The sequence below is a fragment of the Mariniradius saccharolyticus AK6 genome, from assembly GCF_000330725.2.
In the GTDB taxonomy this organism is placed as follows: Bacteria; Bacteroidota; Bacteroidia; order Cytophagales; family Cyclobacteriaceae; genus Mariniradius; species Mariniradius saccharolyticus.
Genome location: NZ_AMZY02000003.1, coordinates 57,672 through 115,342, shown reverse-complemented (window position 1 = coordinate 115,342; position 57,671 = coordinate 57,672). Strand labels below are relative to the sequence as shown.

General features: G+C 47.3%; 45 protein-coding genes and 1 riboswitch (2 of these 46 cut by a window edge). Of the genes, 18 read left to right on the top strand and 27 right to left on the bottom strand.

Annotated features, from left to right (window positions below):
• The 5 genes from C943_RS01750 to C943_RS01730 all read left to right on the top strand — a co-directional run.
• Nucleotides 1-24: the 3' end of a hypothetical protein gene (locus C943_RS01750; protein WP_169334596.1), read on the top strand. The gene continues 693 nt to the left of window position 1, outside the view; only the last 24 of its 717 coding nucleotides appear in the window; the start codon falls outside the window, past its left edge; the stop codon is at nucleotides 22-24.
• A gap of 15 nt (nucleotides 25-39) precedes the next feature.
• Nucleotides 40-1,065: an outer membrane beta-barrel protein gene (locus C943_RS01745; RefSeq protein WP_008623640.1), complete on the top strand. Its 1,026-nt coding sequence runs from the start codon at nucleotides 40-42 to the stop codon at nucleotides 1,063-1,065.
• A gap of 20 nt (nucleotides 1,066-1,085) precedes the next feature.
• Complete coding sequence (locus C943_RS01740) at nucleotides 1,086-1,886, top strand: hypothetical protein (RefSeq protein ID WP_008623638.1); 801 nt, start codon at nucleotides 1,086-1,088, stop codon at nucleotides 1,884-1,886.
• Nucleotides 1,887-1,899: 13 nt separating this feature from the next.
• Entirely contained in the window at nucleotides 1,900-2,838 is a 939-nt protein-coding gene (locus C943_RS01735) for a DUF4097 family beta strand repeat-containing protein (RefSeq protein WP_008623637.1), read from the top strand.
• Between the two features lie 229 nt (nucleotides 2,839-3,067).
• Nucleotides 3,068-3,955: a dienelactone hydrolase family protein gene (locus C943_RS01730; RefSeq protein ID WP_008623635.1), complete on the top strand. Its 888-nt coding sequence runs from the start codon at nucleotides 3,068-3,070 to the stop codon at nucleotides 3,953-3,955.
• A 62-nt stretch (nucleotides 3,956-4,017) separates the two neighbouring features.
• Here C943_RS01730 and C943_RS01725 read toward each other — a convergent pair whose 3' ends face one another.
• Nucleotides 4,018-4,890 carry a 3-keto-disaccharide hydrolase gene (locus C943_RS01725; protein WP_008623634.1) on the bottom strand — a complete coding sequence of 291 codons (873 nt, stop codon included), beginning with the start codon at nucleotides 4,888-4,890 and terminating at the stop codon, nucleotides 4,018-4,020.
• Between the two features lie 69 nt (nucleotides 4,891-4,959).
• Between C943_RS01725 and C943_RS01720 the strand changes: the two genes are divergently transcribed.
• On the top strand, nucleotides 4,960-5,460 hold the full coding sequence (locus C943_RS01720; protein WP_008623633.1) for a DUF6265 family protein: 501 nt from the start codon (nucleotides 4,960-4,962) through the stop codon (nucleotides 5,458-5,460).
• A gap of 10 nt (nucleotides 5,461-5,470) precedes the next feature.
• Here C943_RS01720 and C943_RS01715 read toward each other — a convergent pair whose 3' ends face one another.
• From C943_RS01715 to C943_RS01690, 6 genes are all read right to left on the bottom strand, one after another.
• A complete protein-coding gene (locus C943_RS01715; protein ID WP_040478726.1) occupies nucleotides 5,471-6,268 on the bottom strand; it encodes an endonuclease/exonuclease/phosphatase family protein in 798 nt (265 codons plus the stop codon).
• Nucleotides 6,269-6,349: 81 nt separating this feature from the next.
• Nucleotides 6,350-6,808 (bottom strand): CBS domain-containing protein, encoded by a 459-nt coding sequence (locus tag C943_RS01710; protein ID WP_008623631.1) that lies wholly within the window; start codon nucleotides 6,806-6,808, stop codon nucleotides 6,350-6,352.
• A 149-nt stretch (nucleotides 6,809-6,957) separates the two neighbouring features.
• On the bottom strand, nucleotides 6,958-8,502 hold the full coding sequence (locus tag C943_RS01705; RefSeq protein WP_008623629.1) for an FG-GAP repeat domain-containing protein: 1,545 nt from the start codon (nucleotides 8,500-8,502) through the stop codon (nucleotides 6,958-6,960).
• An 81-nt stretch (nucleotides 8,503-8,583) separates the two neighbouring features.
• Entirely contained in the window at nucleotides 8,584-9,162 is a 579-nt protein-coding gene (locus tag C943_RS01700; protein WP_008623628.1) for a sugar O-acetyltransferase, read from the bottom strand.
• The gene (locus tag C943_RS01695; protein WP_040478633.1) at nucleotides 9,159-9,899 is read right to left on the bottom strand and encodes a copper homeostasis protein CutC; all 741 of its coding nucleotides are present in this window, start codon (nucleotides 9,897-9,899) and stop codon (nucleotides 9,159-9,161) included. The genes C943_RS01700 and C943_RS01695 overlap by 4 nt, the downstream gene beginning before the upstream one ends.
• Nucleotides 9,892-10,896 carry an isoaspartyl peptidase/L-asparaginase family protein gene (locus C943_RS01690; RefSeq protein ID WP_008623625.1) on the bottom strand — a complete coding sequence of 335 codons (1,005 nt, stop codon included), beginning with the start codon at nucleotides 10,894-10,896 and terminating at the stop codon, nucleotides 9,892-9,894. The genes C943_RS01695 and C943_RS01690 overlap by 8 nt, the downstream gene beginning before the upstream one ends.
• Nucleotides 10,897-11,121: 225 nt before the next feature.
• On the opposite strand from C943_RS01690, the gene C943_RS01685 reads away from it, so the two are divergent.
• Complete coding sequence (locus C943_RS01685; RefSeq protein WP_008623622.1) at nucleotides 11,122-11,886, top strand: creatininase family protein; 765 nt, start codon at nucleotides 11,122-11,124, stop codon at nucleotides 11,884-11,886.
• 126 nt (nucleotides 11,887-12,012) lie between these two features.
• On the opposite strand, the gene C943_RS01680 is transcribed toward C943_RS01685, so the two are convergent.
• From C943_RS01680 to C943_RS01670, 3 genes are all read right to left on the bottom strand, one after another.
• On the bottom strand, nucleotides 12,013-13,191 hold the full coding sequence (locus C943_RS01680) for an acetyl-CoA C-acyltransferase (protein ID WP_008623621.1): 1,179 nt from the start codon (nucleotides 13,189-13,191) through the stop codon (nucleotides 12,013-12,015).
• A gap of 132 nt (nucleotides 13,192-13,323) precedes the next feature.
• Complete coding sequence (locus tag C943_RS01675; RefSeq protein WP_157198392.1) at nucleotides 13,324-14,175, bottom strand: hypothetical protein; 852 nt, start codon at nucleotides 14,173-14,175, stop codon at nucleotides 13,324-13,326.
• A gap of 13 nt (nucleotides 14,176-14,188) precedes the next feature.
• Nucleotides 14,189-15,154 (bottom strand): vWA domain-containing protein, encoded by a 966-nt coding sequence (locus tag C943_RS01670; protein WP_008623619.1) that lies wholly within the window; start codon nucleotides 15,152-15,154, stop codon nucleotides 14,189-14,191.
• Nucleotides 15,155-15,265: 111 nt separating this feature from the next.
• Between C943_RS01670 and C943_RS01665 the strand changes: the two genes are divergently transcribed.
• Nucleotides 15,266-17,656 (top strand): TonB-dependent receptor, encoded by a 2,391-nt coding sequence (locus C943_RS01665; protein ID WP_008623618.1) that lies wholly within the window; start codon nucleotides 15,266-15,268, stop codon nucleotides 17,654-17,656.
• Nucleotides 17,656-18,501: a DUF4249 family protein gene (locus C943_RS01660; RefSeq protein WP_008623617.1), complete on the top strand. Its 846-nt coding sequence runs from the start codon at nucleotides 17,656-17,658 to the stop codon at nucleotides 18,499-18,501. Before C943_RS01665 ends, C943_RS01660 begins: the two co-directional genes overlap by 1 nt.
• Before the next feature lie 178 nt (nucleotides 18,502-18,679).
• On the opposite strand, the gene C943_RS01655 is transcribed toward C943_RS01660, so the two are convergent.
• From C943_RS01655 to C943_RS01630, 5 genes are all read right to left on the bottom strand, one after another.
• Complete coding sequence (locus C943_RS01655) at nucleotides 18,680-19,528, bottom strand: hydroxymethylglutaryl-CoA lyase (RefSeq protein ID WP_008623616.1); 849 nt, start codon at nucleotides 19,526-19,528, stop codon at nucleotides 18,680-18,682.
• Nucleotides 19,529-19,596: 68 nt separating this feature from the next.
• On the bottom strand, nucleotides 19,597-19,884 hold the full coding sequence (locus C943_RS01650) for a Rossmann-fold NAD(P)-binding domain-containing protein (protein ID WP_040478629.1): 288 nt from the start codon (nucleotides 19,882-19,884) through the stop codon (nucleotides 19,597-19,599).
• A gap of 415 nt (nucleotides 19,885-20,299) precedes the next feature.
• Complete coding sequence (gene metF / locus C943_RS01640; protein WP_008623612.1) at nucleotides 20,300-21,253, bottom strand: methylenetetrahydrofolate reductase [NAD(P)H]; 954 nt, start codon at nucleotides 21,251-21,253, stop codon at nucleotides 20,300-20,302.
• A gap of 3 nt (nucleotides 21,254-21,256) precedes the next feature.
• Nucleotides 21,257-23,962: a methionine synthase gene (gene metH, locus C943_RS01635; RefSeq protein ID WP_040478624.1), complete on the bottom strand. Its 2,706-nt coding sequence runs from the start codon at nucleotides 23,960-23,962 to the stop codon at nucleotides 21,257-21,259.
• A complete protein-coding gene (locus C943_RS01630; RefSeq protein WP_040478621.1) occupies nucleotides 23,955-24,998 on the bottom strand; it encodes a homocysteine S-methyltransferase family protein in 1,044 nt (347 codons plus the stop codon). Before C943_RS01630 ends, metH begins: the two co-directional genes overlap by 8 nt.
• A gap of 56 nt (nucleotides 24,999-25,054) precedes the next feature.
• Nucleotides 25,055-25,154: riboswitch (SAM riboswitch) on the bottom strand.
• Nucleotides 25,155-25,346: 192 nt separating this feature from the next.
• Between C943_RS01630 and C943_RS01625 the strand changes: the two genes are divergently transcribed.
• Nucleotides 25,347-25,910: a RidA family protein gene (locus tag C943_RS01625; RefSeq protein ID WP_008623611.1), complete on the top strand. Its 564-nt coding sequence runs from the start codon at nucleotides 25,347-25,349 to the stop codon at nucleotides 25,908-25,910.
• Here the strand turns inward: C943_RS01625 and C943_RS01620 are convergent.
• Both C943_RS01620 and C943_RS01615 read right to left on the bottom strand, forming a co-directional pair.
• Complete coding sequence (locus C943_RS01620; protein WP_008623610.1) at nucleotides 25,907-27,211, bottom strand: hypothetical protein; 1,305 nt, start codon at nucleotides 27,209-27,211, stop codon at nucleotides 25,907-25,909. The two genes, C943_RS01625 and C943_RS01620, sit on opposite strands and share 4 nt — an antisense overlap.
• 61 nt (nucleotides 27,212-27,272) lie before the next feature.
• Nucleotides 27,273-31,601 carry a PAS domain S-box protein gene (locus C943_RS01615; RefSeq protein ID WP_008623609.1) on the bottom strand — a complete coding sequence of 1,443 codons (4,329 nt, stop codon included), beginning with the start codon at nucleotides 31,599-31,601 and terminating at the stop codon, nucleotides 27,273-27,275.
• A 117-nt stretch (nucleotides 31,602-31,718) separates the two neighbouring features.
• On the opposite strand from C943_RS01615, the gene C943_RS01610 reads away from it, so the two are divergent.
• Entirely contained in the window at nucleotides 31,719-34,658 is a 2,940-nt protein-coding gene (locus tag C943_RS01610) for a S9 family peptidase (RefSeq protein WP_040478616.1), read from the top strand.
• Between the two features lie 334 nt (nucleotides 34,659-34,992).
• On the opposite strand, the gene C943_RS01605 is transcribed toward C943_RS01610, so the two are convergent.
• The 5 genes from C943_RS01605 to C943_RS01585 form a co-directional block, all read right to left on the bottom strand.
• Nucleotides 34,993-35,232, bottom strand: coding sequence for a hypothetical protein (locus C943_RS01605; protein WP_211208853.1), 240 nt, complete (start codon nucleotides 35,230-35,232; stop codon nucleotides 34,993-34,995).
• Between the two features lie 93 nt (nucleotides 35,233-35,325).
• Nucleotides 35,326-36,786: a TolC family protein gene (locus C943_RS01600; RefSeq protein ID WP_040478614.1), complete on the bottom strand. Its 1,461-nt coding sequence runs from the start codon at nucleotides 36,784-36,786 to the stop codon at nucleotides 35,326-35,328.
• Nucleotides 36,783-39,956, bottom strand: a complete 3,174-nt coding sequence (locus C943_RS01595) for an efflux RND transporter permease subunit (protein ID WP_008623605.1) — start codon at nucleotides 39,954-39,956, stop codon at nucleotides 36,783-36,785. Before C943_RS01595 ends, C943_RS01600 begins: the two co-directional genes overlap by 4 nt.
• A gap of 30 nt (nucleotides 39,957-39,986) precedes the next feature.
• Complete coding sequence (locus C943_RS01590; RefSeq protein WP_081610437.1) at nucleotides 39,987-41,171, bottom strand: efflux RND transporter periplasmic adaptor subunit; 1,185 nt, start codon at nucleotides 41,169-41,171, stop codon at nucleotides 39,987-39,989.
• A 100-nt stretch (nucleotides 41,172-41,271) separates the two neighbouring features.
• On the bottom strand, nucleotides 41,272-41,637 hold the full coding sequence (locus C943_RS01585; protein ID WP_008623603.1) for a hypothetical protein: 366 nt from the start codon (nucleotides 41,635-41,637) through the stop codon (nucleotides 41,272-41,274).
• 258 nt (nucleotides 41,638-41,895) lie between these two features.
• Here C943_RS01585 and fmt point away from each other — a divergent pair, with 258 nt between their 5' ends.
• From fmt to C943_RS01560, 5 genes are all read left to right on the top strand, one after another.
• A complete protein-coding gene (fmt, locus tag C943_RS01580) occupies nucleotides 41,896-42,822 on the top strand; it encodes a methionyl-tRNA formyltransferase (protein ID WP_008623601.1) in 927 nt (308 codons plus the stop codon).
• Nucleotides 42,823-42,963: 141 nt separating this feature from the next.
• Nucleotides 42,964-43,902 (top strand): DUF4412 domain-containing protein, encoded by a 939-nt coding sequence (locus C943_RS01575; protein WP_008623600.1) that lies wholly within the window; start codon nucleotides 42,964-42,966, stop codon nucleotides 43,900-43,902.
• Nucleotides 43,903-44,019: 117 nt separating this feature from the next.
• Nucleotides 44,020-44,520, top strand: coding sequence for a dihydrofolate reductase (locus C943_RS01570; RefSeq protein ID WP_040478720.1), 501 nt, complete (start codon nucleotides 44,020-44,022; stop codon nucleotides 44,518-44,520).
• The gene (locus tag C943_RS01565) at nucleotides 44,517-45,782 is read left to right on the top strand and encodes a competence/damage-inducible protein A (RefSeq protein WP_008623598.1); all 1,266 of its coding nucleotides are present in this window, start codon (nucleotides 44,517-44,519) and stop codon (nucleotides 45,780-45,782) included. The genes C943_RS01570 and C943_RS01565 overlap by 4 nt, the downstream gene beginning before the upstream one ends.
• A gap of 82 nt (nucleotides 45,783-45,864) precedes the next feature.
• On the top strand, nucleotides 45,865-47,169 hold the full coding sequence (locus tag C943_RS01560) for a dihydrolipoamide acetyltransferase family protein (protein WP_040478610.1): 1,305 nt from the start codon (nucleotides 45,865-45,867) through the stop codon (nucleotides 47,167-47,169).
• 11 nt (nucleotides 47,170-47,180) lie between these two features.
• On the opposite strand, the gene C943_RS01555 is transcribed toward C943_RS01560, so the two are convergent.
• The 5 genes from C943_RS01555 to C943_RS01535 all read right to left on the bottom strand — a co-directional run bounded on the left by C943_RS01555 (nucleotide 47,181) and on the right by C943_RS01535 (nucleotide 55,373).
• The gene (locus C943_RS01555; protein WP_008623596.1) at nucleotides 47,181-50,081 is read right to left on the bottom strand and encodes an ATP-binding protein; all 2,901 of its coding nucleotides are present in this window, start codon (nucleotides 50,079-50,081) and stop codon (nucleotides 47,181-47,183) included.
• Nucleotides 50,082-51,098, bottom strand: a complete 1,017-nt coding sequence (locus C943_RS01550; RefSeq protein WP_157198391.1) for a PDC sensor domain-containing protein — start codon at nucleotides 51,096-51,098, stop codon at nucleotides 50,082-50,084.
• Nucleotides 51,099-51,107: 9 nt separating this feature from the next.
• A complete protein-coding gene (locus C943_RS01545) occupies nucleotides 51,108-51,347 on the bottom strand; it encodes a hypothetical protein (RefSeq protein ID WP_008623594.1) in 240 nt (79 codons plus the stop codon).
• Nucleotides 51,344-51,760: an OsmC family protein gene (locus tag C943_RS01540; RefSeq protein WP_040478608.1), complete on the bottom strand. Its 417-nt coding sequence runs from the start codon at nucleotides 51,758-51,760 to the stop codon at nucleotides 51,344-51,346. Before C943_RS01540 ends, C943_RS01545 begins: the two co-directional genes overlap by 4 nt.
• Nucleotides 51,761-51,995: 235 nt before the next feature.
• Nucleotides 51,996-55,373 (bottom strand): methylmalonyl-CoA mutase family protein, encoded by a 3,378-nt coding sequence (locus C943_RS01535; protein ID WP_008623592.1) that lies wholly within the window; start codon nucleotides 55,371-55,373, stop codon nucleotides 51,996-51,998.
• A gap of 400 nt (nucleotides 55,374-55,773) precedes the next feature.
• Between C943_RS01535 and C943_RS01530 the strand changes: the two genes are divergently transcribed.
• A complete protein-coding gene (locus C943_RS01530) occupies nucleotides 55,774-56,856 on the top strand; it encodes a site-2 protease family protein (RefSeq protein ID WP_008623591.1) in 1,083 nt (360 codons plus the stop codon).
• On the top strand, nucleotides 56,853-57,671 hold the 5' end (the start) of the coding sequence (locus C943_RS01525) for a cation-translocating P-type ATPase (RefSeq protein ID WP_008623590.1). Its footprint extends 1,827 nt past the window's final position; only the first 819 of its 2,646 coding nucleotides appear in the window; the start codon lies at nucleotides 56,853-56,855; its stop codon lies off the right edge, out of view. Before C943_RS01530 ends, C943_RS01525 begins: the two co-directional genes overlap by 4 nt.

Genomic DNA, 57,671 nt, shown 5'->3' with positions numbered 1-57,671 from the left:
AGGAAAGAAAAAAGTCCAAAATAAAAACTTAAACCAACCATGAAAAAATACCTCATATTATTTTGCTTGCTGGGCCTGGTGCAGGCTGCGTTTGGATTCACCGAAAAGGAATTCACGGCTCCTCAGGACACCATCATTGTCGAATTCGGCAAGTCAGGAAAGATCTTTTTGGTTGTTGACAACAAAGAAGATTTTGAGCGACTCAAGGGCATGAACGTCAATCAAATCATCCAGGAACTCAATCTACAAGTGGATGAAAAAACAGGCGAATCCGTCATTGTCACGGTTGACAGCGCCAAAGGCTCCAAAGAAGTTGTCAAAGTATACGAAGACGGACCGATCACGGAGGTCAATGTGGCTGGCATCAGGATTCTCGTGGACGAAAGCAATCCCGACACCAAGGTGCGCGTAGAAACAGGCACCAGAAAAAAGCAGGATCCACCGTTCCGCACCTACTTCAACCTAGACTTGGGATTGAACAACTACCTCGACCAAAACGGACAATTCCCAAACACATCGCAACCATATGCCGTCAAAGGCTGGGGAAGCTGGAACGTCGGCCTCAACTTTATGGCCAGCCAACGTATCAGCAAAGGCTTCAACTGGGACTTCGGGTTGGGCTTCCAATGGTACAACTTCAAGTTCGAGAACCGTGATTTCCAAGCGGTCAGGGGTGAGGATGGGATAGAATTTGTCCAAAGGACTGACGTAGCTGGATTCAAGAGCAAGATTTCCGCCTCGTACCTAACCGGTATGTCTCTTTTCAGGCTTGATTTTGGAAAAATGAACGATGCCGGACGTAGAGGACTCAGAGTTGCACTCGGACCCTATGCGGGCTACCGATTGGGCGGCACGAGCAAATATGTGTACCGACCATTGGAGGGAGGAAGCCGAAGAAAAGAGCATGCAAATACAGGCATTTTCCTGAACAACTTCAGATACGGTATGCGGGGTGAAGTCGGATTTGGCAGGATCAACTTGTATGCGACCTACGATTTCAACCAACTATTTCAGGACGGAAAAGGGCCTGAGTTGAATCCCATCGCCATCGGTATAGTATTCTAAAATTACTCCACAAACCAACTATGAAATTTGCCACAATTACACTTTTGATGTTTTTGACAGTTTCTCTGGGTTTTGCCCAGGGACTGTCAAAGCCAGACACTACCGTCCAGGAATCGAAGCACTTTCGAATCTTTGGCACTGATGTCACAATCAGTAAAAACGAGGAAGGAAACTCCGTATGGGAATTTACCGAAATAGAAAAGGACTCGAATAAGTCCAAAAACTTCAATAAATACCCAAAAAGTGACGGCGGACTCACCTTTGACATCGGTATCAATCAATGGGTTGAAACTGACCCCGCACCTGCCGTGAAACCTTGGGGCAGCTGGAATCCTGCGATCAACGCGTTTCATTCCTATTATGCCTCGAAGAATTTCTTCCTGAAAACCACTTTGGGCGTTAGTTGGTATAATTTCAAGTTTGAAGACAGAAACCTCCAAGCGCTTCGAAATGCCGATGGGGTCTACTTCGAAGAACATCCAAGCCAGACCGGCATTCGAAGCAAAATTTCTGCTTCATACGCAAACCTAACACTCGTACCGACTATCAGAACCTCGAGTAAAAATTTCCGCTTCGGCATAGGTGGCTATGCAGGTATGAGACTGGGTGGACGCGGCAAATTCGTCTACCGAGACACAAATGGAAACAAAATGAAGGAATTCCAGATGGGAAATATGTTTGCCAATGATTTTCGCTACGGTCTCCGTTCGGAGATCGGAATCGGCCAAGTGGACTTCTACATCAACTATGACTTAAACGAATTCTTCCAACAAAACAAAGGCCCCAGGGTAAACGCCCTGAGCTTCGGTATCATTATTTAACTTTCCAATCACTATGAAAACTGTTACAAAATTCCAACCACTCCTTTTGGCGATTGCATTGCTATTGGGTCCGATCCAAGCATTTGCCCAGTTGCAAACCATCGTCGATGTCAATCGGTCCTTTACCGGAATCAAAAAAATCGAAGTTTCTGGAGGTTCTCTAGAGGTAGAATACATCGGTTCCCCATCAGCCGGCGAGGTGTCGGTCAATGCCTTTCTGGAATCCAATAACCCCAACCAAGACATCATTTTCGTGACGGTTGGTGACGTCCTTAAAATCACCCACAAAGTGACAACCAGCAATTGGAACAACAACCGTACAAAAGGCCACATCAAAATGAAAGGGCCTGAAAATGTGAGCCTTGATCTAAAAGGAGGCTCAGGTTCCGTCAGTGCCGAAAACGTGAAATCCTCGGAAACCAACCTTTCGGTAGGCTCCGGAAGTGTGATGGGAACCAATATCCAAGGCAATGTCAACGTGAATGCTGGCTCCGGATCCATCAAGCTTTCAGGCATTGAGGGCAACGTGAAAGGAAACGTCGGATCCGGTTCAGCGTCTTTCACCAACCTCAAAGGCAACCTTGCCTATAGCTGCGGTAGTGGAGGCGTCAATGCCTCCCAAATTGCCGGGTTGGTCAATATTAGCCTGACATCCGGAAATGCAAAACTCGAAGACATCGGTGAGCTCGGCGAACTCAAAGTAACCTCCGGCAACATCACAGCAAATAACGCCGGCCTGGGTGCCAACACCAGCATAAGTGGAACTTCAGGCAATTTCAAAATCCAAACCCCTTCCAACCTTAGGGATTTCAACTATCGCCTCAATGCAACTTCCGGCAACATCACTGTGGGCGAGTCTAGAGGTGGTAAAAGCCTTACCATTGACAACGGTGCATCAAAAGATATCCGAGGAAGCATCACGTCGGGAAACATTTCGATCGTGAATCAATAGTAGGTTAATGCCACTACAAAGTCGCTTAGATGGTTAAATCCTGCAGTGATTGCGGAAAAAGACCAAGGAATCTGAATGTTTACCTTTGACCTTGATAGCGCGCCCGCGACTATCAAGGTTTTTTTATGTACGGTTTAAACCAATTATCCACGATCGGTTCTAATTCTCGGGGAAATTATGATTAGCTTCCCTAGTTGAAGGAGATCATTTAGACAGAAAAAAACCACATATGGAACCCATCAAAAAAGAAGACCTGAGTCAAGAAGTATTTGACATGTATGATTACTATGTCCATGGCAAAATGAGCCGTCGCGAATTTATGGACGGCCTGTCCGCATTTGCAGTAGGCGGTTTGACCGTTGCGGCGATCATGGCTTTTTTGTTGCCAAACTACGCCGAAGCCAAGCGCTTTTCGCTGGATGATGACCGCTTGGCATCCGAGTACATCGAATACGATTCTCCGAAAGGTGCCGGCAAAATGAAAGCCTTGCTTAGCAAACCGGCTGATAGAAAGGGCAAATTGCCTGGAATCGTGGTCGTACACGAAAACCGCGGACTCAATCCCTACATCGAAGATACAGCCCACCAAGCTGCCTTGGATGGATTTATCGCCTTGGCTCCCGACGCCTTGACACCTTTTGGTGGCTACCCTGGCAACGATGACGAGGGCCGTACCCTGCAGGCAAAACGAGATCGCAACGAGATGCTGGAGGATTTTATTGCTGCCGTGGGAGTGCTTCAAAACCATCCAGATTGCAATGGCAAGGTTGGTGTCGTCGGGTTCTGCTTTGGCGGGTGGATTTCCAACATGATGGCGGTGCGTGTTCCGGATCTAAAGGCTGCGGTACCATTTTATGGAGGACAACCAAGCGCAGAAGAAGCCAAAACCGTACAAGCTCCCATCCAATTGCATTTTGCGGAACTTGATACCCGGGTCAATGAAGGCTGGCCAGCATGGGAAGCCGCACTCAAGGCCAATAATAAATCCTATGAAGTGCACTTCTATCCAGGCGTTAACCATGGTTTCCACAACCATTCAACGCCTCGGTATGACAAAGCTGCGGCAGATTTGGCTTGGGGAAGGACGATTGCATTCTTCAGAAAACACCTAGGGTAATCCAAAATCTATTCCTGTCTGGAAGTGCGCACTTCTTTGGTGGCTTGCTTTTTCAGGCAGGATTATTTTTTGCTGGAAACGAAATTGCCAAAACCTATTTTCGCCAATACTTCGTCCAATTTTTCCCTGCTGTTTGCAACAGGAGCCAAATCAAACAATTCCACTTTTCTGAAATCGATGGGGTGACTTTCGCTTTGAAGGCTGATATAACCTGAATCCAGCTTTTTTCCATCGATTTTGATTTCAGGATCAAAATTGGCCACGTTTCCTCCACCAATTTGGGGAGAATAGTAAGTGATCACAGACTCGCCTTCCAAAATGTGGTGAATGACCGAATCCCCCAAAACGAGAAACTGCGCCTTGACCCATTGGTCTCCATGGTAGGTCTTTGAATTGGAGTTGACACAATGCGGGGTAAAAAGCTCTCCTCCCATTACTACATTCGTCCCCGGAGTACAAAGGTTGCTGGTGGTTCTTGGATTGGTGCCATCGCCGCCCAAAAACTGTCCTTCGACACAAATCGGGAAATCCTGGTCCTTCAAAATTGTCTTTGGATCTTGGCAATGCAACATCGCCCCGGAATTGCGAAGCGCCCAGTCCTCACCTCCCGGCGCCTGTTCGCCTACAAAGCGATACTCGACCGAAAGGATATAATGGGAAAACGGCTCATTGAAATAGATGTGACCATATTGTTGGTCAAAATCCTCGTAGCCATCGTAGCGGACTTGCAGCATTCCGTTTTCCACGCGAAAGGTATTCGCGAAATTTTCCCCCACTTCATGTTTGGCAATCTTGATTGTCCAATCGTCCATGTCCTTGCCGTTGAATAATTGCCGCCATTCCAGGCTTACGATCTCGGCGGTATTGCTTGGTTTGCAGGAATTTATCAAAAGACAGATGCCCATCGCAAGGGAAAGCCAGGTGAATTTCTTCATGTTTTCAATTTGTTTGATCGTCTGAAAATACAGATTTATTGGCTATTTTGGAGGTTGAACCACAGCATTATGAAAACCTATTTCCTTGCCCTTAGCCTTGTTTGCCTATTTTTTCAGCATGTCTCCGCACAGGAGGTTTTAAATCTGGATAAAACCGAGGATGCCAACCTTGGCGCTTTGGAATCGCTTTCTTGGATAGCCGGCTACTGGAAAGGAACGGGTCTTGGCGGTGAATGTGATGAACTTTGGCTGCCTGCGGTGGACAATAACATGATTGGCACCTTCAGGTTTTCGATGGATGGCAAAGTCATTTTTACGGAATTCATGAACATCGTCGAAGAAAACGGTCGGCTTTACCTCAAACTGAAGCACTTCAACCGGGACCTCAGCGGATGGGAGGAAAAGGAAAAATGGACCGAGTTTAAGTTCATCAAGGCTGAAGGCCAAACTGCGTACTTCAACGGATTAACCTTTCACCGCGAAGGGGACAAGATGGTGCTGCGGTTGGCGCTAACCCAAAACGGCCAAAGAACCATTGAAGAATTTGTTTACTATAAGACAAGTCTCTAGGAATTGAATCCTAATCCATCTTTAGCTTCATCAGAATAGGTCGATGATCGGAAAAGTCCACATCCAAAACTTCGATTGAAATCACTGTTCCACGTAAGTCCTGCGATATCCAGAAATAGTCAATTCTTGATGTTGGCGCTTCGGCGGGATAAGTCGCGGCTGGACTTGCATTTAGCAAAAGCGCTGCATCCAAAAAATCCTTGGACAAAATCCCATAGGCCCGCTCATTTGGCTCGAAATTAAAGTCTCCCGCAATCACCACGGGCAATTCATGCCTTAGGAGCTGCCGGATGATTTCTTCCGTTTGGGCATTTCGGTTGGCTTCAAACTCGTGGCAAAGGTGCGTTCCGGCGAAAATAAACTCCTTCCCGTCTGAGAATTCCACTTTGGCGAATGCCATGCTTCTACCCTCCCCTCCCATTGGAGTTGGTAGAGAAATGGTCGAAAACTCAAGCGGCCATTTGCTCAATATCGCTTCTCCGTATCCGCCTTGCGAAAAATCGATGGCTTTGGCAAAGTACCCGTGCATTCCTGTCAACTCGGCCAATTCTGCTGCTAAGTCCACCTTCCTCCCGCCTTGGCTTGACGCGGACCGTACCGTCATACTGTCTACTTCCTGCAGTGCCACAAAGTCAGGTTGGTATTTTTGGATCAGGGCAGCCACTTCGGCGAGGTTCGATTCACCCGCATGATAGGGGTTTTCTCCGTGATAGATATTAAAAGTCAAAAAGGTCAATGTCCTTTGCTGGGCCTCTGCGAGGCAAGAAAAAAAGAATCCAATGATCAAGAAAAAGAGGAATTTACACATATGACAAAGTTGTCCTTTTTCACTAAAAAAAGAAATGACCGTAAGGCCTAGCCAAAAGGTCATTTCGTAAATTTATTTTTCTCACCAAGTGGTGGTTTTCAACTTCGTAAACACACGGATAATGTCGCTGAGACTGATTTGTCCCAATAATTTTCCGTCCTTGACGACTGGAAAGCGACGGATTTTGTGCTCGAGAAAAAGTTGGGCAGCATCAAAAATCGTGATGTCAGGGGAAAGTGTCATGACATCCTTGGTCATTTTTTCCTCAACCAAAGCAGAGAATTTTGGGGTGTTGGTGTATTGGCCCTTGATTACCACAGAAAGGCAATCCACCTCGGAAATAATCCCCACCAACTTGCCCGAATGGTCCAGGACGGGCGCCCCTGAGATTTTCTTGGATGCCAGTGTGACCAAGACCTTATCGATGGTATCGTCGGGCCTGAAAGTAATCAGGTTGGTGGTCATATGGTCCCTCACGCTGATAGGCTGTGTTTGATTGCGGGGTTCAGCCTCGCGGACCCCTTGGAAACTCTTTACCATGGTTTTATGGGTTTTGTACCCAAATAATTTAAAAAGAAATAACCTTTATCCAAAGAAAAAATTAAATGAATTCGAAAACTTAAAATAAAGAAAATCAAAAATGGAATAATTTGGAATTTTTTATCTTAAAATCACTACCTCACCTTCTTTTATTTCATTGATTTATTTTCCAGCCACACAAATGGTGTCCATTGCCAACTTGGAAGCGCAAAGGTCGATTTGAAATCAAAGCTCCCCAGCAACAAATCCACGTCGCCGTCAGCATCTATATCTCCTTTTTCAATAACCAAATAACTCAACCCGCCGACTTGGGGAAAATCAAAAGGCGAAAACTTACCAGACTTGTCTTGGAGAAGCAGAATAAAATTTCTTCTCGATCCGTCGACAATTTTCGGGAAATAGGATATGGCTGCGATATCCAGTCTACCATTACCATCAAAATCCGCCAAGACAAGTCCTGAGGCCCCATTCATGGGGAAAAAGTAGTTTTCCGAGAAATTGTATTTGCCGTCATTCAAAAACACGCGAACGCCGTGGTATGGCTTCTCGACCGGAGATAAATCGGCATTGTCACCATTGACAATGACAAGGTCGAGATGACCATCACCATTCATGTCGACAAACTCAAAATCCGAAGAACCAAAGGCAGGATGGAATTCAAGCCATTTTTTTTCAGAAAACTTCCCGCCACCTCGGTTAAAATAGGCATATACTCCTTCCTTTGCTTGGGTCATCAGCGCGAGTACATCAAGACGCCCGTCGCCATCCAGGTCCGAAACCACAGTCTTGCGTGCACCGGGCTGGGCGTTCAGCTTTTTTTCAAAATAACCATTTTCGGTTCTTTCAAACATTGAAAGCTGACCTACGTGATTCCCAAACCCACTAATCAGCCATTCTTCGCTACCATCTCCATTCAAATCCGCTCCCGAAAAGTGAACAGGACGCGTGAGGTTTTCCAAAATCCTTTCTTCCTTCAAACTTTGGTCATAAAAAGAAAAATTGCCAACCGAAAAGTTGGAGGGATCCATGACGCCCATAGTCAACAGGTAGAATCCGCCATCTGAAAATGAAATGTCCGATGCCGGAGAGGAAATACGGATCGAATCCAGCACATTGAAACCCTTCGCATCGATTCTAATCAAACTTCCCAACCTATCGCCCAGATAGATTTTCCCTTCTTTTTGGTTGAACCTCAGCAATGTAGTAAGCGTCGGGCGTTTGTTGGGAAATTGAGGAATTTGTACTTCAAACAAATCCGTCTGCTTCACCTCAGTTTCCCAAACACTACCTTCCGTTAGTTTCTCAGGCGCGTTTGTCAAATAATAATCCTGAATTTTTCCCCAAATCTCACTGGTAATCAAGGGCGATGCGGCATAAATCCCCGGAGGAGCATCGTTGTCCTCCCCTACCGCGACGCCAAAATCCTCTTCGTTGATAAGCCCCAATCGCCGACGCATATCGGGCAAAACACCTGTTTTCCAGGTTTCTCGGTCCAAAAGCTCTGGTTCGGGAAACATGTGACATGCCGCACAGTAAATTCCCGCCAAAGCCTTCCCGTCCAATTCCAACGACGGCTGATCCATTTGGGACAAAAGTTCAAAACCTTCTTTATCCTTGTCCTTAGCTGATTGACAGCCATATAGGTAGACAATCAAAAAACAAACAGAAAACAAGCTCCTGATGAAGAATAACATTGCGGTAAGTTGGTTTACAGCAATCTTAATCAATCAAGCATCGAAAAATCATCAATAATTGATAAACGGAAAAAAATAGCCCTACAATACCTTGACAACTTTCGCCGGCACTCCCATCGCCAGCACATTGTCCGGAATATCCTTAGTGACCACCGAACCTGCGGCGACAGTCACACCGGCACCTACCGATACGCCAGGCATGACAAGGACATTTCCCCCGATCCATGTGTTGTCTCCGATTTTCACAGGCAAAGCGCGCGTTTGGTAACTTGCCTCCTCTGGCGCGGGATTGGATTTGATCCTCTCGCCCGCCGATAGCGGGTGTGTGGCAGTGTAAATCTGAACGTGGGGTCCAAGCAGTACGTTTTTTCCAATATCGATTCGGTTACAATCCAAAAGAACCGCACCAGTATTAATAAATGTGTTTTCGCCGATGCTGATGTGCTTGCCATAATCACAATAGAATGGGCCTTCGATCCATACACCCTTTCCCAAACTGCCAAAAAGACTTTGGAGCAATGCGAATCGCATTTCACCGTCCCGTGTGGAAAGCGCCGACCATTCGCGCAGGATTTCCTTCGCCCTATGATACATCTCTATGAGCTCTGGGTCTCGGGAATTGTAAAATTCGCCTTTGAGTAGCTTCTCCCGTTCGGTCATTGCAGCTGATCCCTAAATTGCTTAACGGTTTTTTGGTCAACACTCAGGACCTGGTAAAAAGATTCCGATTCTTTGGATAACGAGACTGCTGGATGTCGATACTCAGTCTCCGAAGGTCTGAAGGATTTGCAGGATGCATGGATTTCCTTCAGGTTGACGTTACTGTTGAGTAGCGGCATATGTTCCGGTTTCAATCCTCCGCCGGGCATGATGATGATTTTGTCCTTCACCAAATCCATCCAATGCAGGATGTTGGAAATACCGTTGCCGACGTCATTTTCTCCCCCAGAGGTCAAAATCCGCTTAAAACCGCAATCAATAATATCTTCCAAAGCTTTTTCCTTATCCTTGCATATGTCAAAAGCGCGGTGAAAAGTGCAGGGTAGGTCCTCGGCCGCTTTCAGCAAATACTTGCAGGATTCCTTGTCAACATTTCCATCCGGTTTAAGAATTCCAAAAACGAAACCATCCGCGCCGAGTGACTTGAGGATAGCAATGTCCTTTTTCATGACGTACAATTCTTCGGGAGAGTAGATGAAGTCTCCTCCACGCGGTCGGATCATCACGAAAATCGGGATACCTAGTTTCTCCTTCAAAAAAGCTAGCGCTCCCACGCTTGGCGTCTCTCCTCCTTCAGCAAAATCCGAACACAATTCCAAGCGATCAATACCATACTCTGCGGCAAGCATGGCCGCTTCTATGGTAAACACGGGTGCCTCAATCAATACCTTAGCCATTTTTCGTAAAGCTGCTTTTTGAGTCAATCAAATCCTTCCCGCCTTGCTGGTGCCTCGCAAAATTAAATCCTGGGTGCACCGCAAAGGCACCATATTCGCCATCTTTATTGATGGCAAGAAAGCCGGCTTGGATATCCTTGATGTTGGCCGAGTTCTTTGCAATCAGCCGTCTCACGGCCTCTTCGCAGGCCTCCTGAGGACTTCTTCCTTGCCGCATCAGCTCCACAATTAGAAAACTGCCGCAAATCCGAATAATGGATTCCCCCAATCCAGTCGCCGTAGCCGCGCCGACCTCATCGTCGACATAAAGTCCCGCCCCGATGATGGGACTATCGCCCACCCTTCCGTGCATTTTGTAAGCCAATCCACTGGTGGTACATGACCCGGCCAGTTTTCCATCCGGACCAAGGGCGATCATACCAATCGTGTCGTGGTTCTCGATGTTGATGACCGGCTTGTATTCCGATTTCACTTTCCACTCTTTGTAGAGCTCCGCGGCTTTTGGGCTAAGGACCTCGGGCTCTAGGGGAAAACCTTGGGCAATCGCAAACTGTCGGGCACCTTCTCCCGCCAACATCACGTGGGGAGTCAAATCCATCACTTTCCTCGCCAAAGATATCGGATGCTTGATCTGTCGAACAAAGGCTACGGATCCGCAGCGACCATCTCCTGCCATAATGGAGGCATCCAAGGTGGCAATGCCCTCTCGGTCCGGTAAGCCCTGTAGTCCCACGGAAAGGTTTTCCAAATCCAATTCCGTCACTTTCACACCCTCTTCGACTGCATCCACCAGATTGCCAGTAGCATTCAAAACCTCCCAAGCCCGGTCGTTGGCAGGCATGCCGTGGTTCCAGGTCGATAGGATGAGCGGTTTGAATTTCTCCGAGGGCTTTTCCTCCGCGACGGGTTTGGCGCAGGATTCCAGAACGCCCGCAGATATCAACAGCGAAGAGGACGCAAGGGATTGTTTAAGAAAAGTACGTCTATTGGTACCCATATTGGCAATTTTTGTTTGGTGGATTGACGATTCAATATTGGAAAAAAATCGCTGAAAAGTGGAAGGAGGATACTTGAATCAAGAAAAAATCTTCGTTTGGTTACAGATGACGCGTATGGAGACCATGACGGGCAAAATTGACAAGCAAAAATTCTATCGATTATCTTTGTTTTTGTGGACATAAACCCACCGAAACCCTATCTTCCTCCAAAAATCAAACACAACATGAGACCCTATATTTTAGCCGAAACCAACTGGAAGAGACTCCAACACGAAAGATTTGATTTGGCGGTGCTGCCTTGGGGCGCCACAGAGGCTCACAATTACCACATGCCCTACGGAACGGACGTTTTTGAAGCAGATGCCATCGGCGCCGGTGCAGGGAAGTTTGCTTGGGAAAGGGGATCCAAAGTCGTCATCCTCCCTACGATACCGTTTGGCGTCAATACAGGCCAAAGCGATATCTATCTGGATATCAACATGAACCCGAGTACGCAGTTTGCCATTTTGAAGGACATCCTGACCGTGCTCGACCGTCAGGGTATGAGGAAATTTATGATCCTCAACAGCCACGGCGGCAACGACTTCAAAACCATGCTGAGGGAGTTGGGGCTGATGTTTCCAAGGATGCTCCTCGTCACCTGCAACTGGTACCAAGCCTTGGACAAAAGCCTCTATTTTGAAGAAGGCGGGGACCATGCGGATGAAATGGAAACCAGTCTCATCATGTACCTGCACCCGAAATTGGTCTTGCCGCTAGAAGAAGCTGGGGAAGGAAGGGAGAAAAAATCCGTCATTCCGGGAATCCGAGAGAAATGGGCTTGGACGGAGCGCAAATGGTCGCAGGTCACCGAAGACACGGGTATTGGCAATCCGAAAAAATCAACTGCAGGAAAGGGAAAACGTTATTTCGACGATATCTGCGCCAAGGTTGGGCAACTGATGATTGATCTTTGCGAAGCGGATTTGAAGGAGTTGTATAGAAGCTGAAAGCATCGATCGCCGTTTCCCAGAATCGAAAAACAAAAAATCCATACCCTTAAAGGGTGCTTAGCTATTTATTCCACAAAAAAGGGGGAAAGTTTCCAATCCCCCTTTGTAATTCTGGATCATTGATTAGACCTTCTCAATCACAATCGCAGAAGCACCGCCTCCGCCGTTGCAGATGCCTGCCACACCGATCTTTCCGGACTCCTGATGCAGGACGGAATTGAGCGTAGTGATAATTCTTGCACCGGAAGCCCCAAGTGGGTGACCCAATGACACTGCACCACCATAGACATTCAGCTTTGAAGGATCGATATCGAGTTCCCGTTGGTTTGCAATCGCTACTGCTGAGAATGCCTCGTTGATTTCGTAAAAATCCACGTCTCTTGCAGAAATGCCCGCATGCTTGATGGCTTTTGGAATAGCCAAAGCTGGCGCGGTGGTAAACCAAAGCGGATCCTGGGCCGCATCCGCGAAGCCAAGGATTTTGGCAATGGGCTTAAGTCCCAAGGCATCCGCCTTTTCTTTGCTCATGAGTACCAAGGCGGAAGCACCGTCATTCATCGTGGATGCATTTGCGGCAGTCACCGTACCATCTTTTTCGAAAACAGGCTTTAGGCTTGGTATCTTGTCAAAAAATACGTTTTTGTATTCCTCGTCTTCATCTATTACCACGGTCTCGCCTTTTCTCCCCTGAAGTTCGACGGGGACTACCTCTTCACGGAACGAACCTTTCTTCCATGCTTCGGCGGCGCGGGTGTAGGATTGGATCGCATAGGCATCCTGTTCCTCACGGCTGATTTTCATTTCCTTGGCAGTATGGTCGGCACAGTTACCCATGGGGAATTTGTAGTACACCTCGAAAAGTCCATCCTTCACCAATCCATCCAATAGCTCGGCATTGCCATATTTGTATCCAAATCTCGCTTTGGGAACATAGTAGGGCACATTGGACATGCTTTCCATCCCGCCCGCTACAACAATGTCATTTTGCCCTGTCATGATGGATTGGGCAGCAAACATGACTGCTTTCATCCCTGAGGCACATACTTTATTGATTGTCGTACAGGGAACATGGTAGCCGATACCCGCACCAATAGCTGCCTGCCTTGCCGGGGCTTGGCCCAAATTGGCCGAAATCACATTTCCCATCATGACTTCCTGTACTTCTTTCGGATCGACTCCTGCTTTTTTGATGGCACCTTTGATGGCGATGCTGCCGAGTTCCACGGCTGTCAATCCAGATAACTTTCCTCCAAAGCTTCCAAGCGGCGTACGGACCGCGGAGATGATGTATACTTCTTTCATGGGTTTATATTTTGGTTTTGTGAAGACTTTAGACTCAAGATGTGAGACAGAAGACTTAGGCGCTGCTTCCAAAGATATTCCGCCATGTCTTGAAGTCTTTTCATTAAAAAGAGAAACAATTTGGATACAGCATTACCACTCAGGCAGGTTCTTGGAAGGTCGCTTGGTAGGCTTCTTTTTGTTTTGCTGAATAAAGCGAAGCTCCGCCGCATTCATGGCATCAAGGATTTGGGAGGCCTGTTCTGGAGAAATGTTCATTTCCTTGAGCTTCTCGCGGAGTTGTTCCATTCTTTTTTCCCGATCGCTCAGGTCACTTTCGATGTCACTTGCCTCCTCGGATTCCTTCTCCTCTTGGGTTTTTTCGCCAGATTTATCTTCTTTCTTCTGGGATTCCGAAGCTTCATCTTCTTCGGTTTCCTCTTCGCCCTCTCCGTCTTTCTTTTCCTGGTTTTGCTGCTGCTGATCCTGTTGCTGTTGTTCCTCGTTCTTCTCCTCCTCGCTTTGTTCCTGTTCTTGTTCTTTAGGTTGGTCTTTTTGCTCAGGATTTTGCTGGAGCCACCTGCTCAGCAATTCATAATTGTATCGGGCGGACTCATTTTCTGGCATATGGATCAGCGACCATTTGAACGCGTCGAGGGCTTCCTCGTATTTCTTTTGTCCCGCGAGAATGGTTCCATTTTGGTTGAATGAGAAAGATGCGATTGTTTTGTCAGGGCTGCTGTAAAGTGATTGGTAAGTCCTTTGCGCGATGTCCAGCGAATCCGCATAATGATAACTCAAGGCCAGATTGAAATTGACATCTGACGTTGTCAATTCAAACTCATTGACCAATTTTAAATGGTTCTCGATGGAAGCCTTGTATTCGGCTTCGGCATAACTTCTCGACGCACTGCGGATCGCGGCGTTTTTCTTGCCCACGCTCGACCAGTCCGACAACATTGTCAGAAATGAAACCAAAATGATTCTAATCGTCAAGCTCATCATACCTTACACGTGCCTAGAGTTTGATGGTTTTTAGAGGCAGCATCAGATCGAGCATGGCTAAGGCCAAGGCTACCAATAGGAAATAGAAATATTTGTTGGCGGAGGCTTCTACCATGCGGGTGCCTGTCAAAGTTCCTTCTTGTCTTTCCAAAGCTGCGATCAAATCTGGTATCTCCTGCACTGCATCGCTGAGTTCGAAGTACGCACCTCCTGTTTGTGTGGCCACGTATTTGAGACTTTCTGTTTCAAGCCTTGAAATCGCAGGTTGATTGGTGTTTTTGTCGATTACTTTTCCATTACCCCTGGGAATCGTACTTCCCTGACTTGTACCGACACCAAGGGAAAATACCTTGATCCCTTGATCATTGAGATCGGGAATGATACTTTCATAGTTTTTTTCAAAATCCTCCCCGTCCGAGATCAATACAATTGACTTCGAATTGGGTTGGCTTGATGTTTCCTTGTTGAATTTATCCAAAGCCAATCCCAACGGCGCGGCAAGGTCTGTGCCTTGATTTGGAACCAAGCCGGTATTCAATCCGTCGATATGAAGCTGAAGGACATTTTGGTCAAAGGTCAAAGGACACTGCAAAAAGGCCTCGGAACTGAAAATGATCAAGCCCATCCGATCTCCTGCAAACTGCTTGACCAGATTCTTCAACTCAAACCGAATCCGCTGCAATCTACTCGGACCAATATCGGTGGCGTTCATGGATTGCGAAAGATCCACCGCAAGGTAGATATCCTTTCCTTCCTCTTTGATCTCCTTCATGGAAGTGCCGATCGAAGGTCCTGACAATGCAATCAGAAAAAGTATAAAATAACTCGTCCTCAAGACCAACTTGAAAACGAGTTGGCGCTTTTTGACCTTTAGCTTCTGGTTGATTTTATAAAACCGAAACAGGTAGATAAAGTACAAAACGCCAAAAAAAATGGCCAAATAACTAACTAGACTCACATCCGGATACGCCCAAATCATGGGCTGAAATTAAAAAATATTGACCAATTGCCAACGCATTAGAATTTAATGCGATAATTTTCAACACCCAATGCACTAATTCCGTTATCCGTTGGGAATTGCCGCCAACTTATGAAGTTTTTACTACCCAGTCTTCTGATTATCCTTTGCTTAGCGTTCAACTTTTCGATTGCCCAGGAGGCGAAATCCCTAACCGGGACTGTGATGGATGTGGAAGGAAATCTGCCCATGCCAGGCGCCAATGTTTATTGGGAATCCGACCCGCAAAAGGGCGTGGTGACCGATTTGAGTGGAAATTTCTCAATTGCTTTGGTGGAGTTGCCCGCCAAGCTGATCGTTTCCTTTATAGGGTTTGAACCTTCTATTCGGGTAATTACCACCAATGACTTGCAAAAGGAGTTGCGCTTTTTTCTAAAAGCTGAAGCGCTTTCGCTCGAAGAAATCATCATTCGTGGACGCAATCCCGAAGACAATATCAAAGGCATTGAATTGGGGAAATCCTCGGTGCCGATCGAGACAATCAAAAATATTCCGGCGCTCTTTGGTGAAGTCGATATTTTGCGGAGCCTCCAATTACTACCCGGCGTGCAAACTGCCGGCGAAGGGACGACCGGCTTGTTTGTGCGGGGTGGCTCTGCAGACCAAAACCTCATCCAATTGGACGGAGCGCCTGTATACAATCCATCGCATTTCTTCGGCTTTTTCTCTGTTTTCAGCCCCGATGCCTTATGCGGTGTCGAGTTTTACAAGGGAAATATCCCGGCAAACCTCGGGGGAAGAGTATCCTCCGTTGTAGATGTATCGCTCAGGGAGGGCAACTTCGAACAAATCCGTGGCGAGGGTGGAATCGGTTCCATCAGTTCACGGCTAACCGTAGACGGGCCGCTTTTCTCCGACAAATCCTCCTTCATCGTGTCCGGGAGAAGGACTTATGCGGATGCATTCCTGCGGCTTTCCAGCAATCCCGACATCAACCAAAACGACCTCTATTTCTATGATCTGAGTGGAAAGTTTACATTTAGGGCTGGTGAAAAGGATAAAATCTCATTTTCCTCTTACTATGGCTCAGACTTTTTGGGCATTTCGAGGCAGTTTGGCTTAGGCTGGAACAACTTCGTGACGGCCTTCAATTGGAACCGAAACATCAGCTCCAACAAATTCTTTGACCTGAATGCCTACCACAGCAAGTACCAATACCAAGTGCAATTCCAGGATCCGCAGGACGGTTTCAACTGGACCAGTAGGCTTTCGGAATCGGGCGTGCGTGCCGAGTGGACTTGGTTGGGCCCAAACAATTCTGTGTTAAAAACCGGCTATCAAGGTCAGATTTATCATTTCTCGCCCATCGTGTTGGAAACTGCACCGGAAAGTGATCTTGATGACCTTAATACAAACCCCAGCACGGGAGTTCAAAACAATCTTTTTGTCTCCGTTTCGGGGGATATCGGTCAGAAATTGATGGTCGAAGCAGGGTTGAGATTGGCCCTATACAACGAGATCGGGCAGGGTGTGATTTATACCTACGCAGGAGGTGTTCCCGACCGTGAAGCGGAGATTTTGGACACGCTGCGCTTTGACCGGTTCCAAAACATGAAGGGCTACCAAAGATTCGAACCGCGGATTTCCCTCCGGTATTTGATTTCTCCCAACCTTTCATTTAAATCAGCTTTCAACAGAAATCATCAGTTCGTACAGGTCGCTTCCAACAGTTCTGCGGGATTGCCGATTGATCGGTGGATTCCGGCGGGAACATATATTGAGCCGCTGCGGGGCGACCAAACGTCAGTTGGTTTTTTCCAAAACCTTGCCGAAGGCAAATGGGAAATATCGGTGGAAGGTTATTATAAAGACTTCCGTAACGTGGTTGACTTGCGTCAGGGCGCCAGCGTCTTGTTCAGTGACAATGTGGAAACGGAACTGCTATCAGGACAAGGATATGCGTACGGATTGGAGTTTTTGGTCCGAAAAAATATCGGCAAAACCACCGGTTGGCTTGGATATACTTACTCACGGACTTGGAGAAAAATCCCCGGCATCAGTCTCGACCAGTGGTACAATCCACGCTTCGATAGACCGCATGATGTCAATTTGGTGCTCAACCATGAGTTTTCGAAGCATTGGTCAGCCGCACTCACTTTCGTCTACACGACTGGCCAAGCCGTTACTTTCCCCATTGGGACCTATGAAGTGGACAGCCAGAAAATTCCACTGTACAATGACCTGCGGAATACAGACCGATTTCCAGACTACCACCGCATGGATGCATCCGTGACTTGGAAAGGAAAAGACAAAGGGAGAAAATGGCGTGGAAGCTGGAACTTCAGCGTCTACAACCTTTATGGCCGAAAGAATCCATTTACCTACCAGTTTACCGATATCATCAATGACGATTTCCGCTTTGACCAAGACTCGAGTGTCCCTGTAGAATCGGTACGTCCCGGAGTCGTCATGACTTACCTGTTTACTTTCTTGCCCGCCTTGACCTATAATTTCAAATTCTGATGCGTCGCCTGTTGCTTCCTCTGATTGCCATTGTTTCCTTCTCCTGCCAAGAAGAAGTGTTTTTGCCTCTGGAAAACACGGAGCCGATACCTGTCATTGAGGCCCTTTGGACCGACAATCCTTCTATCAACCAAGTCCGGGTCAGTTATTCGAAGGACTACTATGATACCGCAAGTTTCGAAGTGGAGGAAAATGCCCAAGTCAGCATCCGGAATCTGCGTACTGGCGGCCAGGTTAATTTCAGGTTCAACCAGGAAACCAAAAAATATGTCGCCGAACGAAATATTAGCGGGACTTTGGGCGAGTCCTATGAGCTCAGCGTGAAGATTGGGGAAAAGGAATACAGCAGTACGGGGACGATCCTTTTCCCTCCGTTGCTTGACAGCATTGTGTACAATTTCAGGGAGGAGCGTATCTTCCGGGAAGAGGGCTATTACCTAACGGTTTATGGGAAAATCCCCTTTGCCGATGACAACAACTACCGAATCCGCATGGTGAAAAATGATACGCTTCTCAACAGCCGTTTCGATTACCTGCTGTTTGACGACACTTTCGGTACTAATATACTCGACAACGGCTTTGAACTGAATGGATTTCCGTTCAAGAAAAATGACAAAGTTCGGCTTGAGCTATATCGCCTCAACCAAGACGCATTTGATTACCTTAATCAGCTCGTGGGGCTGCTTTTCAACGATGGAGGATTGTTTTCACCCCCACCTCAAAACCCGACCTCCAACATCAAAGTGAAGTCCGGCGGAGGCCAGGTTTTGGGTTATTTCATGGCAAGTCCATTCTTGTCGGAAACAATCATCATCGACCCAGGAGAAGCGGAAGAAGATGAATAGGGACCGAGAAATGGAACTCGACAAGAAAAGTAGCGGCAAAAAGTCGCATAAGATTGTTGTACTCGAAAAGGCCATAAAGGCAAACTGATATTCCAGAACGAATACTGCCCCTGCCAACTGAACACTAGCAATGATTCGTGTTCTTTGCACCTTAGCAGTCTTTGCGAGAAACCCCGCGTTACCCGAACACCACCTTAGCAAGCTTCAAGGCCTCCCGCAATTCCGACTTATTGACCTGCAACTGCTGGCCTTCTGATTCCAAAAAATCGATCAACTGCTCGGTGGCGACATTACCCACCAACTCGTCCTTGGCCATCGGGCAGCCTCCAAAACCCTTCAGCGCCCCATCAAACCTCTGGCAACCCGCCTCGAGTGCTGCCTTGATTTTCCCATGCATCTGCTCGGGTCGGGTATGCAGGTGCATTCCAAACTCTACATGCGGAAATGCCCCCGCCTGCACCCTATACAAATCCCGAATCAAATCCGACTCGGCAGTCCCGACCGTATCCGCAAAGGAAATGATCCGGATGTCCATCTGGTCCAGCCGCTGCACAAAATCCGCGACCAACTCCGGAGAATAAGCCTCCCCGTAGGGATTCCCAAAACCCATACTCAAGTATACGACCAAGGATTTGCCCTTGATCTGGCAGAGGTTTTGGATCTCATCGACGGTCTCCATCGCCTCAGCAATGGACTTGTTGGTATTGCGTTGCTGAAAAGTTTCGGAAAGGGAAAGCGGAAATCCCAAGTAGTCAATCTGTGGAAAAAGCAGCGCATCCTCGGCGCCGCGGACATTGGCCACGATGGCCAACAGCTTCGAATGGGTACCAAAAAGGTCCAATTGGTCCAAAACCTCGGCGGTATCGCGCATCTGGGGAATCGCCTTTGGGCTAACGAAGCTCCCAAAATCAATCGTGTCAAAACCCACATGCAGGAGTTGGTTGATGTAGGCGGCCTTGATGGCCGTATCAATAAATCCATGCAAACCCTGCATGGCATCCCGGGGACATTCGATGAGTTTGATCATGGCTTGAAATTAGGACTTTTTCTCCAAACCCACCCGAGCCCAAAAACCTGCTTGAAGACCAACAAGGGCTAGTTCACGATTTTGTTGAACCGGTCAATCTTACTGTTGACCAAGGAATCCATTTTTTGGGTAGACTTTTCAAGAAGGGAATCCATCCGGATGATCTTGTCTGTTTCAATATTGATCAATGAGTCGAGCGATTCCATTTTTTCGATTTCCCTGTTGACGAGGGAATCCAACTTATCTGCCTTTTCGGAGATAGATTGGATTTGGCCCTCCACTTTTTTTCCCAAATCATTGCAGGAAGCAAACATCAGCGAGGGAGCGAGGAACAGCAATGTGACGGATTTTTTCATAAAGAATAGCTTATGGATTTGATCTTTGTCACGTAGATCTCCCAAGGAAGTTTTGGGAAAATGCCCCGAAAACACCGATCCAAACCTTTATTCTTTTGATGGTGGGAAGCAGAAAAATTTATGGTTTTGAATTCAGCTGCCTTGCCACCTAATTCAAAGTCAATAGCATCTCGAAACGAAGACAGAAGATCGATGACCAAAAACGTTGCTTGTTGGAATTTTTGCAAGGATTGAGGTTTCAAAGGTCGGCGATACAAGCATTCTATTCCAGCCAACCCGCCAATCTGGTCCAAGACTTTCAAAAGTAAAATGCCAACGCAGCATGGTTACTTCTTCCAAAAATCGTCGATGAAAACCCTCAATCGAAACAAATCGATGCTGTTTTACCAATTTTTCAACTTTCAAATCTTCCAATCTAAAACACCTCCTTCGCAATCCTGTAAGTCGCGTCGGCCTTGCTCATCGTGTAGTAATGCAGGACGGGAACGCCGTGCTTTACGAGCTCTTTGCTCTGTTGGATCGCCCAACGGATACCCACTTCCTTGACCTCCGCGTTGGTTTTGCATTTCTCCAACTCGTCCATGAGCGCGTCGGGAAGGTCGAGGAAAAAGGTCCTCGGCAACATGCTGATCTGGCTGAGTGTCGTGATCGGCTTGATCCCCGGAATAATCGGGATATCGATTCCCATTTCCCGGACTTTCCTGGTGAAATCAAAAAACTTCTGGTTGTCAAAAAACATCTGCGTCACGATGTACTCGGCGCCCGCGTCCACTTTTTCCTTGAGGTATCTGAGATCGGACTTCAGGTTCGGCGCCTCGAAATGTTTCTCCGGATAGCCTGCAACCCCTACGCAAAAATCGGTATGGAAGCCCGTCTCCGTCTCCTCGTGCAGGTACCTGCCTTGGTTCATGCCCACGATCTGCTTCACAAGGTCTTTTGTATAAGCGTGCCCGTCAGGTTCGGGAATGAATTTTCCCTCGCTTTTGGGCGCGTCCCCCCTGAGGGCAAGGATGTTCTGCACGCCGATGAAGTTGAGGTCGATCAGGGCGTTTTCGGTTTCCTCCCTTGTAAATCCTCCACAAAGCAAATGCGGCACGGCCTCCACCTGAAAGCGGTTCATCAGCGCCGCACAGATACCAACTGTTCCCGGACGCTTTTTGGTACTGATCTTTTCCAAAAGTCCGTTCGGGTGCTTTTTATAAATGAACTCCTCCCTGTGATAGGTCACGTCCACAAAGGGCGGCTTGAATTCCATCAGCGGCTCGATGCCTTCGCAGAGCTCCTTGAGGCTTTGGCCTTTTAGTGGGGGGAGGATTTCGAAAGAAAACAGGGTTTTGGATGCCTGTTGGATATATTCGGTGATTTTCATGATCTATTTTTCTACAACTGATAAGGATGGGGAATAGCCCAAATTGGGGGAAAGGAGTCTTTCGGCATGGGCCTTGGTGATGCCCTTGCGACGGGCATAGTCCCTGACCTGATCCTCCCCTATTTTCCCCAGACCAAAATATTTGCTTTCGGGATGGGCAAAATAATAGCCGCTCACCGATGCCGTCGGATACATCGCAAAGCTATCCGTCAGCACGATGCCGGTGTTTTTCTCCACTTCCAACAACTCAAACAAGGTCTTCTTCTCCGAATGCTCCGGACAGGCAGGATACCCCGGTGCCGGACGGATGCCGATGTAGGATTCGCGGATCAAGTCATCGTTGGCGAGGTCCTCGTCGGGGGCATAACCCCACCACTCTTTGCGCACCATGGCATGCAGGTATTCGGCACCTGCCTCTGCGAATCGGTCCGCAAGCGCCTTGAGCATGATGTCGTGGTAGTCGTCGTGCTTTTCCTGGAACTCCTTCAGCTTGGTCTCGATCCCCCAGCCTGCCGTCACTGCAAAGAAGCCCATGAAGTCTATCTCCCCGGGATGGATGTAGTCCACCAAGGAGCGGTTGGGGACGCCCTTGCCCTTCTTCCCCTGTTGGCGGAGAAAATGGAACCTCTGCGCCGGCCGACCGTCGACCAATACCTGCACATCCTCGCCATCCCGCTGCACGGGATAGATGCCGACGATGGCCCGGGCCTGTATCCATTTTTCCCTGATGATGTCATCAAGCATCCGGTTGGCATCGGCGAAGAGCTTTTTGGCCTCATCCCCGACGACGGGATCTTCGAGGATTTTGGGGTATTTGCCCGAAAGCATCCAAGTGCTGAAAAATGGAGTCCAGTCGATATAGTTGCGCAAAACGGCCAAATCAAGGTCGTGCAGGACTTTCGTCCCCTGAAGGTTCGGAACCGTGGGACTGAAATGTTCCCAATCGATAAACACCGGATTGGCGACCGCCTCTTCGAAAGTGGCCATCTGCTTCACCTGTTGCTTGGCCTCGTGCTCTTCCCTGAGCTGCCTGTATGTTTCCTTGATCTCAAGACGGTAAGCTTCCCTTGTCTCCGAAGAAATCGCCTCTCCGGCAATCGGCACGGACTTCGAGGCGTCCGTCACATGGACCACCGTGCCAGAATAGACGGGGTCGATCTTGACGGCCGTATGGATCCTTGACGTCGTGGCTCCTCCTATCAGCAGGGGGATCTTCAGGCCCTGCCGCTCCATTTCAGAGGCGACATAGACCATCTCGTCCAGGGAAGGCGTGATCAATCCGCTGAGACCGATGATGTCCACTTTGTTCTTGATGGCCTCGTCGATGATCTTTTGCGCATCCACCATCACGCCGAGATCGATGATCTGGTAGCTGTTGCAGGCAAGGACGACACCAACGATGTTCTTGCCGATATCGTGTACGTCGCCCTTGACGGTGGCAAGCAGTATCCTCTTCAGGCTGCTTTGTTCCGTCGGCAGGCCGGTGTCAGCAGCCGTGGGCATGAAGGGTTCGAGGTAGGCGACGGCCTTCTTCATCACGCGGGCGGATTTGACGACCTGGGGCAAAAACATCTTCCCTTCCCCAAACAGGTCTCCGACGACGTTCATCCCGTCCATCAAGGGGCCCTCGATGACCTTTAGCGGGCTCTGGTACTTGAGTCTGGCTTCCTCTGTATCTTCAATGACATAATCGATGATTCCTTTTACCAAGGCATGCTCGATGCGCTTCTCCACGGTTTCGGTACGCCAAGCCTCGCTTTGGGCTTCCTTCTTCCCTGCGGATTTGACCGTCTCGGCAAACGACAGCAGTTGCTCCGTCGCATCTTCGGAGCGGTCGAAAAGAACATCCTCCACTTTTTGGAGGAGGTCCTTCGGGATATCGTCGTACACTTCCAGCATGGTTGGGTTGACGATGCCCATATCCATCCCGTGCCGGATCGCGTGGTAAAGGAATGCGGCGTGCATGGCCTCGCGGACCGGATCATTTCCCCGGAAAGAGAAACTCACGTTGCTGACGCCACCGCTCACTTTGGCGCCGGGGAGGTTCTGTTTGATCCATTGGGTTGCATGGAAAAAGTCCAGGGCGTTTTTCCTGTGCTCCTCCATCCCCGTGGCGACGGGGAAAATATTCGGGTCGAAGATGATGTCCTGTGGATTGAACCTGACCTGCTGGACAAGGATGTCGTAGCTCCTCTTGCAGATCTCAATCCTCCGCTGGTACGTATCTGCTTGGCCTTTTTCGTCAAAGGCCATCACGACCACCGCAGCGCCGAATTTCTTGATCGTCCTGGCCTGACGAATAAATTCCTCCTCGCCGTTCTTCAGGCTGATGGAGTTGACGATGCCCTTGCCTTGGACGCATTTCAATCCCTCGACGATGATCTCCCAACGGGAGGAATCGATCATGATGGGTATCCGGCTGATCTCGGGCTCTGAGGCAATCAGGTTGAGAAAGCGTCGCATCGCGGCGACGCCGTCGAGCATGCCTTCGTCCATACAGACGTCCAATATCTGCGCGCCGCCCCGCACTTGGTCCAAAGCCACCTCCAAGGCCTCGTCGTATTGGCCGTTGAGTATCAGGCGGGCAAACTTCTTGCTGCCCGTGACGTTGGTGCGCTCGCCGATGTTGACAAAGTTGATCTCGGGCGTGAAGACCAAAGGCTCCAAACCCGAAAGTTTCAAAGCTTGGGGGTTGTGTATCCTACTCATCTCCTGTCGCTGCCAGTTCTATGTGTCGTGGGGAATATTTTTGGGCGATCTTGGCGATCTCGGCAATGTGCGCCGGCGTGGTGCCGCAGCAGCCACCGAGGATATTGACGTGTCCTTCCTTGAGGAAATCCTCTATCTGTGCGGCCATTTCCAGGGCACCCTGGTCGTATTGCCCGAATTCGTTGGGAAGGCCGGCATTTGGATAAGCCGACACCAGGAAGGGAGCGTTTTCGGACAAAACCTTCAGGTAAGGCCTGAGTTCCTTTGCCCCAAGGGCGCAGTTCAACCCGACGCTGAAAAGCGGCACGTGGGATACCGAGATCAAAAACGCCTCGGTCGTCTGCCCGGACAGCGTCCTGCCTGAAGCATCCGTGATCGTACCCGAAATCATGATGGGAATGCCCCCCTCTTCGGGATTCAGGGGGATATTCCGCTCCTCAAAAACCTCCTGAATTGCGAAAAGTGTGGCTTTTGCGTTCAGCGTGTCGATGATGGTTTCTGCTAACAAAATATCCACGCCTCCGTCCAGCAAGCCCTCCACCTGTTCCTTGAATGCCGATGCCAATTGGTCAAAGGTAACTGCCCGAAAACCGGGGTCATTGAGATCGGGAGAGATCGAGGCAGTCTTATTGGTCGGACCAATCGCACCCGCGACAAACCTGGGTTTATCCGGATTTTTAGCGGTGAATTCATCCGCCACTTCCCTTGCGATTTTGGCAGACTGGAAATTGATCGCGTAGGCGAGATGCTGCGTCCCATAGTCCTCCTGCGCGATCGAGGTCCCGCTGAAGGTATTGGTTTCGATGATATCCGCGCCGACTTCCAGATAGGCCCGGTGGATATCCTTGATGACATCCGGTCTGGAGAGCGAAAGCAGGTCGTTGTTGCCCTTTAGCGGCTTGGGGTGGTTTGCGAGTTCGGGGGTCCTAAAGTCCTTTTCCTCCAAATGGTAACGCTGGATCATGGTACCCATGGCACCATCGAGGATCAGGATTTTTGATTTGGAAAGCCGCAGCAGCAGTTCGGTTCTGTTCATCTTCTTGATTTTAAAAACTTACGCGAGGAAGAACCGGAAGAAAAACAAACTCATTCCGCTCATCTATTTCCGGCATCTCCGGAAGGGGAATTAGCACCTTGGTTTCAGGTTGCTAAGACGTCGCAGGGCCCATCCCTCGGTCTTTCTCGATAAGCAAGCCCAAATGTAAAGCCTATTCACGGATTTTGATAATTTTTTGACAAAATCTTGTCCGCTTTGTTAGTTCGCTATGGATAAGGCCTGTTTGTTGAAAATTTGAAAACCGATAGTGAAATCTGTCAACTGATTGACCTTTTTGTTTTCCGAAAAACAGTCTATCTTCAAAATCACATCTAAATCCAGAATACTATGAAATCATTCTTGCTTGCAGCCTTCCTCCTACTCACTTTCTCCTGTGTAAAACCTGCCGAAAAAAAGGCGGAAGCGACAGAGTCAGCACCTGCCGCGGCTTGGGATGCAGAGCAAAAAGTCCGGGAACTGGGCCTAGCCTTGCCAGAAGCTTCGGCACCCGTAGCCAATTACGTCAATGCAGTGAGGGTCGGAAACCTGCTGTTTTTGGCAGGAAAAGGCCCAAATCTCCCCGAAGGTGGATTTGTGACCGGCAAACTCGGGACGGATCTCAGCGTGGAACAAGGCCGGGAAGCCGCGCGCCTTGTTGGGATACAGCAACTCGCCGTGTTGAAAGCCGAACTGGGTGACCTCAACAAAGTCAAGCGGATCGTCAAAGTGCTTGGCTTGGTCAACAGTGCCGCTGACTTTACCCAACAGCCACAGGTTGTGAATGGCTTTTCAGACCTGATGGTGGAGGTTTTCGGAGAAAAAGGTAAACATGCACGCTCGGCGGTCGGCACCAACTCCCTGCCGATGAATATTGCGGTCGAAGTGGAATTGATTGTGGAGATCGAGGACTAGGGCCGAAACCCGAGACTGAATTGAAGATAGGGATTGGCCATATACTTGCTCATGGACAAATCCCCCAACCGATACCTTGCTAGGGGCAGTTCATAGCCTCCGTGTAAACCAAGAATGACGCGGCTTTTATTGATTGAAATGGGAATTCCGTAGGCAATGTATACCTCAGGCTTTGCCATCAGTCCACCGTTTTTCATCATGCCGTCGTGTTTTGGTTCTTCAAACAACAGTGGGAAATCAGGTTTGAAATTATCGGTCAGCGTGTACCGGATATTTCCATAACCCAATCCCGCCAAGCCCCCCATTTCCAGATTCTTTTGTTCAAAAAACTTCAAGCCTGCATTGGCGTAAATCCGAAGGCTGTTCAGCGTCTGGGTTTTGGACTCATTGGCATCTCCAGAAAGGCCAAGGTTGTAAAAATCCATCCCATACAGGAAGCCTTTGGTTTCCCCCAAAATCTTCAAGCCCCAGTTGTTTGGCCGACCTTCGAATGGCCTAAGTCCGTTTTCTTCCAAAACCGTGTTTAATTCATCTGGCCTTGTGAAATGCTGGCCATATACCAAGTGTGCACCCAAAGAAGCATCGCGGTAGAAGAAGTTTTGGTCTGGCAGTGTGATTCCTGCCCCGATTCTGAGGAAAGGGCCGCTTTGAGCTGCGTTGAACCGGATGCCATTCATTTTCCAGGAATCTTCGAACGGGCTGAATGAATAGCCAAACCTTGCCAACAACTCAAACGCCTCTTCCCTGCCGGGTATGGGAAGGTCATAGCTCATTTGGAACCCAATCTCGGTCAAAAATCCCGTCATGTGCCAAGTCCCTTTATGGAGATTTCCTTCCCGCAGGATAAACCCTTGGGCCGGATTGTCCATCAGTGCCTGGAATGTCTCGGGTTCGGCATTGGGCAGCATCTGGAAATTGAGGAAACCTGAGCCAATCGACATGTAATGGATCAATTGAAATCGTCCCTCCTCCGTAAAGGAGAATCCAACATTCAAATAAAACCGGGTGCTGTTGTAGTCGATCTCATACCCATCGAAATTGGATTTGGGACCGTGGTTTTGAAACAATTCCAACCCGACAACAAAGTCATTGAAACGATACAGGTATCCAAAACTCAGGTTGGAATAGCCGTTGCGCATGGGAGAAAGCCCCTTGGAGGCAAGCATGTTGTTGAATTCGCGCAGGTTGGCACCTGTCCGACCATAGGTCATGTACATAGTCGTCCTATTGGTTTGGCTGGATTGACCAAACAGGAAAATGGGGACAACCATTAACATCGCCAAGAATACAAACTTCCTCATCGTGCTGATATTCGACCCAAAAATAATACGCGTTTTCAAAACACGATTGCCATTGGACACATTAGCCCTGTAGGTATTTGATGATTTTGGTGTAAAGATGGTCAGGGTTGAAGGGTTTGCTGATGTAATCATTCATGCCAACTTCCTCGAGGTGCTCTTTGACTTCGATCAGGGAAGACGCGGTGAGCGCGATTATTGGAACCTGGTTTTTCTTAGGATCTTTCAATTTTCTGATATACTCAGCCACTTGGAATCCATCTTTTTCTGGCATCTGCAAGTCGAGCAAGATGATGTTGAAATCCTGTTTTGAAAAAGCCTCAATCGCCTCGTTTCCGTCATTGGCAATCACGACCTGATGGACTCCCCACTTGGTGAGGAATTTCTTGATCATGATTTGGTTGACGATATTGTCCTCTGCGATCAGGATATTGGCATCTTGAAGGATTCGAAGGCCTTCGGTATTTCCTTGCGGACTGACTTTTTCATCTGTACTGGGTCTTGCAAATGTGATTGTAAACGTGAATCTAGTACCGCCTTCCTGCCTCCTGTACGCTTTGATATCGGAACCAAAAAGCTGCACAAGACGGCGAACGATCGCGAGTCCCAGTCCCGTACCTCCGTATTTGCGGGTAGTGGCTGCACTTGCCTGTGTAAATGCCTCAAACACCAAATCCAATTTTTCTTCGGGAATACCGATTCCCGTGTCCTCAAAATCGAACCTGACCGAAACCCGATCTTTTTTCTCACCGACATTGCTTAGTTTGATGCGGATGTAGCCTTTTTCGGTAAACTTGACCGCATTGGAAACCAAATTGTTCACGACCTGACCAAGACGTACTGGATCTCCAAGCAGGCTTTTTGGGATAGCCGGATCGATCTCAAAGATCACGTCCAAAGCCTTTTCCCTAGCCTGGTATGAATAAGAATGGAGAATCCGCTGGAATACGTTTTCAAGTTCAAAGCTTACTTTTTCCAGTTCGACCTTACCAGAGTCGATTTTGGTATAGTCCAAAATATCGTTGATCAATCCCAACAGATTCTCCGCTGAGAACTGGAGGGTTTTCAAATTCTCCAATTGGTCAGGGCGGGGATTATCCTCGATTAACAAATGCGCCATGCCGATCACCGCATTCATCGGCGTACGGATTTCATGGCTCATGATGGATAGAAACTGGGATTTGATCGTCGATGCTTGCTCAGCCCTTTCCTTTGCGAGAAGCAGTTCCCGCTGTGCCTCTTTCAGTTTGGTGATATCCCGCGCAATGCCGGTGTAATAAAGACCTTTGCCTTCGTCATCGGATACAAGTTTTCCATTAGAACTAAATATCCTGTATTCGCCGTTGAGGTGCCGTAGCCTGAATTCGAGGTATTGGTTGTATTTGAAGAAGTCAGATCCCTGCTTCATTTCCTGTGACATCACGGCCAAATCTTCCGGATGGAGAAATTCGGTAAGTGCTCTGGAAAGCACGTCTTCGGGTTTGTAGCCCAAAAACTGCCTTACGTTTGGTGAAATGTAGGTGAACTTCATGTTCATCCCCAGTGAGAAAATGATCTCTGTAGATTCCTCGACGAGTCTTCGGTATTTCTCCTCGTTTTTCCTTAAGTCTTCCTTTGCCTGGAATTCCTCGTTGATGTCGCGCAAAATGCCCAAAGCATATTCCACCTCGCCGTCATACGTTATTGGTTTGACAGTGATTTCATAAACACGCTTTTTGAAGATGATGTGCTTCTGCTGGATTTCGTTTTTGAGAAGGGCCTTGATGACGACAGGCTGGATTTCGTTTAGGTTTCTCCTGTGTACCTCCGCCAAGGTTTTCCCTTCAAAATCTGCTGCGGTCATTCCCCAATCGGCGAAATTTGTGCCCTGCGCCACAATATACCTCAAGTCACGGTCAATCAGGAAAATACTTGTGCCGGGGATATTGGAGGCCAACACCCGGTAGCGCTCCTCGCTTCGTAGGACTTTCTCCCGGCTGTTTTTTCGCTCCGTGATGTCCTGTATAATCCCTTCGTGGGAAATGATATTGCCGTTTTCGTCGAGCGTTTCCACGCTTTTGTCCTCGACCCAGCGGTAGCTGCCGTCACTTTTGAGGAATCTGTATTCGCCCGAGTATGCTGGCACACCTGCTTTCGATTTTTTTGCAAAATGAAAATCCAGCAAATTCCGCGCATCATCGGGATGGATCAATTCCAAGATCGATTTCTTGGATTGAACCAATTCGGAGGCATTGTAGCCAAACTGGCGTATGTTGTCCGTGATGTAGAGAATCTGGAAGTCATGATTGGGATCCACGGTGAAAAGGATCGCGGGACTGTTTTCCACGATCATTTGCGCCTTCTTGGCCAAGGCTTCCTGCTTGACCTGAAGACTCAGGTTCCTCAACACGAAGGAATACCCAATTTTGACTTTCTCGTCATTGAGGAACGGCTGGACCGAAACTTCATGAGGCTCAAAACCAGTCCCTGAAATGCTGATTTCGACCATTTCACGAATACTCGCCTCAGCAGCCAAATCTTTGACCCTTGATACAAAGCATCCATTTTCCGCAGCCTTGAACTCAAACAAGTCGTCAAATTTCTCCTCAAGTACTTGATCTTCCCGCAGTTTACATTCCCGCAAACCAGAGTTGTTAACATAAATGATTCTCAAATTGGAATCCGTCACAAAGATCGGGTCGTTGACCTGCGCGAGGATTTGGGACTGGAGTTTGAGGTAATTTTCAGCGTCCTTTTTGTGCGTGACATCGGAACAGTAGCCAAATACCTCTACCTTGTCGGTATCCGAAATCGGTCTCACCTGGATCGTATAGCTGATAAACTTGAGCCTACCGCTCTTGGGTTTGATCTCAAACTCGCCTGCCGTCGTGCTTTTCCTCCTTACCGCGTGGCGGAGATTTTGGAGGAAAGACTTTCTGTTCCTTTTATCGATAGCCTGCAAAAACCCCGCTACCGTATCGGAATAGAGGTTTTCGTCAAACTCAAATATCTTTTTTAGACCCGCGGAAAAAAAGATCCGCTTTTGGGAGTTGCTGAAGCGCCATGAGCCTGATTTTGCCAATATTTCGGTTGATGCCAACAGGTTCTCATTCCGTTCCAGTCTTTTTTTGATCGCACGGTTGATGAAACTCCCCGCGTAAATATCCCCCAATTGCCGCAGTACAAACTCGTCTTTCTCGTTCCAGTCGCGCCTGCTCCTTACCGCATCCATTCCAAAAAATCCGATCAGCTTGTTTTCAGAAAATATCGGAATCAAAACGAACGACTGGATGCCCTGCTCCTGATAGATCTTCTTTTCGATTTCAAACTCATCCGGCATCAAGTCCACATCGGGTACGACCAAAATCTGACCGCCTTTCATCGCTTCCAGGGTTAAATTTTGATCAGTGATCGGAATATGCTTCAAATACTCAATTTGGGGTTCGATTCCCTCAGCGGTCCATTCATACACATTCTCAATCTCACCGATGGCTTCATGGACGAGAAAAATATACGCCCTATCCGCATCCTCAAACTCGCCGAGCATCTTCAAAGAAGATCGGAATACCTGGTCGACCTGATCGTATCCGGCATTGACAAATTTGGCAGAAATCCTGTTGATCAGGTTCTCGAGCTCGTAGCGTTTTTGAAGGGATTTCTTCGCATACCAATACTCGGTAATGTCACGGGCACTGAACAATATTCCATCCACCAAAGGGTCATCCAGCAGGTTTCTGCTGTAACTTTCGATAAAAACCCGCTTTCCGCTCGGTGTGTTGATCCAGAAATTGATGTTGACCTCTTCCTTCGAGCTGAAGACTTCACGCACATCTCCTTCTTCCACTTCGATGACGCGCTGCTTTACAAAATCGAGGTAAGATTTGCCGATGATATTCGCCGGATTGACGCCGAGTTTCTCGATTACGGCTGAACTGATGAATTTATAAATGCCATTTCTGTCGAGAATCGCCAGCATATCGTGGCTGTACCTCAGCACATTCGCGATAAACCTGAAATCCTCCTGATTTTGCGCGCCCGACTCCTTTCCCAATATCTGCTGATTCAACTTCTCCACCACCGAATAATTTGCTGTTCCTTTGGCGGCGCAAATCCTCTTTTTACCCGGATTTGGAAAGTCTGTAAATGACCACAGATAAGTAACTTCCCCCTGTGACTTGTGCAGCAGAGTCGATTTAAAATCCCTTTTGGGCAAAATCCCTTCGCTAAAATAACGCTCGATCTGATGACGGATATCTGGACTGGTAAAGAAATCGGTCCATTTTGTCCCCTGTATTTCGATATTTTCTTTGAAATATCGATTGAAAAACAACTCCCCCTCCTCCGAAAATACGATGAGAGGGGCTTGGATATCATTCAAAAATGCCCGGAAATCCAATTTTTCGATAAGACTCATGGAAGAAGGATAGAAACACGTGCAAATGTAGGAGGCAACGTATATCTTGTGAGATGAATAAGTTCCAAAGTAAAATTTACGTGTTCAATTTTAATCAATAATTCCACAAAATCAATTATGACCAATAAATTTAAATTGGCTGCATTCCTGTGGCTTTTGGCCATCGGATTTGCTTTTGGCCAAGATAAACCCGCATTAAAGCCCATTTCCTGGAAAGATATCCCAAGCTGGAAATCCATTTCCACGTTTTCTGTCCAAATGTCTGCTGACGGTACGTGGATGGCTTATGGGATGCTTCCTGTCGAGGGCGATGGGGATTTGATCGTGCAAAAAGCCGCGGAGCCGGAAAGCAAAAAAACCTATCCAATCGGATCGACCAACTTTCCCTCATTCGCATTTTCGGAAAACAGCAAATGGATCGCCTTTAAGGAGTATCCAAAAGACAAAGAAAAAAAGGCCGCTGCCAAGACCGGCGGAAAAGGACTCAGCGAAAAACTCGTCTTGATCGACCTCGGAGCGGACAAAAAGACCGTTTTTGAAAAGGTGACAGGATATTCTTTCAATGGCAAGTCTGCCACCCACCTCGCTATGCAACTCAGCAAAGAGGGAAACAACGGCGACGCCAAGGGTTCCGACCTGCTCTTGGTGAACCTTGCGACCGGAAAAAGACAAAACATCGGAAACGTACAGGAATTTGCCTTCAACAAGGGCGGGGAATACCTCGCCTATACGATCGACGCCGCCAATAAATCGGGCAACGGGATTTACCTCTTCCACGTGCCAAGCGGAACCACCAAACTGGTCGATTCCGATACGGCCACCTATCGTTCCTTGAATTGGACTGAAAAAGGAGAGGCTTTGGCTTTGTTGAAAATGGTAAAGGACAAGACCTACAAACAAGATCACGGGAAAGTACTTGGTATCAAAAATCTGGGAAATCCAGAGTTGAGCATTTTTGATCCAAAAATGGATTCAGTTAATTTCCCCAAAAACCTGACCATCAGCCCCAACCGCAGACCAATGTGGTCGGAGGATTTGACACGCTTGTTTTTTGGTGTCCATATCTTGGAAAAAGAGAAGAAAGAACCCCCAAAACCAGTACAAGCGCCAGTCAACAAAGATTCGATAGACAGAATCAAGCTTGAAAAAATCAAAGCAGACACCACGATAAAATCCATCACCGACCTACAAAAAGCTATCGCCAAACTGGACACCACCAAATCGCCTGCATCGGAGCGCAAAAATGACCTACCGAAACCCGATATGGCGATTTGGCATTGGCAGGATAGCCGGCTGCAATCCAGGCAGCAGGTCATGGAAAACCAAGACAAAAACTATAGCATGTGGTGGATGTACGATGTGCGCACTGCCAAGCCAATCCAATTGCAGGACAGCAGCGTGCGGGAACTGAACATCATGCCAAAGGAAAAATGGGCTCTCGGTCTGGATATGCAGGAGTATGAACTGGATATCAACTTAGATGGACAAAATTATCGCGACATCTATGCCGTAAACCTCCAAACAGGTGAAAGGAAACTGCTTTTCAAGAAGTTTTACCTCCCTTCGTTTGCCTCTTATCCCCGCCCGTCGAACGACGGCACCAGATTCCTATATGGGCTGGATGGGCATTTTTATGTGTATGATATCGCATCAGGCACTTCCAAGAATATCACGGAAGCGATACCAACGACTTTCATCGAAACTGAGGATGATCATAATGTGACCAAACCCATGGTCAATCCGCTCGGCTGGAGCAGTGATGACAAGTATATCCTTCTCCGTGACGAATGGGATATCTGGCAGATACCCATGGGTCCAAAGGAGAAAGCAACTAACCTGACCCAAAACGGAAGAAAAGAAAAAATCCGGTATCAATTCCGCTACAATTTGGATCCTGAGGACAAGGGAATCGACCTTAAAAAAGGACTATATGTACGAATGTACGGTGAGTTTACCAAGAAAAGTGGCTTGGCCAGAATTGAGCCCGGTAAATTAGGCTTGATAGCGGGGCCAAAAGTCCTCCTATGGGAAGATACCAATATCGGCTCGCTGGGCAAGGCAAAAAATGCGGATGTCTTCTATTTCACAAGGGAGAAATTCAACGAACCGACCAATTTCTACATCACCAATTCATCACTAGCGAACCCAAAGAAGGTCACCGAAAATGCTCCTGATTTTGGAAAATATAGCTGGTCATCAGGGACTCGCTTGGTCGATTACATCTCGGAAAAAGGAGACACGCTCCAGGCTGCCCTTTTTCTGCCAGCGGGATATGTTGAAGGTAAAAAATATCCGACAGTGATATACTATTATGAAAAACTCTCACAGACCCTTCACAATTACTCCAATCCAGGATTCAGTGGGACAGGCTGGAACCCAGGCGTCTACACAAGCAATGGCTATGCAGTCCTCATTCCTGACATCGTATACCAACTGGACGACCCCGGAATGTCGGCTGTTTGGTGCGTCCTTCCTGCTGTCAAGGAAGCCCTGAAAACAGGCGTGATAGATGAAAACAAAATGGGGCTTCATGGACATTCTTGGGGTGGATACCAGACTTCGTTCCTGATCACACAAACGACACAATTCAAAGCCGCAGCGGCAGGCGCTCCGCTGACTAACATGATCTCGATGTATGATCTGATCTACTGGAACTCAGGAAGTGGCAACATGTCCATATTCGAAGCTTCCCAAGGACGATTCAGGGGAGGGCCTTGGGAAAACTGGGATTCCTACCAGCGAAATTCACCTGTGTACTTTGTGAAAAATGTCCAAACCCCTCTCCTGATGCTGCACAACGACAAGGACGGGGCAGTAGATTTTACCCAAGGAATCGAATACTATAATGCGCTCCGCCGCCTAAAGAAACCAGTCATCATGGTTCAATACAAGGGTGAAAACCACGGTTTGTCCAAAATCGAAAACCGAAAAGACTACAGTATTAGGATGATGGAGTTTTTCGACTACCATCTCAAGGGTGAAAAGCCCGCAGACTGGATTGTGTCCGGAATCGAGAAACTCAAATTGGAAGAGCATTTGGATGGCCGTGTCTTTTGATCAAAAAGGTTCTTAATTCAATTTCTACCTAAGAATGAAAAAATCTAAAATTGTGTAATTATTAGAAAAAACAATCTTATTCCATTTTTTGGCTCGAAAAAATACCCAATATTGGTTATTTTTTCGAGCCTTTATTTTGCATAAGTTTGATTCAGTCGGTTAGGGAAATTCCGATCTGTGTTTAAGTTCTATAAGGGTAATATCCCCCACAAAGGTCTCCGTAGTAACGGAGACTTTTTTATTTCATTAGTTTCGAACCGAACCATCGAGATCTTTCAGAATCAGGTAAAAAAAAAAAGGCCTGTCTCCAGGCCTTTTCGCGAGTTTCAAATTCTTAGTTTGTCGCTGTAGTGTCAGCAGCCGCGGCAGCAGTATCAACAGCTGCAGGTGCTTCTTCAACGACAGGAGCAACCTCCTCAACAGGAGCTGCTTCAGTTTCTACTTCTTCAGTAGTTTTGTTGCCACAAGACACCATAAAGGCAGAAGCGGCAAACATCATCGCTACGATAGCTTTTTTCATAATGATAATTATTTGTTTGTCAATTACTTTGCAAAAGTACGGATAAATAATCATTCAAACGGCAAATTTTGTGAAATATTTTTAACGGAATTTAACAATCATTGCAAACATGTATCCTGATCCACAAGTCTCAGCCTTAGGGTTCTGCTAGTTGCTGACGGTCCATCCACCACCCAATGCCTTGTACAGATTAACCCTTGCCTGGAGTTGTTGGGTTTTGAGCTCGATTAGCTCGATTTCAGCTTGCAGGGCACGGCTTTGGGCGTTGAGGACATCTAGGTAGTTGGCATATCCGACTGTAAACATGGTGTTCGAATTTTCAACTGACCGCTTTTGCACCAAGACTTCATTTGACTTATTCTCGACCTGTTCATCCAACGTTTGAAATTGATTGACCAAATCAAGGACTTCGATATAGCTGCGCAGTACGGTTTGTTCATAGTCGTACCAAGCTATCCGCTGACTTGCGTTGGCAGCCTCGAATTGCATTCTGATCCTGTTTCTATTGAACAATGGAGCGGCAAGTCCCGCGCCGAATTGGTAGACTGCCGAAGCAGGATTGAAAAACAACTTGCTGAAATCAAAGGCATTGAACCCTGCCATCCCAAACAGATTGAAGGAAGGGAAAAAAGCCGCCCGTGCCGCAAATATGTCGGCATTTGCTGCCATCAATTCCCGCTCGGCCATTCTGACATCGGGACGAAGTTGGAGGAGATCGGTGGGTAAACCGGTCCTCAAAATCTCCGGTTCCACAAAAGCCTCTTCGAGGGAAGAACGTTCATAATCCGTTTGGTAATTACCCAAAAGAGCTGCCATCTGAAGTTCCGCACTCCGAAGCATCCTTTGTTTTTCGTTGACCAAAGCCTTGAAATTCAGCAATAGGGCTTCAAACTGGTCAACCGCAAGTTGGTTACTCTTCCCGGATACCTTCAGATCCTTGGAAAGCCCCACAGCCAATTCTTGAAGCCTGATGTTTTCATCGAGAATCCTGATTTCTTCTTCCAATCCCAAAATGGAATAATATTGAACAGCAACTTGGGAAATCAACCAAGTCTTCACATAATTGGCCATTTCCTGTGAAGCTAAGTATCGCGAAGCAGCGGCTTTGTTTAGGTTTCGGTATTTGCCCCAGACATCTATCTCCCAGTTAAAATTTGCGCCAACAATAAAATCCCGGTATGGATCGGGAATTCGCTTATCCTCTGGGACGTTACCAGACAAATTGGTATCAAAATTACCAACGCCATCCATGGTGTATTCACCAAATTTTCTCCTTGATGCACCTGCGACGGCGTTGAACTCCGGCAACCAGCCTACCTTTGCCACGCGAAGGTTGGCTTGGGCGATGCGGATCTTTTCGAGGGTCTTCAAATTGTCTTGGTTGTTGGCTAAGGCAATGGTGATCAGATCTCTGAGTTTTTCATCCTCGAAAAACTGTTCCCAGTTCAACAAAGCATGGTTGGAAGTAGTATCCAACCTATCATCGTCGAATGTGGTAGGCAGAATATCCGAATCTTGAGGTTGGCTGACTTTGGTGGTTTTACATGCCTGAATCAGGAAGAAGACCAAGAAAAGCCCTATCAACGAGTGAAATTTTCTATTTTTCATGATACTTCGACAGCATTTTCTATTTGGGTTTCAGTCTTTGCCTCCACCTTTTCCTTCTTTTTCATGTTGGTTGCGATCGTCTCAAAAACGACATACAGACCCGGGATCAAAAACACACCGACCAAGGTACCAATCAACATCCCTCCTGCCGCAGCAGTACCGATGGTCCTGTTACCGATCGCACCCGCGCCGGACGCAATGGTCAATGGGATCAAACCGCTGATAAAGGCAAACGAGGTCATCAAAATCGGGCGAAGCCTTTCCACCCCGCCGTTGATGGCGCTTTGGAGAATAGATAGTCCTTTTTGACGGTTTTGGATCGCGATCTCAATGATCAGGATGGCGTTTTTACCCAAAAGACCAATCAACATGACCAAGGAAACCTGGGCATAGATGTTGTTCTCCAAACCTGTGAGTTTGAGGAAGAGAAAAGATCCAAAAATACCCGCCGGAAGCGATAGAATTACCGGCAGGGGCAGGAAGTAGCTTTCGTATTGAGCTGAAAGCAGCAAATACACAAACACCAAGCAAAGAAGAAAGATATAGATCGCCTGATTTCCGGACTCTATCTGTTCCCTGGTGATACCTGACCAATTGATTTCAAACCCTCTTGGTAGATTCGCTGCGGCAACTTCCTCTACGGCCTTGATTGCATCGCCGGAGGAAAAACCTTCAGCAGCGTCGCCAGTGATCAAAGCCGAAGTAAACATGTTGTACCTAGTCAACTGCTCGGGACCATAGACTCTTTCCAAAGTCAGGAAGTTGGAATAGGGTACCATTTGTCCATCCTTATTTTTGGCATACATACCCAGTAGCGACTCAGGCGAAGTCCTGAATTCCGGCGAGGCCTGTATCATCACCTTATACATCATACCGAAACGGATGAAATTTGAGGAGTAATAACTGCCGATGTAACTCTGTAATGTTTCCATCGATTCATCGACGGAGACACCCAACTTGGCGGCCTTGTCATGGTCAACGCGCAAGATATATTGTGGAAAGTTTGGTTCGAAGTTTGTCGACACGCCATTAAGTTCAGGCCTCGCATTGAGTTCATCTATAAACTTCTGTGTAACCTCAGCCATGTTGGTCAGGGTACCGCCGGTTTTGTCTTGTAGCCTTAGCTCAAAACCAGAAGCGTTACCAAACCCAGGAACTGGCGGCGGCGAGAAGAACTGGATATCGGCTCCCTTGATATGCGAAGTCCTGTCTTGATAATCCAAGATCAATTCGTTCACGTTTTTGTCACGATCACCCCAATCTACCAAGTTGATCATACCCATACCATATGACGCACCGGCGGTCTCGGTCAAGAGTGAATATCCTGCCAAAGTCGAAATAGTTTCCACTTCCTCCAATGGCAACAAACTTCCCTGTACTTGGTCCATCACATCACTCGTCCTCTCTACAGTGGCGCCAGGAGGTGTGGTTACAGACACATATACCATTCCTTGGTCTTCATTTGGGATAAAGCCAGTTGGAACAATGGACATCGTGCCGTAAGTCAACACAAAGAACAATATCAAGGCGCCGTAGGTAACGACTTTCCTTGGAGCGATTTTTCCAAGAATTGAGGAATATTTTGCTGAAAATGCATCGTAACGTTTGTTGAATCCATAAAAAAACTTCTGCAACAAACCCTTGGAAGGATCATGCTCCACATCGGCTGGCTTGAGCATCAGCGCACACAAAGCTGGCGAAAGCGTTAACGCATTGATACCCGAAATGACAATCGCAATAGCGAGGGTAAGCGAAAACTGCCGGTAGAATATCCCAACGGGTCCTGATAGGAAGCTCACAGGAACAAATACCGCGGACATTACCAAGGTGATGGCGACGATCGCTCCACCGATTTCTTTCATCGCTTCGATGGTCGCGTCCATGGCGCTCATGTGCAGCGTATGCATTTTCACATGCACCGCCTCCACGACCACAATCGCATTGTCCACGACAATACCTATCGCGAGTACGAGCGCAAAGAGTGTCAGCAAATTGATCGAAAAACCAAAAAGCTGCATGAAGAAAAACGTTCCGATAAGGGAGACCGGCACGGCAATGGCCGGAATCAAAGTAGATCTGAAGTCCTGAAGGAAGATAAACACAACGATGAACACCAAAAGGAATGCCTCGATCAAGGTCTTCACGACCTCGAAGATAGATGCATCCAAAAATCGGGATACGTCATATGAAACATTGAAAGTCATACCTGGAGGGAAAGAGCTCTCCTCCAATTCCGACATTTTGTCCTTTATGTTTTGGATTACTTCGCGGGCATTGGATCCCGGCCTTTGCTTGATCATGATCGAGGCAGAAGGCCTACCATCCGTCATGGACACCATGCTGTATTCCTGCGCATCGAATTGGACTTCGGCCACGTCCTTCACTTTCAACAAGGACCCATCAGGCAATGCCTTCAGTGTGATATTCTCATAATCCTCCACTTGATTGAACTTGCCCGTGTATTTCAATACATATTGGAGCGCCTGCGGGTCACGGTCGGACGCGATACCAGATTTTCCGGGAGCAGCCTCCACATTTTGCGCACGTATCGCATTAGACACATCTTGGGGCGAAAGGTTGTAGGCTACAAGTCTGTCAGGCTTCAACCAGATACGCATTGCATAATCCTTGAAGCCCATAATCTGCGCAAAACCAACTCCATCAATCCTTTTCAATTCAGGAAGGATGTTGATGTCGGCAAAATTGTACACAAACTTCTCGTCCTGCAGTGTATCCGTAGTGATCAGGTTAAGGTAAAGGAGCATACTGTTTACCTCCTTTTCAGTCTGCACACCTGCCCTGATAACCTCTTCAGGCAATTCGTCGAGTACCGTAGCTACCCTGTTTTGGACGTTTACCGCAGCCAAATCCGGGTCTGTCCCTACTTTGAACACGATGTTGATGAGCGTAATACCATCATTTGTATTGACCGAGGTCATGTAGGTCATGCCCGGCACACCATTGATTGCCCGCTCGAGCGGCGTGGCGACAGCCTTGGACAATACCTCCGCGTTAGCACCGGTGTATTTGGCGGTCACAGTTACGGAGGGGGGTACGATTTCAGGGAATTGGGTAATAGGCAAGGTGAAAAGTGCCAAAAGCCCAAGCAAAGTGATAAAAACCGATATCACTGTCGAAAGTATCGGCCTTCGGATAAATATCTCAAACATGTTGGTTCAGAGTTATATTGGAAATATTTATCACAAGTTCGTAGAAAGTGTATCGTAGGCGTCCTTTTGGGAAACATTTGCTGGGGTAATCACAACACCATCCTTCACCTGCTGGATACCTTCATAGATAATCTTCTCGCCAGTCTCGAATCCCTCGGCAACATAAAAAAGACCAAATCTCCTTACAGGCTTGAAGCTCCTTACCTTGACCGTGTTGTTTTCATCGAGGATGTAGACATAGCTGTAGTCCTGTATTTCAAATGTTGATTTCTGGGGGACCAAAAACACATCGTCAAGCTGGTTTACCATTTGGATTCTACCCGTTGAGCCATGTTTGATCAATTGGTCCGGGTTGGGGAACCTTACACGGAATGCGATCGAACCGGTACCTCTCTCAAAATCCGCTTCCATAGTCTCCAATTTTCCAGGAAAAGCGTATGTCTCTCCGTCCGCAAGGATTAGGGAAACGCTTTGACCCATGTTTTCGGCATCCCCTTCCTTTTTTGCCCTCATGTACCGGAGATATTCATTTTCCGTCACCTTAAAGTATGCAAACACTTCAGAGATGTCGGTAATATTGGTCAACAAATCGCCTTGTGTCACCAAGGATCCCTTTTTGTGTGGAATCCTATCCACGATGCCGTCAAATGGAGCCTTGATCGTCGTGTAGGACAAGCCAGTCTTTGCGTTTTTCAGCATCGCCTCAGCCTCGGCTATGCCGGATTGTGCAACAGATCTTTTGGACCGCGCCAATTCAAGTTCTGACGGTGCAATGATGTCTTTCTCAACCAGTATTCTCAATCGGTCCACCTCGACCTGCGCCGCCTGTGCCTCGGCTTTTGCTTGGGCTAGTTTGGCGTTGGCGGAATTGACCATCTCCAAAAACTCCATGGAGGACAATTGGAAAAGGTTTTGTCCCTTTTTCACAAATTGGCCCTCGTCGACAAATATCTGGTCAACATACCCTTCCACTTTGGCTCGGATTTCGACAAACTGTACAGCCTGGATATCCGCCACGAAAGTGACCGGGACTTCTATGCTCATCGGCTTCAATTCCAATACGGGAATATTGTCCAATACCGTCACCTGCTGTTCTTTGCTGTTGCCACTATTGCAGGAGGACAATAAGGTTAGCCCCAGTAAAAGTAAGCCAGCCGAATACCTCAAATTTCCTACGCTTCCCCTAAAGGAAATGCTAGAATCAATTAATTTCATGATTTTGAATGATAAGATGTGAATAATCTTTGAAAGATTATTTGGGTTCATTTAGAAAAGAAAACTTTGGCAGGCGCCAAAAAACACAATCAAGCCACAATCAGGGCGCATTGGCCAAAATCTCTGATTTTGAAAAGATGGAGATAAAATATGCCACCAAAACCTCACGAGGCCGATCAAAAAAACCGAGCTTCGGATTGGAAATTTGTATAGTAAAAATTCGGTCTATCGTCTTGATGACCTCTAACCGCTCGATTTTCGTCAGCTTGGAAGATGTCGGCCTCGAAAGTGAAGATGGGAAAATGGAGAAATCATATTCCTTTTCAGATACCAATTCCTCGTACCGCTCCAGACTACCCTGGTCCTTGAATTCATCAAAAACAGCCAAAACGGCAAAAAAAATAGCCAAGGCAAAGGTCAGGAACCTGATGCCGCTATTAAAGCCGTAGTGGTTTTGATTTTTCATGCCGCAAAATTATGCAAAAGCAAAATGATATTGTCAAATATTTTGTGTCATCGAAATCTAAGAACATCCAAAAGGAATAAATACCGATTGAATGGCACAGGTTCATAGTCAAACCGGTTTTAAATCCGTTTTGATCAAGTTTGGATTTCAGAAGGAATCAAACATCAAAGAATTTGATTCCCAAACCATGGATAAACATGTAACAACCATCCCTGCGCTAAAAATGTTTGGGTATTTTTGAGCCCAAATCTGAAAGAAATGAATAAGGACCTCAGAATAGTTTTTATGGGCACACCCGAATTTGCGGTTGCTTCGCTGCAGATGCTAGTGGAAAATGCCTGGAACGTTGTGGCTGTCGTGACTGCGCCAGACAAACCGCAGGGGAGAGGCCAAAAATTGATTCCAAGTCCGGTAAAAGAGAAGGCAATGGAATTTGGGATTCCCGTCCTACAGCCCACTAACCTCAAATCCCCTGAATTTCTCGAAGAATTGGCTTCTTTTCACGCTGACCTTCAGATAGTAGTTGCTTTTAGAATGCTCCCCGAGGTAGTTTGGTCCATGCCACCTTTGGGCACTTTCAACCTCCATGCCTCGCTTTTGCCGAATTACCGTGGGGCAGCACCAATCAATTGGGCCATCATCAATGGTGAAACTGAAACCGGAATCACGACTTTTTTCCTCAAGCATGAGATCGATACGGGTTCGATCATTTTTCAGGAAAAAGAACCCATCTATCTTGATGACAACGTAGGCAGTCTCTACGCGAGGCTGATGGAAAAGGGGGCCAATCTCGTATTGAAGACCGTGGACGCCATCGCAGGAGGCCAGGCGCGTCCGATTCCGCAAGATGGGAGCAAAGCAAAACACCATGCACCAAAAATCTTCAAGGAAACCTGTGAAATAGACTGGCATCGACCGGCGGCTGATATCCACAACCTGGTGAGGGGACTATCGCCCTATCCAGCGGCATGGACTATTATCGACGGAAAAGTCCTTAAAATCTTCAAGACCAAAATTGTGGAAAAGGATATGGAGAACTTTTCAAAGGGCCAATTTTTCACCGATGGAAAAACAAAACTTGTTTTCCAAACCGGAAGCGGTTGTTTGGAGATTTTGGAACTTCAATTGGAGGGAAAAAAACGGATGCAAGTTGAGGAGTTTCTTCGCGGCAATAAGCTGAAATGATCTTTTGTAAAAAGAGGATTTTTTTAGCTACCTGTGACATTAGATCACAAATACAGAAATATTCCAAGGGGAAACTGGATTTTTATGTTTCTTCTAAGCGATCGTTTAGCTAACTTTGAGCTAAACATTCCCAAGATTGTTATGAAGAATTTGTATCGTTTTGTATTTATAATTTTGGTTTTCCCGATTTCGATCGCTTCAGTACAGGCCCAATTCGTCAACAGACTCAAGAATGCCGCAGAAAGGGGCATTAGCCGCGCGATAGAAAAGAAAGTGGAAAGCGAAATGGAAAAAGTAGCACGGAGGCAGCTCGACAAGGTCTTCAAGGATGTATACGGAGTTGACCCGGCCGATTCGGCGAACAATGAGCGCATCAACCAAATCATGCAGTCTGTGTATTCTGACGTCGAAGTCGCGGAATCCTACAGTTTCGACGGTTTCTCGATTATCGAGTTTACGGGAATAGACGCAAAGGGAAAGGATATCGAACCTTTCCAACTCACTTCCTATCTCTCATCTGACCCGAAGATAACCGCGATGGAGTTCAAAAGTGAGGAAAGCAAGAAATCTGAAGAGGGAAAATTCACGCTGATTTATGATTTCAACCGTAATGTGGCCATTACCCTCATGGTCAATGAAGGTCAGCAAATGCGCATGGCCTATGGTTATGATGCTGAAATGCTTTCGGCGCCTGTCGAAACACAGAGCGCCACTGGACAGCAGGCAAATGAGTCTGTAAAGTTTGAAAAGACGGGTAACACCAAAACCATCCTTGGGTACCAGTGCGACGAGTATCTTATCGAAACCGACGAAAGTACCACCTTGTACTGGGTCACCCAATCACCGGTCAATTCCACGACACCCTTTTGGGCCCAAAACAATCCATTTCTAACAGCCAGAATGAAAACCTCAAATCCCGCAATGCTCGGTCAGCTACCCTCTGGCAATATGATGGAGGCCCATGTCACCAGCAAAAAAGACAAGAGCAAGTTTGACATGCAGGTCATCGACATCCAACCCGACAAAGGCCAAAAGTTCCTGATGGCGGATTACCCAAGCATCGCCACTATGAAGCAGTAGTTGCAAATACTGAGAAATTTCCCAACCCTTGGCCAAGCCCAAGGGTTTATTTTTGTCGCATGCTTGGGCCTGCGTTTCCAAAGACTTGGTATCTTAGCCGAAAAACTGAGCAACGCTTTGAAAATTTCCATCATCGTAGCGAAAGCCAGCAACAATGTCATTGGCAAAGACAATGAGTTGGTCTGGAAGCTTTCCGCTGACCTGAAAAGGTTCAAAAAACTTACGACAGGACATTGCATCATCATGGGTCGTAAGACCTATGACTCCATAGGAAAACCTCTCCCCAACCGAACCTCAATAGTAATCTCCAGAAACCCAAAATTGGAACTGCCAGCTGGTCATTTTGTGGCAAAATCATTGGAAGATGCCGTCCAAAAAGCAATTGGAACGGGACAGGATCAAGTTTTCGTAATTGGTGGCGCGGAGATTTACCAACAATCCATGGACATAGCCGATGAGCTGATCGTAACAGAAGTGCATGCCTTTCCTGATGGTGACTCATTTTTCCCAGAAATAGACCCTACCCGCTGGGAAAAAATGTCCGAGGAAAGTTTCCAAAAAGACGAATCAAACCAGTTCGATTTCGATTTTGTAATGTACAAGCGAAAAAAATCATGAACCAATACGAGGAAGTCAAAGCGGAAATACTTGCAATCGGCGACGAGCTGCTGTACGGCCAGGTTTTGGACACCAACAGCCATTGGATCAGCCAAGAGCTGGACTTGATTGGGGTCAGGGTTGTCAGGCGGACAACGGTCGGCGACAGCCGAGAGGCCATCCTAACGGCTTTTGCTGAAGCGGAAAACCGTGCCGACATAATCCTCATGACCGGGGGGCTTGGTCCGACCAACGACGACTTGACCAAACCGCTCTTGGCGGAATATTTCAATTGCGCAATAGAATTGGTTCCGGAAGCATTGGATGCGGTCAGGACGTTTTTTGAAAAAAGGGGAAGGGAACTCACGCCGCTAAATGCACTTCAAGCCCACCTCCCCACCAAATGCACCTATATCCCAAATGTTTTGGGAACTGCTCCAGGAATGTGGTTTTCCGAAAATGGAAAGATATGGATGTCCATGCCGGGTGTACCCCATGAGATGAAAAAACTCATGACTGACCATGTGCTTCCAAGGATCAAGGAAAGATTCCAACTTCCGATCATTTACCATTATGTGGTTAAAACTGTTGGCATCGGCGAGAGTTGGCTGGCAGATTTGATCAAAGATTGGGAAGGAAACTTGCCGCCCCATATCAAACTGGCCTATTTGCCATCCTTGGGACAAGTGAGGCTGAGGCTCACGGCCTTTGGAGACAATCCTTCAGAATTGGAGAAGGACGTGGCTCTCCAAGTGGAAAAAGTTATGCCGATCATCGAAAAATATGTCTATGGATTTGGAATGATGACTTTGGAGGAGGCAGTCGGAAAGATGTTGAGAGAGAAAAACCAAAAAGTGGCATTTGCCGAAAGCTGTTCAGGAGGATATATCTCGCATTTGGTAACAAGTATTGCAGGCAGCAGCGACTATTTCCAAGGTGGCATCATCCCCTACCACAACCATTTCAAAAACAGGCTTTTGGGTGTTGATGCGAGTACGCTGGAAGAACATGGTGCAGTCAGCGAGCCAACCGTCATTCAAATGGCCGAACACGTTCGGGACATGTTTAATGCAGATTATGGCCTTGCAAGTAGTGGGATTGCGGGTCCTGGCGGAGGCTGGGCAGAAAAACCCGTCGGGACGGTTTGGATTGCCTGCGCGACCAAAACCAAAACGGTGACGAAGAAACTCCAATTGACCCAAGACAGGATGCTCAATATCCAATTGACTGGAGTCTCGGTTCTGAATTTGCTGAGAATTTGTATCCTTGGCAAAACAGAATAAAAATGTCATTACTTGATTTTGTATTCGAAGAAATAAAATATAATTTTAAAACTCGGAAATAAACCCAATTAAATAATAAAATATGGCAAGTGTAGAAATGCTGATGCCCAAGATGGGTGAAAGTATCATCGAAGGCACCATCCTCACCTGGCTCAAGAAAGAAGGTGATGTAATCGAGCAGGATGAGTCAGTTTTGGAAGTAGCGACAGACAAAGTAGATACAGAAGTCCCCGCTACCCATGCTGGGATATTGAAAAAAATACTCGCAAAAGAAGGTGAGGTTGTGGCGGTAGGTGCCCCCATTGCCATTATTGAAACCGCTACAAATGGCCAAGTCAGTGAGCCTGCCGGAAAACCAGCATCAGAAACAAGCCAAAAGGATGAACTGCTCGCGGCTGCGCCAGCACAAACAGCTACTTTGATCACAGCTGCTTCCACACCGACAAGCGGGACACAGGACGATAGATTTTATTCCCCACTTGTCCTGAGCATTGCCAAAGAGGAAAAAATCAGCCGAGAGGAACTAGCCACAATCGCCGGTACCGGAAAAGACGGCCGAGTTACCAAACAAGATATGCTCCATTACCTCTCGCAGAGGGGTTCCAGCCAGCCTATCGCTACCTCTTCGGTCGCATCCCAACCTAGCGCATTCCCACGGGTGGAGATGAGCATTTCCGCACAGGACGAAATTATCGAGATGGACAGGATGCGCAAAATGATCGCACAGCGTATGGTTGATTCCAAGCGTATTTCGCCACATGTGACCTCATTTGTCGAAGCTGATATGACCAACATTGTGCTCTGGAGGAATAAGGTGAAGGATGCCTACCAAAAGAAAGAGGGAGAGCCTTTGACCTTCACGCCGTTTTTTATCCAAGCCGTCGCCAAGGCCATCAAAGACTTCCCGATGATCAACATCTCGGTGGATGGGGACAGAATCATCAAGAAAAAAGATATCAACATTGGCGTAGCGGTGGCGCTACCGACAGGTAACCTGATTGTACCGGTCATCCGAAATGCCGACCAGCTCAACCTCACAGGCCTTTCCAAAAAGATCAACGATCTGGCCAATCGGGCAAGAACCAACAAATTGAGCCCTGATGAGCTAACTGGCGGGACCTATACCGTATCCAACGTTGGCTCTTTTGGAAATGTACTAGGGACACCGATTATCATGCAGCCGCAGGTTGCGATCCTAGCTGTCGGGGCAATTCAGAAAAAGCCTGCTGTATTGGAATTGCCATCTGGCGATGTGATCGCAATTAGGCACAAAATGTTCCTGTCGCACTCCTACGACCACCGAGTTGTGGATGGTTCATTGGGCGGGATGTTTGTACGAAGGGTAGCGGATTATCTCGAGGCATTTGACATCAACCTGCCGCTGTAAAGAAAAAGAGGTCACTTGGCCTCTTTTTTTGTTTCTTTCTTTTTGTCTGCAAATCGCCTGATTACTTGCGCGAGTTCCTGGATTTGTATCGGCTTGGTCAAATAGGCATCCATACCGGCATTTTTTGCCTTGTCCACATCCTCCTGAAATGCATGCGCCGACAAACCGATTATGCTAACGTCCTTTCCAAGGTCCCGCCGGATGGTTTCTGCGGCCACCAAACCGTCCATCACCGGCATCTGAATATCCATGAGGATGAGATCGAAGTCCTTTTCAATCACCTGTTCGACCGCCTCTTGACCATTCCGTGCAAGCGCAAACGTGTATCCCAACTGCCCCATGAGCATATTCATGAACTTGAGGTTGGTATTGTTATCCTCGGCCAGGAGTATCTCCATCGGATACTTTTCAGCCATGTTCTTTAGATCAAACATGGATTCCCGCTCGGAATTAGCGGAATTTCCCATAAGAGACTCGGCCTTCTTCCAGATTTTCGCAAAAATACTGAAAGTGAAAGTTGAACCCTCCCCTACCTCGGAATGGATCTGAAGATCGCCGCCCATCAACTCGACCAGTTTTTGTGAAATTGCCAAACCGAGTCCTGTGCCGTGGGTTTCGCGCGTATTGCTGCCATCTACCTGATAAAAAGGCTTGGTGAGGTTTTCGATTTTGTCTGCAGGAATCCCAATGCCGGAATCCTTCACCTCGAAGTGAAGCATAATGTTCCTATCCAAAATCGATTCTCCGGCAATGTTGATTCGGATGGTCCCGCCCGGTGGGGTAAACTTGATGGCGTTGCCAATGAGGTTGTTCAATATCTGATTTAATTTGTCGCGATCCAGCTCGACATACTCCGGAATCATGGATTCGAACTGATAGGTCATTTCGATGTTTTTCTCCAAAACCAAACCCGAGAAAAGCCGGAGGCATTTTTCGATTTCCTGTTTGAAATGAAAGACAGTAGGGCTGAGATTCATTTCGCCTGACTCGATTTTGGAGTAATCCAAAATATCCTTGATGATCCCCAAAAGCGACTCGCCTGAATCCTTGATGATCTGAAGATACTCTTTTTGAATCTCATCCAATTCCGTCATTTCCATCAAGCCAATGATCCCCAAAAGTCCGTTCATCGGCGTCCTGATTTCGTGGCTCATATTTGCCAGAAACTCGGATTTGGCGGTACTTGCCTGTTCTGCAGCCCTTTTTGCTTCCTCCAAACCTTTTTCCCAAAGTTTTTTACCCGTAATGTCCCTCGCAATGGACATGAGTTTTTCGTCGTCCAAAAGGAAAAATCTCGCGTCGAAAATGCGTTTGCCGATTGGAATTTCTACCTCATACTCGATGTTTTGCATTTTTTTGGTTTTCACCGTGGCCTCTATGCTCGCTTGCACTTTTTTTGCCAGTTCGGGAGGCAACAGATCGGTGACCTTTTTGCCGATACAGCCTTCCAATGGCGTCACGAGGAGGCTGGGGTCCTTGACGTAGTAATCTTGGTACCTTCCTTGGTGGTCGTAGATAAATATCAAATCCGGCAGACTTTTGAGTACGGTACGCAGCCTGTTTTCGCTCTTGATTAGTTCCTGTTCGCGCAGGTATTTCTCATTGATGTCCGTGCAAACACCCACATTTCCCTTGAAATTACCTTGCGCATCGTACTCCAATCGCTCAAATATCTTCACCCTCAGCCATTTTCCTTTTTTGGTCCTGAAATCCATCTCAAACTCAGCCGTTTCCCGCTTATCGAGCTTGGCGTCCTCAAGGATTTTTTGGACGAGGGTTGTATGTTTTGGCGAAATGATTGACCTGAAATTCTTCGCAAATTCCGCTTCGGAATAACCCAACACGTTAACGACCTCAGGCCCAACGCTCGTCATCTTGCCATCAGCGTCCTGAAAATAAATAAAACCCCTTGACTCATGGAGTAGGAGGTTTTGCCTTCTAAATAGCTCCTTGATTTCTTCGGCCTTCCGGGAAAGTGTCTGATTGGCTTCCTGGGAATTTCTCACAGCCTCGTTCATGATCCAGATCACCAACACCAGTATGAGCAACAAGCCTGCTATCAAATAGAAATAAGCCGAGAAAATCCCCGCTGTAACCGACTGCTTTTCGATCAAAAATATCGCGCTAAACTCCCGATCCAAGGGGTAAAGTTTGAAAGGATAGTGGTGTATCAAGGCACCTAGCTCCTTTTCCTCAATATCGTCTAAAAACTCGCCTTCCAGCGAACCCCGAAGCCCTTCCCTGACTTGGTTTTTAATTTGCTGGGTCGAATTTTCGTCCAGCCTTAAGTAACTAACAAATCGCCGCTCATCGATTCCCCACAAGATGTTGTCAGCATACACCAATTTGTGTCCATAGGCACCCATATAAAAGTTCGAAAATGAATCGTTGACCAGGCGTTCCAAGTTGAATTTCGCTGTGACGGAGATTCCTTTTTCCGGGTAAGACACAGTTACACTGTTTTGATCCGCCTGGCCGATGGTATCCAAATTTTCATGAATCTCCCTTATGAAGTTGTTGCGGTTATCAAAATGAAAGGAGACGGTGGACTTTGGAAAACGAACAACGAGTGTGTCCATCACCTCTCGGTGGTTGTTGAATATCCTTCTTGCTCTTTTTTCGAACGCCAAAATCTCCTGATCGCCCCGATCGTAGGTCCAAGGCTCCAAATTGGACGCAAGGAAATAAAGGTCATCATAGAATTTACCGAATGTTTCCTCGATCTGTTTCGCGGCCAGTTCTACCTGACGGTCCAGGTTTTCCTTGTTGGAACTGATCTGATTGTTTCTCAGTACTTGAAAAAAAGCTATACCCAAGAATAAAATCAACAGGATAACAATGATCCCCATGATCAGCAAGATCTGATAGAATCCCTTTTCAGATCGGATGATGCTTTTTTCCTTGCCAGACATTTACAAGAATATTTCGAGTACAAACCAATCCAACTTGCTCGTTTTCTTACTCACCACTTTGATTTTTCTTTGCCCAACGGTCATCCAAACCTCACTTTGCTGATGGTTGATGATTCCGTCGGCGATACGCCGAACTTCACCGTTGCGACTCTTAAACAGGTTGAAGTCCTCCTTTCTGAAGCTGTCACTTGTGATTGTCTGCGTGTAGGTATGGTTCTTCAAAGGCGGCAATGAAAAAACCTCGATGGTTTTGGATTTGCCCGCCACAACTGTGCCCTCTTTATCGATGATCAATATCTGATGGCTCGTCTTGTTGATGTAATTCTCAATGATATCGTTAAGCGTCAGGTCCATGCCCAATACAAGTTTCAGCTCTTCCATGTGGTACACCGGCTGGGTGAGTGTTATCATCCACCCCCTGCCCACAGGGTCAATATACATTGCATCGACCCAAACGGGCTTTCTTTCCGGATTATGGGCTTCATCTGCTTCATAGTAGAAATTGAAGGCAGTCAAATCCAAATCAGGCTCAAGCATTTCATATACGTTGTAAGGAGGAAACAAGCGGTTTAGTTGAATTGAGGAATTGAAATAAACCTGGGATACCACGGGGTACTTTTGTAATATTTTTCGGAAAACGCTGTCCAGGGGGTTTGTGACGAGGATCATATCTTCCACTTTCCTTAGATCGGTGGCAAGTTGGGTAATGTACAGGCTGGATTTTTTGGGATCGGCGCCTGGCTCCGAATTGGCGGCGACGCCGTCTATCTTGTAGAGAGTCCTGTCTCCGGTAGAAATCAATTCATCCTGTCTCAAAAAAAGGCTTTCGGTAAATTCACCAAGACTTCTAATTTCATCCTCCAATGCAGCAAGGTCATACTCCAATAGGGATATGAAGGTGTTTACACCGAAAAAATCTTGATCAGACGGCTCTTTGACCTGTCCCGAACACGAAACGAACGCGAAACAAAAAACAAAAAAATATTTGGACAAAACTCTATCGAATACTTCAGGCATGACCTAAAGCTAAAAATTTTCAAGTTTTTTTCGAAAGGATTCTCCCATTTCTTTAAATCTATCTTTCACGGCGTCAAAGAAATCCCCCTCAAAAAACACCTCCAAGTCGGTTTCGTCCAACACATCCATTTCCGGAATCTTGAAAGTCTGCTCCATTGGGCCAAGCTCGTACTTGATGAGGTACTTGTTGTTCCACGAAAATATACTCAATCGAATCCCTTCCTTGGAAAACTCCCTTACGACCCTCATGCTGGCCTTCTTACCTCAGACGTGTAACCGATTTCAGATTTCAGCGAACTGGCCACGGAACAGTACTTGTCCACAGATAAGGCAACCACTTTGGCAAATTCCTCCTCGGTCGCATCCGGCGATACCAAGACGAACTTCATCTCAATATGGGTATAATAGGCCGGTGTCCCTTCCGCACGTGTGCCTTCTACCTCGATGAAAAAATCGTCGATTGTCCTACGTTTTTTCTTCATCATAAGTACCGCATCGACTGCCGAACAACCGCCAAGGGCTGAAAGTAACAGATCCATGGGAGATTGGGCCTTTTTTTCCTCAGCATTGTACATATCGATTTCTACCCGATTGCCTTGGGGATTGACTGCGAAGTACTCTTTTTCCGTCTTCATGTGGACGGTAATGTTTCTTTTGCTCATCTTGATAAAATATAAGGTTACAAAGTTATTGAGTTATCAGTTTATTGGTTCTAGACCCGGGATATTTGAGATTCTATTGATTTTTTGAAGTCGGAATCCCAGGCCGCTGATTTCTCGCCAAACATATGGCCGTAGGGCGAATTGAATTGTGACAAATTACACTTTCCAGCCTTACTGGCAGACTAATACAACTTCCTATCTCCAAGCCATAAAAGCTTTAGACCTCCGAATCGCCCTACATATTCCTTCGATATTGGCCACCGACCTCATAAAGCGCGTGGGTAATCTGTCCCAATGAACAATACTTCGCCGCCTCCATCAGTCTTTCGAAAATATTCCCATTCCTGACCGCCACTTTCTGCAATTCCGACAATTCCTCTTTGGCACGACCCTCGTTTCTTTGCTGCAATTGGGAAAGTGTCCTGATCTGCGCTTCCTTCTCGTCTTTGGTCGCCCTGATGACTTCCCCTGGAATGATTGTCGGGGAGCCCTCGGATGACAGGAATGTATTGACACCGATGATGGGATATTCTCCGGTATGTTTCAGCATTTCATAATGGAGGCTTTCTTCCTGGATTTTGCCGCGCTGGTACATAGTTTCCATAGCGCCAAGTACTCCTCCCCTTTCCGTAATCCGGTCAAATTCGAGATAGACCGCCTCTTCCACCAAATCCGTCAATTCTTCAATGATAAATGAACCTTGCAAAGGATTCTCGTTTTTGGCCAATCCAAGCTCCTTGTTGATGATCAGCTGAATGGCCATCGCCCGGCGTACGGATGCCTCGGTTGGTGTGGTAATGGCTTCATCGTAGGCGTTGGTATGCAGAGAGTTGCAATTGTCATAAATAGCATAAAGCGCCTGCAAGGTGGTCCGGATATCGTTGAAGTCGATCTCCTGGGCGTGGAGTGAACGCCCGGAAGTCTGGATGTGGTATTTCAGCATTTGTGAACGCTCGTTCGCTCCGTATTTCAATTTCATCGCCTTCGCCCAAATCCTACGCGCCACCCTTCCAATCACCGCATATTCGGGGTCAATCCCGTTTGAAAAGAAGAAAGAAAGGTTGGGTGCGAATTTGTTGATATCCATGCCGCGAGAGACATAATACTCCACGTAGGTGAACCCATTGGAAAGTGTCAAGGCCAACTGCGTGATTGGATTGGCACCCGCCTCCGCGATATGGTAACCCGAAATCGAAACAGAGTAGAAGTTTCGGATTTTGTGGTCGATGAAATACTGCTGCACATCACCCATCAGCCTAAGGGAAAACTCGGTCGAGAAAATACAGGTATTCTGTGCCTGATCTTCTTTCAAAATATCCGCCTGGACTGTTCCACGGACTTTGGAGAGTGTATCTGCCTTGATCTTTTCATATACTTCGATTGGTAGGACTTGGTCACCCGTCACACCTAAAAGCATCAATCCCAAACCGTCGTTTCCATCCGGAATAGGCGCATTGTAGACTGGGCGCTTGGTCCCTTTTTCCCGGTAGATCCCTTCAATCCGCTCGTTAACCTCCTGTTCCAAGCCGTTTTCCTTGATGTACACTTCGCACTGCTGATCAATGGCTGCATTCATGAAGAAAGCTGTCATCGTAGCAGCGGGGCCATTGATCGTCATAGAAACGGAGGTCATCGGATCGGCCAAATTGAATCCGGAATACAGCTTTTTGGCATCATCCAGGCAGCAGACGTTGACGCCTGAATTTCCGATTTTGCCATAAATATCGGGTCTGTAATCAGGGTCTTCCCCATACAAAGTTACAGAGTCGAAAGCAGTCGAAAGCCGCTTGGCAGGCATCCCTTTTGACACGTAATGGAAGCGCTTGTTGGTGCGCTCCGGACCGCCTTCACCTGCAAACATCCGCGTTGGATCCTCTCCTTCGCGCTTGAATGGAAACACGCCTGCCGTGAATGGGAATTTTCCAGGTACATTTTCCTTCAATGCCCATTTCAGCAAATCACCCCAAGCTTCGTATTTGGGCAAGGATACTTTGGGGATTTTGGTTTGGGAAAGGGACTTGGTATAGGTTTGGACTTTGACTTCTTTGTCCCGCACGTGGAAAACATAGAAATCATCGGCATACCGGGTGACTTTTTCGGGCCATTTTTCAATCCACTTCTTGTTTTTCGGATCAAGTCCGAGCTCCACTTGGGCGTATACCTCCTCTAGTTCCTTGACCAGCCGATCCTCGTCCACCACTTTGGCGGAACGGATCGCTTCGATCGACTTTTTGATGCTGTACAACTTTTGGGCTACCTCTTTTTGGTCCTCGACCCATTTGTCATAGTTCCGATTGTTTTCGGAAATCTCAGACAGGTAGCGGGTTCTTGCCGGTGGAATGATGTAGATCTTCTCCGACATCTCTTTGGTCACCGCAAAGGAGGAATGGAGTGCGGCACCGGTTTTTTCCGAAAGTTTTTTGACAATCCCCCGGTACAGGTTATTCATTCCTGGGTCATTGAATTGGGAAGCGATTGTCCCAAAAACCGGTATATCCTCGTCGGCGATATCCCAAAGGTTATGGTTGCGCTTGTATTGTTTCTTGACGTCCCGAAGTGCATCCTGAGCGCCTCTTTTATCAAACTTGTTGAGCGCAATGATATCTGCGAAATCAAGCATGTCGATTTTTTCTAGCTGGGTGGCGGCGCCGTATTCGGGCGTCATTACATACAATGACATGTCTGAATGCTCGATGATTTCGGTGTCTGATTGACCGATACCGGAGGTCTCCAAAATGATCAAATCAAAATTCGCAGCCTTGACGACGTCGACGGCATCTTGCACATATTTGGAAAGTGCCAAATTGGATTGACGTGTCGCAAGCGAACGCATGTAGACGCGTGGATGGTGGATGGCATTCATTCGAATCCGGTCTCCAAGCAGCGCTCCTCCCGTTTTTCTTTTGGACGGATCTACGGAAATAATCGCAATGTTTTTGTCCGAAAAATCCATCAAAAAACGCCGCACCAACTCATCCACCAAAGAGGATTTCCCCGCACCACCGGTGCCGGTAATTCCCAACACGGGTGTTTTGCTCTTTAACGCTTTCACACGAATGTCATCCAGCAAAGCCTTGGACTGTTCCGGAAAGTTCTCTGCGGCGGAAATTGTCCGTGCAATGCCAACCTTATCGGCGGAATCGAGGTCTTGGCTTTTCGCGTCCTGTCCAATCGGGAAATCGCATTTTTTCACCAAATCATTGATCATTCCCTGCAAACCCATCGCCCTTCCGTCGTCGGGGGAATAAATCCGCGTAACGCCATAGGCATGCAATTCCTCGATCTCCTCGGGAAGGATCGTTCCTCCCCCACCCCCAAAAATTCGGATATGTCCCATTCCTTTCTCCTGAAGGAGGTCATGCATGTACTTGAAAAACTCAATATGGCCACCCTGATAGGATGTGATGGCGATTGCCTGGACATCCTCTTGGATCGCACAGTCAACAATCTCATGGACGGAGCGATTATGGCCAAGATGGATTACCTCGCAGCCTGTGGCCTGTATGATTCTCCGCATGATGTTTATCGCCGCATCATGACCGTCAAACAGAGATGCAGCAGTTACGATTCTAATGTGGTTTTGGGGTTTGTAAATCTCTGAGGAGAAGGACATCTTAACTTGGGTTTATTTTTCTGAAGCTATTCACGTTCAATGGTCTATCGGATAAAACCGGGATCGACCATGCCTGCGAATATAGGAAAAAAATCCATCGAGCTAGTATTGTAAAACTACCCAATCAAAAGATTGTTTTGAAAAAAACGGAAACGTATTCATTATTTGTATTTTATTTCAAATTCACTGATAAAATCAAAATAATATTACAAAGGCAGCGATCAGCTCCCAATTTGATTTCTAAAACCCCTGGAGAGAGTTGGACAGCAAGATGATGCCACGAAAATATCTCAAACAGGGTTGACAATCGTCATGATTTAATTCCTTGGCATTTCCTTACTTTGGTTAGAGAATGGGATATATTCCTAACTTAAAGGTTCAAATCCAAAAACGAATCAAGATGAAATTTGCGCTCTACTTGGGAAGCTTCAAAAACGTCAAAGTCTTCATCCACTGGACATTCTCTCTCCTGCTGCTATGGATCATCATTTCCAACTCACGACAGGGTATGCCCGCTATGGATATCCTTTGGATAGTTGTGTTTGTTCTTGCCCTGTTTGCCTGTGTGGTGATGCATGAGTTTGGGCATGCCTTGGCAGCACAGCGCTACGGCATACAAACCAAGGACATCGTGCTCTATCCCATCGGAGGGGTGGCAAGGCTGGAAAAACTTCCCGAAGACCCAAAACAAGAACTTTGGGTCGCCATCGCAGGGCCTTTGGTCAATATCATTTTGTTTGCGATCCTTTCGGGGGTTTTGGGATTCACAGGATTTGACCTCCAAAATCTCGAGGAGATCAAAATCAGTCCGCAAACCATCATTCCCTATTTGGCATCCGCCAATTTGATTTTGGCGATTTTCAACCTGATTCCTGCATTTCCAATGGACGGAGGCAGGATCTTGCGGGCATTTTTGGCAATCAAACTCCCTCGTGCCAAAGCCACCCAAATCGCCGGTGGCATCGGTCAGTTCCTGGCGATGTTTTTCATTCTCTTTGGCTTGTTCAACAACCCAATCCTAATGCTGATCGGCATCTTCATTTTCTTGGGTGCCGCCGCGGAGGTATCCCACACCCAACAGGAAAGCTTCCTCAAGGGATTTAAAGTCCAGGATGCCCTCATGCAAAAATTCCAAATCATCGGAATAGATGCACCCCTTTCCAAGGCAGTAGAGAAGTTGCTGAATTCCCAAGCCACACATTTTGTCGTCGTGAAAGACGATGTTGCCGTCGGCACGCTAAGTCGAGACGAAATCATCCTGGGATTGAAAGAAGGTGGTGAATCCGCCTTGGTCGAAAACTTCGCAAACCTGACACCGATGAAGGTTGAAACCTTCGAAGACCTCAACGAAGTGTGGAGAAAAATGGCCGCGGAGAAGCGAAAAGTAGCCTTGGTAGTCGAGAATGGGCATTTTTTGGGAATTTTGGATCAGGAAAACATTGCAGAATTCGTCATGGTAAAATCCGCGATGAACCGACCATGAAACTGCCCGAGTTCCCGCATCACGAGTCTATCGCTTCCCTCTTGGAAGGTCTGCAGACCAGCGAAAGGGGACTTTCGGTGGCCGAGGTAAATGGAAGGTTAGGGGTTTTTGGTAAAAACGAATTGCCAGCTGCAGGCAAACGACCCGCTTGGCTGCTTTTTTTACGCCAGTTCAACAACCTGATGGTGTACATCCTCCTGTTGGCAGCCGGGATCTCCTATTTCACCAAGCATTACGTCGATGTGTATGTGATCCTTGTGATCGTATTGATCAATGCGATTATCGGTTTTGTTCAGGAATACAAGGCAGAAGGCGCTTTGGCGGCTTTGCGAAAAATGTTGGTCCCCCAATGCAAAGTCATACGTGAGGGAAAATTGCAGACTGTCGACTCGGTCGGGTTGGTACCGGGTGATATCTTGGCATTGGCAGAAGGAGACAATATCCCCGCTGACGCTCGAATCATTTTCCAAAAAGACGCAAGGACTTCGGAAGCCGCACTGACCGGCGAATCAGTCCCGGTCCAAAAAACCGTTGGATCACTCGCCGAACAACTCCCCATGGGAGATCGAACCAATATGGTCTGGAAGGGCACCCACCTTGCTTCCGGAAGTGTCAGAGCCGTCGTAACCGCAACAGGCGTAAGGACACAGATTGGAGAGATCGCCAAAAGCCTCAAGGAGATCGCTCCAAAGAAGTCTAACTTCCAAAAAAAGACCGACAAACTCGCCAAGCAAATGGCATTTATTGCCATTGGAAGCGCCCTCGCACTTTTCATAGTCAGTTTCCTAGTAAAATGCAATCCGCTGACAGACACC

Bases quoted from the DNA above. Each gene is read 5' to 3' on its own strand.
- C943_RS01745 (WP_008623640.1), top strand. From the start codon at position 40: ATGAAAAAATACCTCATATTATTTTGCTTGCTGGGCCTGGTGCAGGCT.
- C943_RS01740 (WP_008623638.1), top strand. From the start codon at position 1,086: ATGAAATTTGCCACAATTACACTTTTGATGTTTTTGACAGTTTCTCTG.
- C943_RS01735 (WP_008623637.1), top strand. From the start codon at position 1,900: ATGAAAACTGTTACAAAATTCCAACCACTCCTTTTGGCGATTGCATTG.
- C943_RS01730 (WP_008623635.1), top strand. From the start codon at position 3,068: ATGGAACCCATCAAAAAAGAAGACCTGAGTCAAGAAGTATTTGACATG.
- C943_RS01725 (WP_008623634.1), bottom strand. From the start codon at position 4,890: ATGAAGAAATTCACCTGGCTTTCCCTTGCGATGGGCATCTGTCTTTTG.
- C943_RS01720 (WP_008623633.1), top strand. From the start codon at position 4,960: ATGAAAACCTATTTCCTTGCCCTTAGCCTTGTTTGCCTATTTTTTCAG.
- C943_RS01715 (WP_040478726.1), bottom strand. From the start codon at position 6,268: ATGTGTAAATTCCTCTTTTTCTTGATCATTGGATTCTTTTTTTCTTGC.
- C943_RS01710 (WP_008623631.1), bottom strand. From the start codon at position 6,808: ATGGTAAAGAGTTTCCAAGGGGTCCGCGAGGCTGAACCCCGCAATCAA.
- C943_RS01705 (WP_008623629.1), bottom strand. From the start codon at position 8,502: ATGTTATTCTTCATCAGGAGCTTGTTTTCTGTTTGTTTTTTGATTGTC.
- C943_RS01700 (WP_008623628.1), bottom strand. From the start codon at position 9,162: ATGACCGAACGGGAGAAGCTACTCAAAGGCGAATTTTACAATTCCCGA.
- C943_RS01695 (WP_040478633.1), bottom strand. From the start codon at position 9,899: ATGGCTAAGGTATTGATTGAGGCACCCGTGTTTACCATAGAAGCGGCC.
- C943_RS01690 (WP_008623625.1), bottom strand. From the start codon at position 10,896: ATGGGTACCAATAGACGTACTTTTCTTAAACAATCCCTTGCGTCCTCT.
- C943_RS01685 (WP_008623622.1), top strand. From the start codon at position 11,122: ATGAGACCCTATATTTTAGCCGAAACCAACTGGAAGAGACTCCAACAC.
- C943_RS01680 (WP_008623621.1), bottom strand. From the start codon at position 13,191: ATGAAAGAAGTATACATCATCTCCGCGGTCCGTACGCCGCTTGGAAGC.
- C943_RS01675 (WP_157198392.1), bottom strand. From the start codon at position 14,175: ATGATGAGCTTGACGATTAGAATCATTTTGGTTTCATTTCTGACAATG.
- C943_RS01670 (WP_008623619.1), bottom strand. From the start codon at position 15,154: ATGATTTGGGCGTATCCGGATGTGAGTCTAGTTAGTTATTTGGCCATT.
- C943_RS01665 (WP_008623618.1), top strand. From the start codon at position 15,266: ATGAAGTTTTTACTACCCAGTCTTCTGATTATCCTTTGCTTAGCGTTC.
- C943_RS01660 (WP_008623617.1), top strand. From the start codon at position 17,656: ATGCGTCGCCTGTTGCTTCCTCTGATTGCCATTGTTTCCTTCTCCTGC.
- C943_RS01655 (WP_008623616.1), bottom strand. From the start codon at position 19,528: ATGATCAAACTCATCGAATGTCCCCGGGATGCCATGCAGGGTTTGCAT.
- C943_RS01650 (WP_040478629.1), bottom strand. From the start codon at position 19,884: ATGAAAAAATCCGTCACATTGCTGTTCCTCGCTCCCTCGCTGATGTTT.
- metF (WP_008623612.1), bottom strand. From the start codon at position 21,253: ATGAAAATCACCGAATATATCCAACAGGCATCCAAAACCCTGTTTTCT.
- metH (WP_040478624.1), bottom strand. From the start codon at position 23,962: ATGAGTAGGATACACAACCCCCAAGCTTTGAAACTTTCGGGTTTGGAG.
- C943_RS01630 (WP_040478621.1), bottom strand. From the start codon at position 24,998: ATGAACAGAACCGAACTGCTGCTGCGGCTTTCCAAATCAAAAATCCTG.
- C943_RS01625 (WP_008623611.1), top strand. From the start codon at position 25,347: ATGAAATCATTCTTGCTTGCAGCCTTCCTCCTACTCACTTTCTCCTGT.
- C943_RS01620 (WP_008623610.1), bottom strand. From the start codon at position 27,211: ATGAGGAAGTTTGTATTCTTGGCGATGTTAATGGTTGTCCCCATTTTC.
- C943_RS01615 (WP_008623609.1), bottom strand. From the start codon at position 31,601: ATGAGTCTTATCGAAAAATTGGATTTCCGGGCATTTTTGAATGATATC.
- C943_RS01610 (WP_040478616.1), top strand. From the start codon at position 31,719: ATGACCAATAAATTTAAATTGGCTGCATTCCTGTGGCTTTTGGCCATC.
- C943_RS01605 (WP_211208853.1), bottom strand. From the start codon at position 35,232: ATGATTATTTATCCGTACTTTTGCAAAGTAATTGACAAACAAATAATT.
- C943_RS01600 (WP_040478614.1), bottom strand. From the start codon at position 36,786: ATGAAAAATAGAAAATTTCACTCGTTGATAGGGCTTTTCTTGGTCTTC.
- C943_RS01595 (WP_008623605.1), bottom strand. From the start codon at position 39,956: ATGTTTGAGATATTTATCCGAAGGCCGATACTTTCGACAGTGATATCG.
- C943_RS01590 (WP_081610437.1), bottom strand. From the start codon at position 41,171: ATGAAATTAATTGATTCTAGCATTTCCTTTAGGGGAAGCGTAGGAAAT.
- C943_RS01585 (WP_008623603.1), bottom strand. From the start codon at position 41,637: ATGAAAAATCAAAACCACTACGGCTTTAATAGCGGCATCAGGTTCCTG.
- fmt (WP_008623601.1), top strand. From the start codon at position 41,896: ATGAATAAGGACCTCAGAATAGTTTTTATGGGCACACCCGAATTTGCG.
- C943_RS01575 (WP_008623600.1), top strand. From the start codon at position 42,964: ATGAAGAATTTGTATCGTTTTGTATTTATAATTTTGGTTTTCCCGATT.
- C943_RS01565 (WP_008623598.1), top strand. From the start codon at position 44,517: ATGAACCAATACGAGGAAGTCAAAGCGGAAATACTTGCAATCGGCGAC.
- C943_RS01560 (WP_040478610.1), top strand. From the start codon at position 45,865: ATGGCAAGTGTAGAAATGCTGATGCCCAAGATGGGTGAAAGTATCATC.
- C943_RS01555 (WP_008623596.1), bottom strand. From the start codon at position 50,081: ATGTCTGGCAAGGAAAAAAGCATCATCCGATCTGAAAAGGGATTCTAT.
- C943_RS01550 (WP_157198391.1), bottom strand. From the start codon at position 51,098: ATGCCTGAAGTATTCGATAGAGTTTTGTCCAAATATTTTTTTGTTTTT.
- C943_RS01545 (WP_008623594.1), bottom strand. From the start codon at position 51,347: ATGAGGGTCGTAAGGGAGTTTTCCAAGGAAGGGATTCGATTGAGTATA.
- C943_RS01540 (WP_040478608.1), bottom strand. From the start codon at position 51,760: ATGAGCAAAAGAAACATTACCGTCCACATGAAGACGGAAAAAGAGTAC.
- C943_RS01535 (WP_008623592.1), bottom strand. From the start codon at position 55,373: ATGTCCTTCTCCTCAGAGATTTACAAACCCCAAAACCACATTAGAATC.
- C943_RS01530 (WP_008623591.1), top strand. From the start codon at position 55,774: ATGAAATTTGCGCTCTACTTGGGAAGCTTCAAAAACGTCAAAGTCTTC.